The organism is Streptomyces sp. NBC_00459 (assembly GCF_036013955.1).
In the GTDB taxonomy this organism is placed as follows: domain Bacteria; phylum Actinomycetota; class Actinomycetes; order Streptomycetales; family Streptomycetaceae; genus Streptomyces.
On sequence record NZ_CP107903.1, the window covers coordinates 7,671,941 to 7,729,611 of the forward strand.

46 protein-coding genes (2 of these 46 running past the window's edge) are annotated in these 57,671 nt (G+C 70.7%); 19 read left to right on the plus strand and 27 right to left on the minus strand.

The window, feature by feature from the left end; genetic code table 11:
- The 18 genes from OHN74_RS33875 to OHN74_RS33960 all read right to left on the minus strand — a co-directional run.
- On the minus strand, positions 1-179 hold the 5' end (the start) of the coding sequence (locus OHN74_RS33875) for an ABC transporter substrate-binding protein (RefSeq protein WP_327700368.1). 919 nt of this gene lie to the left of the window's left edge; 179 of the gene's 1,098 nt are visible here — the first part of the coding sequence; the start codon lies at positions 177-179; its stop codon lies off the left edge, out of view.
- A gap of 280 nt (positions 180-459) precedes the next feature.
- Positions 460-1,788, minus strand: a complete 1,329-nt coding sequence (locus tag OHN74_RS33880; RefSeq protein ID WP_327698366.1) for a sulfate adenylyltransferase subunit 1 — start codon at positions 1,786-1,788, stop codon at positions 460-462.
- Between the two features lie 2 nt (positions 1,789-1,790).
- Positions 1,791-2,732, minus strand: a complete 942-nt coding sequence (gene cysD, locus OHN74_RS33885) for a sulfate adenylyltransferase subunit CysD (protein WP_327698367.1) — start codon at positions 2,730-2,732, stop codon at positions 1,791-1,793.
- Positions 2,729-3,310: an adenylyl-sulfate kinase gene (gene cysC, locus OHN74_RS33890; protein WP_327698368.1), complete on the minus strand. Its 582-nt coding sequence runs from the start codon at positions 3,308-3,310 to the stop codon at positions 2,729-2,731. Before cysC ends, cysD begins: the two co-directional genes overlap by 4 nt.
- Positions 3,310-4,020, minus strand: coding sequence for a phosphoadenylyl-sulfate reductase (locus tag OHN74_RS33895; protein ID WP_327698369.1), 711 nt, complete (start codon positions 4,018-4,020; stop codon positions 3,310-3,312). The genes cysC and OHN74_RS33895 overlap by 1 nt, the downstream gene beginning before the upstream one ends.
- Positions 4,017-4,205, minus strand: coding sequence for a hypothetical protein (locus OHN74_RS33900; protein WP_327698370.1), 189 nt, complete (start codon positions 4,203-4,205; stop codon positions 4,017-4,019). Before OHN74_RS33900 ends, OHN74_RS33895 begins: the two co-directional genes overlap by 4 nt.
- Positions 4,202-5,896 carry a nitrite/sulfite reductase gene (locus OHN74_RS33905; RefSeq protein ID WP_327698371.1) on the minus strand — a complete coding sequence of 565 codons (1,695 nt, stop codon included), beginning with the start codon at positions 5,894-5,896 and terminating at the stop codon, positions 4,202-4,204. Before OHN74_RS33905 ends, OHN74_RS33900 begins: the two co-directional genes overlap by 4 nt.
- A gap of 124 nt (positions 5,897-6,020) precedes the next feature.
- Entirely contained in the window at positions 6,021-6,104 is an 84-nt protein-coding gene (locus OHN74_RS33910; RefSeq protein ID WP_309486338.1) for a putative leader peptide, read from the minus strand.
- A gap of 150 nt (positions 6,105-6,254) precedes the next feature.
- Positions 6,255-6,827 (minus strand): GNAT family N-acetyltransferase, encoded by a 573-nt coding sequence (locus tag OHN74_RS33915; RefSeq protein ID WP_327698372.1) that lies wholly within the window; start codon positions 6,825-6,827, stop codon positions 6,255-6,257.
- 87 nt (positions 6,828-6,914) lie between these two features.
- On the minus strand, positions 6,915-8,321 hold the full coding sequence (locus tag OHN74_RS33920; RefSeq protein WP_327698373.1) for a hypothetical protein: 1,407 nt from the start codon (positions 8,319-8,321) through the stop codon (positions 6,915-6,917).
- Positions 8,322-8,511: 190 nt separating this feature from the next.
- Positions 8,512-9,807: a helix-turn-helix domain-containing protein gene (locus OHN74_RS33925; RefSeq protein ID WP_327698374.1), complete on the minus strand. Its 1,296-nt coding sequence runs from the start codon at positions 9,805-9,807 to the stop codon at positions 8,512-8,514.
- Between the two features lie 278 nt (positions 9,808-10,085).
- The gene (locus tag OHN74_RS33930; protein ID WP_327698375.1) at positions 10,086-11,720 is read right to left on the minus strand and encodes an acyl-CoA dehydrogenase family protein; all 1,635 of its coding nucleotides are present in this window, start codon (positions 11,718-11,720) and stop codon (positions 10,086-10,088) included.
- Between the two features lie 259 nt (positions 11,721-11,979).
- Positions 11,980-12,987, minus strand: coding sequence for a 2,3-diaminopropionate biosynthesis protein SbnA (gene sbnA, locus OHN74_RS33935; protein ID WP_327698376.1), 1,008 nt, complete (start codon positions 12,985-12,987; stop codon positions 11,980-11,982).
- Positions 12,988-13,084: 97 nt separating this feature from the next.
- Complete coding sequence (gene sbnB, locus OHN74_RS33940) at positions 13,085-14,125, minus strand: 2,3-diaminopropionate biosynthesis protein SbnB (RefSeq protein ID WP_327698377.1); 1,041 nt, start codon at positions 14,123-14,125, stop codon at positions 13,085-13,087.
- A complete protein-coding gene (locus OHN74_RS33945; RefSeq protein WP_327698378.1) occupies positions 14,122-15,144 on the minus strand; it encodes a TauD/TfdA family dioxygenase in 1,023 nt (340 codons plus the stop codon). Before OHN74_RS33945 ends, sbnB begins: the two co-directional genes overlap by 4 nt.
- A gap of 35 nt (positions 15,145-15,179) precedes the next feature.
- Positions 15,180-17,525, minus strand: coding sequence for a non-ribosomal peptide synthetase (locus OHN74_RS33950; RefSeq protein WP_327698379.1), 2,346 nt, complete (start codon positions 17,523-17,525; stop codon positions 15,180-15,182).
- On the minus strand, positions 17,522-20,077 hold the full coding sequence (locus OHN74_RS33955) for a Pls/PosA family non-ribosomal peptide synthetase (protein WP_327698380.1): 2,556 nt from the start codon (positions 20,075-20,077) through the stop codon (positions 17,522-17,524). Before OHN74_RS33955 ends, OHN74_RS33950 begins: the two co-directional genes overlap by 4 nt.
- 52 nt (positions 20,078-20,129) lie before the next feature.
- Positions 20,130-21,353: a heparan-alpha-glucosaminide N-acetyltransferase domain-containing protein gene (locus OHN74_RS33960; RefSeq protein WP_327698381.1), complete on the minus strand. Its 1,224-nt coding sequence runs from the start codon at positions 21,351-21,353 to the stop codon at positions 20,130-20,132.
- A gap of 664 nt (positions 21,354-22,017) precedes the next feature.
- Here OHN74_RS33960 and OHN74_RS33965 point away from each other — a divergent pair.
- Positions 22,018-23,169 (plus strand): YihY/virulence factor BrkB family protein, encoded by a 1,152-nt coding sequence (locus OHN74_RS33965; protein ID WP_327698382.1) that lies wholly within the window; start codon positions 22,018-22,020, stop codon positions 23,167-23,169.
- 34 nt (positions 23,170-23,203) lie between these two features.
- On the opposite strand, the gene OHN74_RS33970 is transcribed toward OHN74_RS33965, so the two are convergent.
- Entirely contained in the window at positions 23,204-24,067 is an 864-nt protein-coding gene (locus OHN74_RS33970; RefSeq protein WP_327698383.1) for an NmrA family NAD(P)-binding protein, read from the minus strand.
- A gap of 80 nt (positions 24,068-24,147) precedes the next feature.
- Between OHN74_RS33970 and OHN74_RS33975 the strand changes: the two genes are divergently transcribed.
- The gene (locus OHN74_RS33975) at positions 24,148-25,095 is read left to right on the plus strand and encodes an AraC family transcriptional regulator (protein WP_327698384.1); all 948 of its coding nucleotides are present in this window, start codon (positions 24,148-24,150) and stop codon (positions 25,093-25,095) included.
- Positions 25,096-25,130: 35 nt separating this feature from the next.
- The gene (locus OHN74_RS33980) at positions 25,131-25,829 is read left to right on the plus strand and encodes a helix-turn-helix transcriptional regulator (protein WP_327698385.1); all 699 of its coding nucleotides are present in this window, start codon (positions 25,131-25,133) and stop codon (positions 25,827-25,829) included.
- Here OHN74_RS33980 and OHN74_RS33985 read toward each other — a convergent pair.
- Entirely contained in the window at positions 25,803-26,243 is a 441-nt protein-coding gene (locus OHN74_RS33985; RefSeq protein ID WP_327698386.1) for a VOC family protein, read from the minus strand. The two genes, OHN74_RS33980 and OHN74_RS33985, sit on opposite strands and share 27 nt — an antisense overlap.
- A 232-nt stretch (positions 26,244-26,475) precedes the next feature.
- Here OHN74_RS33985 and OHN74_RS33990 point away from each other — a divergent pair, with 232 nt between their 5' ends.
- The 8 genes from OHN74_RS33990 (at position 26,476) to OHN74_RS34025 (ending at position 35,805) form a co-directional block, all read left to right on the plus strand.
- A complete protein-coding gene (locus OHN74_RS33990; RefSeq protein ID WP_327698387.1) occupies positions 26,476-27,048 on the plus strand; it encodes an RICIN domain-containing protein in 573 nt (190 codons plus the stop codon).
- 105 nt (positions 27,049-27,153) lie between these two features.
- Positions 27,154-28,764 (plus strand): carboxylesterase/lipase family protein, encoded by a 1,611-nt coding sequence (locus OHN74_RS33995; protein ID WP_327698388.1) that lies wholly within the window; start codon positions 27,154-27,156, stop codon positions 28,762-28,764.
- A gap of 178 nt (positions 28,765-28,942) precedes the next feature.
- A complete protein-coding gene (locus OHN74_RS34000) occupies positions 28,943-29,713 on the plus strand; it encodes a GntR family transcriptional regulator (protein ID WP_327698389.1) in 771 nt (256 codons plus the stop codon).
- 54 nt (positions 29,714-29,767) lie between these two features.
- Positions 29,768-29,995 (plus strand): 4Fe-4S dicluster domain-containing protein, encoded by a 228-nt coding sequence (locus OHN74_RS34005; protein ID WP_006376935.1) that lies wholly within the window; start codon positions 29,768-29,770, stop codon positions 29,993-29,995.
- Positions 29,996-30,009: 14 nt separating this feature from the next.
- Positions 30,010-31,398, plus strand: coding sequence for an ABC transporter substrate-binding protein (locus OHN74_RS34010; RefSeq protein WP_327698390.1), 1,389 nt, complete (start codon positions 30,010-30,012; stop codon positions 31,396-31,398).
- Positions 31,395-32,267 carry an ABC transporter permease gene (locus OHN74_RS34015; protein ID WP_327698391.1) on the plus strand — a complete coding sequence of 291 codons (873 nt, stop codon included), beginning with the start codon at positions 31,395-31,397 and terminating at the stop codon, positions 32,265-32,267. Before OHN74_RS34010 ends, OHN74_RS34015 begins: the two co-directional genes overlap by 4 nt.
- Positions 32,264-33,061 carry an ABC transporter ATP-binding protein gene (locus OHN74_RS34020; protein ID WP_327698392.1) on the plus strand — a complete coding sequence of 266 codons (798 nt, stop codon included), beginning with the start codon at positions 32,264-32,266 and terminating at the stop codon, positions 33,059-33,061. The genes OHN74_RS34015 and OHN74_RS34020 overlap by 4 nt, the downstream gene beginning before the upstream one ends.
- A gap of 14 nt (positions 33,062-33,075) precedes the next feature.
- Entirely contained in the window at positions 33,076-35,805 is a 2,730-nt protein-coding gene (locus OHN74_RS34025) for a fumarate reductase/succinate dehydrogenase flavoprotein subunit (protein WP_327698393.1), read from the plus strand.
- Positions 35,806-35,925: 120 nt separating this feature from the next.
- On the opposite strand, the gene mmuM is transcribed toward OHN74_RS34025, so the two are convergent.
- Positions 35,926-36,864, minus strand: coding sequence for a homocysteine S-methyltransferase (gene mmuM / locus OHN74_RS34030; RefSeq protein WP_327698394.1), 939 nt, complete (start codon positions 36,862-36,864; stop codon positions 35,926-35,928).
- Between the two features lie 139 nt (positions 36,865-37,003).
- Between mmuM and OHN74_RS34035 the strand changes: the two genes are divergently transcribed.
- Positions 37,004-38,416, plus strand: coding sequence for an amino acid permease (locus OHN74_RS34035; RefSeq protein ID WP_327698395.1), 1,413 nt, complete (start codon positions 37,004-37,006; stop codon positions 38,414-38,416).
- A gap of 126 nt (positions 38,417-38,542) precedes the next feature.
- Complete coding sequence (locus OHN74_RS34040) at positions 38,543-39,958, plus strand: amidase (RefSeq protein ID WP_327698396.1); 1,416 nt, start codon at positions 38,543-38,545, stop codon at positions 39,956-39,958.
- An 18-nt stretch (positions 39,959-39,976) separates the two neighbouring features.
- On the opposite strand, the gene OHN74_RS34045 is transcribed toward OHN74_RS34040, so the two are convergent.
- On the minus strand, positions 39,977-41,098 hold the full coding sequence (locus tag OHN74_RS34045) for a hypothetical protein (RefSeq protein ID WP_327698397.1): 1,122 nt from the start codon (positions 41,096-41,098) through the stop codon (positions 39,977-39,979).
- Between the two features lie 283 nt (positions 41,099-41,381).
- Between OHN74_RS34045 and OHN74_RS34050 the strand changes: the two genes are divergently transcribed.
- The 4 genes from OHN74_RS34050 (at position 41,382) to OHN74_RS34065 (ending at position 46,979) form a co-directional block, all read left to right on the plus strand.
- Positions 41,382-42,701: an ABC transporter substrate-binding protein gene (locus OHN74_RS34050; protein ID WP_327698398.1), complete on the plus strand. Its 1,320-nt coding sequence runs from the start codon at positions 41,382-41,384 to the stop codon at positions 42,699-42,701.
- 44 nt (positions 42,702-42,745) lie between these two features.
- Positions 42,746-43,597 (plus strand): carbohydrate ABC transporter permease, encoded by an 852-nt coding sequence (locus tag OHN74_RS34055; protein ID WP_327700369.1) that lies wholly within the window; start codon positions 42,746-42,748, stop codon positions 43,595-43,597.
- Positions 43,594-44,532: a carbohydrate ABC transporter permease gene (locus OHN74_RS34060; RefSeq protein ID WP_327698399.1), complete on the plus strand. Its 939-nt coding sequence runs from the start codon at positions 43,594-43,596 to the stop codon at positions 44,530-44,532. Before OHN74_RS34055 ends, OHN74_RS34060 begins: the two co-directional genes overlap by 4 nt.
- A gap of 92 nt (positions 44,533-44,624) precedes the next feature.
- Complete coding sequence (locus tag OHN74_RS34065; protein ID WP_327698400.1) at positions 44,625-46,979, plus strand: glycoside hydrolase family 3 N-terminal domain-containing protein; 2,355 nt, start codon at positions 44,625-44,627, stop codon at positions 46,977-46,979.
- A gap of 82 nt (positions 46,980-47,061) precedes the next feature.
- Here OHN74_RS34065 and OHN74_RS34070 read toward each other — a convergent pair whose 3' ends face one another.
- From OHN74_RS34070 to OHN74_RS34085, 4 genes are all read right to left on the minus strand, one after another.
- Positions 47,062-49,248, minus strand: coding sequence for an RICIN domain-containing protein (locus OHN74_RS34070; RefSeq protein WP_327698401.1), 2,187 nt, complete (start codon positions 49,246-49,248; stop codon positions 47,062-47,064).
- A 138-nt stretch (positions 49,249-49,386) separates the two neighbouring features.
- Positions 49,387-50,427 (minus strand): LacI family DNA-binding transcriptional regulator, encoded by a 1,041-nt coding sequence (locus tag OHN74_RS34075; protein ID WP_327698402.1) that lies wholly within the window; start codon positions 50,425-50,427, stop codon positions 49,387-49,389.
- Between the two features lie 208 nt (positions 50,428-50,635).
- Complete coding sequence (locus OHN74_RS34080; protein WP_327698403.1) at positions 50,636-50,950, minus strand: DUF6191 domain-containing protein; 315 nt, start codon at positions 50,948-50,950, stop codon at positions 50,636-50,638.
- Between the two features lie 62 nt (positions 50,951-51,012).
- On the minus strand, positions 51,013-53,106 hold the full coding sequence (locus OHN74_RS34085) for an autotransporter (protein WP_327698404.1): 2,094 nt from the start codon (positions 53,104-53,106) through the stop codon (positions 51,013-51,015).
- Between the two features lie 335 nt (positions 53,107-53,441).
- Between OHN74_RS34085 and OHN74_RS34090 the strand changes: the two genes are divergently transcribed.
- Positions 53,442-54,650: a glycoside hydrolase family 43 protein gene (locus OHN74_RS34090; RefSeq protein ID WP_327698405.1), complete on the plus strand. Its 1,209-nt coding sequence runs from the start codon at positions 53,442-53,444 to the stop codon at positions 54,648-54,650.
- The gene (locus tag OHN74_RS34095) at positions 54,647-56,059 is read left to right on the plus strand and encodes an RICIN domain-containing protein (RefSeq protein ID WP_319289160.1); all 1,413 of its coding nucleotides are present in this window, start codon (positions 54,647-54,649) and stop codon (positions 56,057-56,059) included. Before OHN74_RS34090 ends, OHN74_RS34095 begins: the two co-directional genes overlap by 4 nt.
- 15 nt (positions 56,060-56,074) lie before the next feature.
- Here OHN74_RS34095 and OHN74_RS34100 read toward each other — a convergent pair whose 3' ends face one another.
- On the minus strand, positions 56,075-57,671 hold the 3' portion of the coding sequence (locus OHN74_RS34100; protein ID WP_327698406.1) for a rhamnogalacturonan lyase B N-terminal domain-containing protein. Its footprint extends 101 nt past the window's final position; only the last 1,597 of its 1,698 coding nucleotides appear in the window; its start codon lies off the right edge, out of view; its stop codon occupies positions 56,075-56,077.

Consider the following 57,671-nt stretch of genomic DNA (forward strand, 5'->3'; position numbering starts at 1 on the left):
TGGGTCAGGTTGCCGAAGTAGCCGATCTTGACGGAGTCGAGCCCGTCGATCTTCTGGGCGCCGGCGGCGACCTTCGCCTTGGAGCTGTCGTCCTTCGAGTCCGACCCGTAACCGCAGGCGGCGAGCGTCAGGAGGGGAAGTACGGCCACTGCGGCGAGGCCGCGGCGGAGAAGTGCAATGGGGGTGCCCCCATTCGAGCGAAGTCGAGAAAGGGGGAGGTTGGCAGGCACGGGAGGGGTTCCTCTCGTTGGCCCGGCGGTCACGCCCTCAGGTCGTGGCCGGGAGGTCGGCAGGTCTTCGTCGATGTCGGGACGTCCGGTGGGGGGACAGGGCGCGCAGGCAGTGCGCGTACGTCAGCACGCACATCGCGCGACCCCGCCCTGCCCGCTGCCGAGGGCGCCGCTGCCGACGCGGCCGCCCTCCTTCGCGAACGTGGAGTAGTAGTCGGTGGAGTTCATGTCAGAAGTCCCACCCGTCGTCCTCGGCCTCGTCCTTGACGGGCTCCGGGGACGCGAACGACTCGCCGACCATGCCCGCGGTGAGCGTGGTGCCGTCGTTCGGGTCGATCAGGATGAACGAACCGGTGCGCCGTGAGTCGGCGTACGAGTCGACGGGCAGCGGCTCGGCGGTGCGGATCTTCACGCGGCCGATGTCGTTGGCGACGAGCTGTCCCGGATGCGGGTGCAGGGACAGGTCGTCGAGCGTGAGACGGGACGGGATGTCCTTGACGATCGCCTTGACCGTGCGGGTGCCGTGCTTGAGGAGCACCCGGTGGCCGACCGTCAGCGGCGCGTCGGCGACATGGCACACGGTCGCCTCGATGTCCTGCGTGGTCGGCGGCGCGTCCTTGCTGGGCACGATCAGGTCGCCGCGCGAGATGTCGATGTCGTCCTCCAGCAGGACGGTCACCGACTGCGTCGTATAGGCGACCTCGACCGCCTCGCCGAGCAGGTCGATACCGGAGATCTTCGACGCGTGGCCGGAAGGAAGAACCGTCACGGACTCGCCGACACGGAAGGAACCGGCGGCGATCTGGCCCGCGTAGCCCCGGTAGTCGGGGTGCTCGGCGGTCTGCGGCCGGATCACGTACTGCACGGGGAGCCGGGCATGGCAGTGGCTCAGGTCGTGGGCGACCGGGACCGTCTCCAGGTGCTCCAGGAAGGTCGGCCCGCCGTACCAGTCCATGTTCGCGGACGGGTCCACCACGTTGTCGCCGGCCAGCGCGGAGATCGGGATCGCGGTGATCTCCGGGACGCCCAGCTCCAGCGCGTACGCCGTGAACTCCTCGGCGATCGCGGCGAACACGGACTCCTGGTAGTCGACCAGGTCCATCTTGTTGACCGCGAGCACCACGTGCGGGACACGCAGCAGCGCGGCGAGAGCCGCGTGCCGGCGGGTCTGCTCGACGACGCCGTTGCGGGCGTCGATCAGGATCACCGTCAGCTCGGCCGTGGAGGCACCCGTCACCATGTTGCGGGTGTACTGCACGTGGCCGGGCGTGTCGGCGAGGATGAACCGGCGCTTCGGCGTGGCGAAGTAGCGGTACGCCACGTCGATCGTGATGCCCTGCTCGCGCTCGGCGCGCAGGCCGTCCGTCAGCAGTGCGAGGTCGGGGGTCTCCTGGCCGCGGCTCGCCGAGGCGCGCTCCACCGCCTCCAGCTGGTCGGTGAGGATCGACTTGGAGTCGTGGAGCAGCCGGCCCACGAGGGTGGACTTGCCGTCGTCGACGGAACCGGCGGTGGCGAACCGCAGGAGCGTGGTCTCGGTGAGTTCCGTGGTCGTGGTCATGGCTAGAAGTACCCCTCGCGCTTACGGTCTTCCATCGCGGCCTCGGACATCTTGTCGTCGGCGCGGGTGGCGCCCCGCTCGGTCAGCCGGGAGGCGGCGATCTCGGCGATGACGTCGTCCAGCGTCACCGCGTCGGAGTCGACGGCACCCGTGCAGGACATGTCGCCGACCGTGCGGTAGCGGACCTGCCGCTTCTCGACGGTCTCGTCGGCCTTCGGGCCGCCCCACTCGCCGGCGGTCAGCCACATCCCGGCCCGCTGGAACACCTCACGCTCGTGCGCGAAGTAGATGTCCGGCAGTTCGATGCCCTCGCGGGCGATGTACTGCCAGACGTCCAGCTCGGTCCAGTTGGAGAGCGGGAAGACGCGCACGTGCTCGCCGGGCGCGTGCCGCCCGTTGTAGAGGTTCCACAGCTCGGGGCGCTGGCGGCGCGGGTCCCACTGCGAGAACTCGTCGCGCAGCGAGAACACCCGTTCCTTGGCCCGGGCCTTCTCCTCGTCGCGCCGGCCACCGCCGAACACGGCGTCGAACTTCTCGGCCTGGATCTTCTCGGTCAGCGGCAGCGTCTGGAGCGGGTTGCGGGTCCCGTCCGGACGCTCCTTCAGCACCCCGCGGTCGATGTACTCCTGGACGGAGGCGACGTGCAGCCGCAGCCCGTGGGCCGCCACCGCCCGGTCGCGGTACTCCAGGACCTCGGGGAAGTTGTGCCCGGTGTCGACGTGCAGCAGCGAGAAGGGGATCGCCGCCGGGGCGAACGCCTTCAGCGCCAGATGCAGCATGACGATGGAGTCCTTGCCGCCGGAGAAAAGGATCACCGGCCGCTCGAACTCACCCGCCACCTCACGGAAGATGTGCACGGCCTCGGACTCGAGGGCGTCCAGGTGGGAGAGGGTGTACGGGGCATCGGTCGCGCCCCCGTGCGCCTTGGCAACGGTCGTCGTCATGCCAGTCCCCTCTCGGTGAGCAGCGCGTGGACAGCCGCCGCGGACTCCTGGACGGTCTGGTCCTGCGACTCGATCCGCAGATCCGGCGTCTCGGGCTCCTCGTACGGGTCGTCGACCCCGGTGAGCCCGGTCAGCTCGCCCGCGGCCTGCTTGGCGTACAGACCCTTCACATCGCGTACGGAGCACACCTCGACCGGGGTCGCCACATGCACCTCGACGTACGCGGTGCCGCTCTCCTGGTGCCGCTTGCGCACGGCCTCGCGGCTGTCCGCGTACGGCGCGATCACCGGGACCAGCGTCTTGACGCCGTTACGGGCGAGCAGCTCGGCGAGGAAGCCGATGCGCTGCACGTTCGTGTGCCGGTCCGCGCGGCTGAAGCCGAGGCCCGCCGAGATGAACTCACGGATCTCGTCGCCGTCCAGCACCTCGACGAGGTGGCCCTCCTCGCGCAGCCGGCCGGCCAGTTCGTACGCGATGGTGGTCTTGCCGGCGCTCGGCAGACCCGTGAGCCATACGGTGGCTCCGGTCGTCACTGGTATCTCCTGGTCCTCGGGGGTCGCGGTCTCGGTCTGGGGCATCAGCCGTGCAGCCCGCACTCGGTCTTGCCGCGGCCCGCCCAGCGGCCGGCGCGCGCGTCCTCGCCCTCCAGCACCCGGCGGGTGCAGGGCGCGCAGCCGACGGACGCGTAGCCGTCCATCAGCAACGGGTTGGTCAGTACGCCGTGTTCGGCGACGTACGCGTCCACGTCGTCCTGCGTCCAGCGGGCGATCGGGGAGACCTTGACCTTCTGCCGCTTCTCGTCCCAGCCGACGACCGGGGTGTTCGCCCGGGTCGGGGACTCGTCGCGGCGCAGGCCGGTCGCCCAGGCCGCGTACCCCTTGAGACCCCGCTCCAGGGGCTCCACCTTGCGCAGCGCGCAGCACAGGTCGGGGTCGCGCTCGTGCAGCTTCGGTCCGTACTGGGCGTCCTGCTCGGCGACCGTCTGGACGGGGGTGAGGGTGAGGACGCGGACGTCCATCACGGCCTCGACGGCGTCGCGGGTGCCGATGGTCTCGGGGAAGTGGTAGCCGGTGTCGAGGAACACGACGTCCACGCCGGGCATGGCACGGGAGGCGAGGTGGGCGACCACCGCGTCCTCCATGGAGGAGGTCACGCAGAAGCGCTTGCCGAAGGTGGCGGTGGCCCACTGGAGGATCTCCAGCGCGGAGGCGTCCTCCAGGTCACGTCCCGCCTGCTCGGCGAGCGCCTTCAAGTCGTCGGTCGTACGGTCTTCCTGAACCGTGGTCATATCTCGTCCCCTCCGGTTTCCCGGTGCTGAAGTCCGCGGGCGAGGAGCCCGAGGAACTTCAACTGGAAGGCTCGATTGCAGGCTCCGCATTCCCAGGCGCCGTGGCCGCCCTCGATGGATTCGTTCGGACGCAGGTCCTCGTCGCCGCAGTAGGGGCAGTAGAAGGGGGCAGCGCGCTCGCTCACGACAGCGACTCCTCGCCGGCCCGCGCGGCCCACGTGGCGAACCGCTCGCCGTCCTCGCGCTCCGCCTGGAAGTTCTTCAGCACGCGCTCGACGTAGTCCGGCAGCTCCTCCGAAGTCACCTTCAGACCACGGACCTTGCGGCCGAAACCGGCCTCCAGACCGAGGGCGCCGCCGAGGTGGACCTGGAAACCCTCGACCTGCTCGCCCGCGTCGTTCAGGACCAACTGGCCCTTGAGACCGATGTCCGCGACCTGGATACGGGCACAGGCGTTCGGGCAGCCGTTGATGTTGATGGTGATCGGCTCGTCGAACTCCGGGATACGGCGCTCCAGTTCGTCGATCAGGGAGGCGCCGCGCGCCTTCGTCTCGACGATCGCGAGCTTGCAGTACTCGATGCCCGTGCAGGCCATCGTGCCGCGCCGGAACGGGGACGGCTTGACTGTCAGGTCGAGCGCCTCCAGGCCCTCGACGAGCGAGTCGACCTGAGCCTCCTCCACATCGAGCACGATCATCTTCTGCTCGACGGTGGTGCTGAGGCGGCCCGAGCCGTGGGCCTCGGCCAGCTCGGCGATCTTCGTCAGGATCGTGCCGTCCACGCGGCCCACGCGCGGGGCGAAACCGACGTAGAAGCGGCCGTCCTTCTGGCGGTGCACGCCGACGTGGTCGCGCCAGCGCTCGACGGGCTGGGCCGGAGCCGGGCCGTCGGTCAGCTTGCGCTTCAGGTAGTCGTCCTCCAGGACCTGGCGGAACTTCTCCACGCCCCAGTCGGCGAGCAGGAACTTCAGGCGGGCGCGGGTGCGCAGCCGCCGGTAGCCGTGGTCGCGGAAGATCGAGATGACGCCCTCGTAGACGTCCGGGACCTCGTCCAGCGGGACCCAGGCGCCCAGACGCTGACCGATCTTCGGGTTGGTGGAGAGACCGCCGCCGACCCACACGTCGAAACCGGGGCCGTGCTCGGGGTGCTCCACGCCTACGAACGCGATGTCGTTGATCTCGTGCGCCACGTCGAGCAGCGGCGAGCCGGAGATCGCCGACTTGAACTTGCGGGGCAGGTTCGAGAATTCCTTGTTGCCGATGATCCGGCGCTGGATCACCTCGATGGCGGGCGTGCCGTCGATGATCTCGTCCTCGGCGATCCCGGCGACCGGCGAACCGAGGATGACGCGGGGTGTGTCACCGCAGGCCTCGGTGGTGGACAGGCCGACCGCTTCGAGCCGGTTCCAGATCTCCGGGACGTCCTCGATACGGATCCAGTGGTACTGGACGTTCTGCCGGTCCGTGAGGTCGGCCGTGCCACGCGCGAACTCCTGCGAGATCTCGCCGATCACCCGCAGCTGGGCGGTGGTGAGCCGGCCGCCGTCGATCCGGACGCGCAGCATGAAGTACTCGTCGTCCAGCTCCTCCGGCTCCAGGATCGCGGTCTTGCCGCCGTCGATCCCGGGCTTGCGCTGGGTGTACAGGCCCCACCAGCGCATCCGGCCGCGCAGATCGTTGGGGTCGATCGAGTCGAAACCCCGCTTGGAGTAGATCGTCTCAATGCGTGTCCGCACATTGAGACCGTCGTCGTCCTTCTTGAACTGCTCGTTCCCGTTGAGCGGGGTGAAGTGACCCGCGGCCCACTGACCCTCACCACGGTGACGGCTCACCTTGCGGCGGGGCGCGGCGGCAGGGTTCTGCGGGGTGGCGGCCATGTTTTTTGGTCCTTCGGGACAGGCGGAAAGCGGCTCTTACCTGCGCATAAGGGCGCATGGTCAGACTGGCGCGGCTCTGCGCAGGCTGAGGCAAAGGGGAGGGCGCGGCGGTGCTGAGGGCTCTTCAGCTCGCCGGACAGATGGCGCTGGACATGCGGCCGAGGTCGACGTGCCGCCGACTCACCAAGGCAATCCCAGTTCCAGACATGACGGAAGCGTGTCACGGCGATCTGGACACAGTCCAGCATTGTCCGCCATGCGGACACCCTTGTCTCGTACGGTGAGACAGGGGTGTCGTCGGTCACATGGCGGGGTCACGACAGGTCGAACATCTTGCGGCCGACCGTTCCCGACCAGGTCAGATGCGGTGTGCGCCCGGCCAGGGTCCGGGTGCGGCCACCTCCGCCTCCTCCTCGACCTTGGTGTCGAAGAGGGCGAAGCCGCGGCGCAGATAGTTGTCCATCGCGTGCTCCCCGTCCTTGCTGCATGTATGCAGCCAGACCCGCTTCGTCGGCGCCAGCCCAGGCCAGCGGTCCCCGAGGTCCCAGGCCCGGGCGGCCCCGTACGCCAGCAGGTGTCCGCCGATGCGCCGGCCGCGGAAGGCGGGGAGCAGACCGAAGTAGACGATCTCCACGGCCCCGTCGTCCTGGGGCTCGAACTCCACGTACCCGGCCGGGGTGCCCCGGTCGTAGGCGACCCAGGTCTCCACGCCCGGCCGCTCCAGGTGTTCCTGCCAGCGCGCGTACGTCCAGCTCAGCCGGTCGGTCCAGCGGATGTCGCCACCGACGGAGGCGTACAGGAAGCGGCTGAACTCGGGCGAGGGGACCTCGGCACGGACGATTCGTACGTCCCCGTCGGGCCCGGCTGCGGGCAGCAGATCGGTCGGTGCGGTCTGTTCCAGGGACCAGGTGGTCACGGCGATGTTGCTCATGACGGCCAGGGAATCATCCGGACCGGTGGACTGTCGATCGCCTGCGTCCCGGTGTGGGCTCACCAGGACCTCCGACGGGGGCGGGCGCTATTTCAGGGAACCGGTGACCGACGACAGCGTTACGGCGTACAGGACCCGTTCCGGGATCGGTGTCCCGCGCCAGCCGGATCGCTCGTCCGCGGCCAGCTCGGTCAGCGACCAGAGTTCCCCGGTGCCCTCCCAGTACGACAGGGACTCGGCGTGTTCGCCCCAGCAGCGGCGGGACTCGCCGTCGGAGCCGCAGCGGGCGGCCTTCGCGCCGTCGGAGTCGAGCCGCCACAGGGTGCCGTGCCGGTCCTTGGCGTTCGGGGCGAGACCGACGTACCAGTCCGCCTTCTCGTCGCCCGCGGACCGGTAGGACAGCACACCCTGGATGCCGGTGGCCTTCGTCGAGTAGGCCTCCACCGCGTTCACACGGCCCATGGCGTTGGCGGCGAGCAGGCCGGAACGGTCGCCCGCGCGGCTGAACGAGTAGCGCCAGAGGCGGCTGCGCTGATCGGAGCCGGCCCGGAACGACTCGCTCGCCACCAGGCTGTCGGGCGTGGAGCTGCGGTCCAGCGAGAGGGAGCCGAAACAGGGGGTGCGGTCGTCGGCCGCCGGGTCGCACGTGCCACCGGTCAGGCTGTACGAGGCGACGGCGGGCATGACGTACCCGTACCCGTGCGCCGACCAGCCGCCGGGCACCCGGCCGACCGCCTGGCTGTCCACCGAGGCGCGTTGGATGCGGTTCATGTCGTAGACGTACAGGGACTTGCGGTCGGTGTCCGTGGCGGAGGCGGTGACCAGCAGTTTGTCCTGGTACCAGACCATCCCGGAGATCGAGGAGGACAGCTTGCGGTAGTTCGAGCCGTCCTCCGTCGGGACGACCAGGAGCACCCAGCGGTACGTCATGTCGCTGAGGTCGTTCGCGTCTATGACGGCGACCCGGGCGAGACTCCGGGAGACCTCGGGCTCGTCCGGTTTGGCGTCGTTGTGCGTCCAGCCGGAGAGGATCACCCGGTTGGCACCCCAACGGCCGTCCTCGTCCGCGTCGCCCGAGGTGGTGACGGACTGCGGCAGCCAGCGCTGACTGGTCGAATCGGCCTCGTCCCAGCAGTACGCACGGGTGGCCGCCGGGGCGACGGGCAGTGCCTCGGTCTCGGTGGGGGCGCACTCGGCCGCGCCGCGCATCGTGCGGTTGGTGTGTTCCAGGACGGTGCTCACACCCACGGTGCCACCCATGGAGGTGGCCAGCCGGTCGAGCGAACTCTTCGAAGCCAGATGCTCCTTGAGCTGGAAGTCCTTCAGTTCGGCGGCGGACGTGACGGACTTCAGAGGCCCCGGGTTGTCGCTGCTCACGGCCTGGGAGGCGCTGACGATGGTGGCCGCGGCGGTCAGGGCGAGGGCGGTTCCGGCGAGAACGCCGCGCAGCGCTCTGCCTCTCTTCTGCCTGCGGTGTCTGCCGCGATGTGTCATTCATCCTCCCGAGGCAGGCCAACTGCGGCTCGCGTTCCGTACGTTGAACCGGGGTCGCAGTGTGGGGGGCCGTGGGATGGATGGTACGTCAGGGGGCGCCGGGCCCGGCCGAATACTCCGGAATCAGTGCCCCTGTGTTGCACTCCGGGACCGTTCGGACGAGTTTTCTCACCCCGATGTCACCGCCGGGTCACTGCGCGTCGCCCGCCGGCCGTTCGCCGGCCCCCGCACCCCGTTCCCGGGCCACGGTCGGTGCCGTCGAGTGGGGCAGCAGATCGCGGGGATCGTCAGGCAGGACGACGGTCACCTCCGCGTCCTCGCTGAAGCGGTACGGGCGGTGGTCCAGGAACTCCCCCAGATACCGACGCATCCGCGACATCTCCGCGCGTACGGTCACGGTGCGGGCCGGGTCGCCGAACACGTCGTCGGCCAGGCCCGCCGCGCTGCGGCCGGCGGGGTGCAGAGCCAGCAGGTAGAGCAACTCGGCGTGCCGGGGACTCAGTTCGTGGGTCCAGGAGCCCGCGGGGCCCGACACCGCCACCGACGAGCGGCGCGGTCTGCGCAGGTCCAGGACGATCCGGGCGGCGCCGCGCGGCTCCGGCTCCGCCGCGGCGCGGATCAGCCAGCCGCCGGCCAGCGGCTCCACCGCGCACAGTCCCAGCGCCGGCAGCCAATGGTGACCCGGCGACAGCGACTTGGGCAGGGCGACGCGGTTCGTGTACGGCAGGCCGGTGACCGCGGCCGTCCAGCCGTCCCGGTCCACCGCCATGGCCCGCCCGACGAGCCGCGCCAGCACCGGCGCCGCCACCGCGCGCAGCCGCTCCAGCGACTGGTGGTGCCGCTCCCGAAGCCGTGCCTCGGCGAGCTTGGCGACCGAGTCGACCCAGGCGAGCGTGGCGGGGTGCACGGTCTCCAGCGGGCCGCTGACATCCACCACGCCGATCAGCCTGCCGTCGCGGGGGTCCAGGATGGGGGCGCCCGTGCACGTCCAGGTGGCGAGCGACCGTACGAAGTGCTCGGAGGCGAAGACCTGTACGGGGCGCCGGGCGACCGCCGGGGTGCCCAGGCCGTTGGTGCCGACGACCTCCTCGGCCCAGTCGGCGCCGGGCTCGATCCCGAACCGGTCGGCCCTGCGCAGTACGCGCGTACTGCCCTCCCGCCACAGCACCATGCCGTTCTCGTCCGCGACGAGCATGATGTGCTGGGCGGTGTCCGCGACCGACAGCAGTCCCTGTCGCAGCACCGGGAGGACATGCCGCAGCCGAGAGGTCTCGCGCCGCCGCTCCAACTCCTCGTTGGTCAGCAGCCCCGTCCGGACGCCGTGGTCGGGGTCGACACCGCTGCGCAGCATGCGGTCCCAGGACTGGTCGATCACCGGGCGGGGAGCCAGGCGCGGTCGCTGTCCGGTGAGGCGGGCCGCGCGTACGTCACTGAGCAGCCGCGCCGCCTGCGCCGCGTCCCGGGCGGCGAGTCGTGTGACGTCCATCGGCGGGTTCGCCACTGTGTCCTCCCGGCCCGTATTGACTCGATGTCTTATGGTGCCGCCCCGGGGGAGCGAAGGACCACAGTCCGCCCACAGACGCCAGCAAGTTGCAACCCCCTGCAACCCTGGTGAACCGCCCTGCGGTGGCTGAAACTTGGGCGACACCGCCGCGCGGCGTCCGTGCTCCCGATCGATGCGGGACAAGATCGATGCGGGGCAAGTGGGCGGGGGTGGTGCCGTGTCGGCGCAGCACCACCCCCGCCACATGAGCGGTCGAACGGTTACGCCACCGGCCGTGCCCGCTCCACGACCGACGCCAGGTCCAGGGTGTGCGGGAGGGTGCCGAAGGCGCTGCCCCAGTCGCCGCCAAGTCGCGAGGCACAGAACGCGTCGGCGGTCTCCGGGGGCGCGAACCGGACCAGCAGCGAGCCCTGGAGCACCAGCGCGATCCGCTCGACCAGCCGCCGTGCCCGTCCCTCGATGCCGTCCAGGTCGGCGAGTTCGGTCAGCAGGTCCTTGATGGCACCGTCCAGACGGTGGTCGGCTCCGCGCGCCTTCCCGACCTCCTGGAGGAACGCGTTGAGGGCGGCGGGCTCCCGCTGGATCGCCCGCAGCACATCCAGCGCCTGGACGTTCCCGGCGCCCTCCCAGATCGAGTTGAGCGGAGACTCGCGCAGCAGCCGGGGCATGCCCGACTCCTCGACATAGCCGTTGCCGCCCAGGCACTCCGACGCCTCCACCACCAGCGGGGTGCAGCGCTTGGTCACCCAGTACTTCGCGGCCGGCAACGCGAGCCGCAGGAACGCCCGTTCCTGCTCGCCGCCGTCGTCATAGGCGGCGGCCAGCCGCAGCGCGAGCGTCGTCGCCGCCTCCGACTCCAGGGCCAGATCGGCCAGCACGTTGCGCATCAACGGCTTGTCGACCAGCTTCCCGCCGAAGGCCTCGCGGTACGTGCAGTGGTGTACGGCCTGGGCGACCGCCTGCCGCATCAGCGCTGCCGCGCCGAGCACACAGTCGAGCCGGGTCGCCGAGACCATCTCGATGATGGTGCGCACCCCGCGCCCCTCGTCCCCGACCCGGCGCACCCACGTCCCGTCGAACTCGACCTCGGCGGAGGCGTTGGACCGGTTGCCCAGCTTGTCCTTGAGCCGCTGGATCCGGAACTCGTTGCGCGTGCCGTCCGCCAGGACGCGCGGCAGCAGGAAACAGGTCACCCCGCCGGGGGCCTGCGCCAGCACCAGGAAACCGTCCGACATGGGCGCCGAGCAGAACCACTTGTGGCCCGTCAGCGCGTACGTCCCGTCCTCGGCGAGCGGCCTCGCGACGGTCGTGTTGGCCCGTACGTCGCTGCCGCCCTGTTTCTCCGTCATGCCCATCCCGAAGAGCACACCGGCCTTCCGGTCCGCCCGCCCGAGCCCCTCCTCGTAGACGGTGGACGTCAGCCGGGGCTCCCACTCGGCGGCGAGCGCCGGGTCGGTGCGCAGCGCGGGCACCGCGGCGTGGGTCATCGACAGCGGGCAGCCGTGCCCCGCCTCGGCCTGCGACCACACCACGAAACCCGCGGCCCGCCGCACATGCCCGCCCGGCCGTGTCCAGGCCGCCGTCATACCGGCCGAGACGCCCTTGCCGAGCAGCCGGTGCCAGGCCGGATGGAACTCCACCTCGTCGATCCGGTTGCCGTACCGGTCGTGCGTCCGCAGTTTCGGGGGGTTCTCGTTGGCGAGCGCTCCCCATTCCTGCACCTGCGCGGAACCGGCGGACCGTCCCAGTCCGGAGAGGTCGTCCCGGGCTTCGTCCAGAAGCCCGGGGTCCAGGTGCCGCTCGACGGCCGCGACCAGGGCCTTGTCGGCGGTGAACACGTCATATCCGACCAGGGGCGGCACCTGGTTGGTCACGGTGTGGGTGCTGGCTGCCATACGAGGAACCTACCGCCCCTGCCGACTGACCAGGAGTGAGCCCGTTCAGCCGCACGCCCCGAACGGTCCTGGGCGTGGCCCGGCCCGGGAGGCCCCGGACCGGAGGCCGCTGGTGGACACAGCCCGGTGCGGCCCGACCCTGTGGGTGTGCCAGAGGCGACGCGGGCCCTGCCCCGTCCTCCGGTGGAGCAGGGCCCCGCACGCCGGCGAGCGGACGATCGTACGAGCCGGCTGGTCAGGCCACGACCGTTCCCGCGGGTCAGGCCGGCCGGGAGAGTGCCGCCAGTTCGTCGGAGGCGAGGGACGCCAGATTCTGGCCGGCGGCCCGCTCGCCCTGGATGGCCTCCAGCCAGCCCGGGTGGTACACGGTGTCGAGGTAGCGCTCGCCGAGGTCCGGCGCGATCGCCACCGCCGTGAGGTCGCTTCCGTCGTGCCGGGCCAGCCACTGGGTCGCCCCGCTGATCACCGTGCCCGTGGACCCGCCGAACAGGAAGCCCCTGGAGGCCAGCCGGCGGCAGACGCGCACCGCGTCCGGTTCCTCGACGTGGATCACCTCGTCGAGGTACGACTCGTCGAGCAGCGGCGGCCGTACGCTCGTGCCCAGGCCCGGGATCATCCGGGGTCCGGGCGGACCACCGAAGGTGACCGAGCCGACAGCGTCCACGGCGACGATCCGCACCCGCCGGTTCCACTGCCAGAACCAGCGCGCGCAGCCCATCAGCGTGCCGGTGGTGCCGGCCCCGACGAACAGGACGTCCAGGCCCGGAAACCGGCGGGCGATCGACGGCGCTGTCGTGCGGTAGTGCGCCCGCCAGTTCCCTTGGTTGTCGTACTGGTTGAGCCAGACATACCGCTCGTCGGAGGCACACAGCGCGCGGACGTAACCGATCCGGGCGCCCAGGAAACCGCCGTGCAGATCGGGCCGGTCGATCACGTGCACCCGGCTGCCCAGCGCCTCCATCGTGCGAATCGCCTGTGCGTTGCAGCGCGAGTCCGTCACGCACAGGAACCGGTAGCCCCGGCTCGCCGCGAGCACACTGAGCGCCACGCCCAGATTGCCCGACGAGGACTCCACGAGAACGGACCCCGGCCGCAGCCTGCCGTCCCGTTCGGCGGCCGTCACCATCTCGTAGGCGGCCTTCATCTTGATCGAACCGGCGAAGTTGAAGCCCTCGCACTTCAGGAAGAGGGGGAGCCCGACGGTGGCCCGGAGGTCGACGTAGAGCTCATCCTCGTTGAAGTCCGATGGTTGGGAAATGACTGGCATGTTGTCCCCCTGTGTGCGGCGCGCCTGTGTGCGGCGCGCCTGATCTGTGGCACGGCACCCGGTGACCGGGGCGCTGCGGCCGACCCCCCTGACGGGGTCAGCCGTGCCGGCGCAGTTCGTGGAAGAAGCCGTCGACGACACGCAGTTCGCCTCGGCGGGCCACCTCGTCGTGGACGAACCTGCCGACGGCGAGGTCGAGCACCCCGAGGCCGAAGGGCGAGAACACCACCGGCCGGTCCACCGGGACCTTTGTGCGCCCGGTGAGTACGTCGTCCAGCGTGCCGTCGATGAACTCCCGGCCGCCGGTGAGCTGTTCGGCCAGATGCGGCGAGGTCTCCGCCTTCAGACAGTGCTCGACATCGTCGACGTAGTTCGCCGAGGCGAGCAGGATCTCCGGTGCCAGGTCGCGCAACGAGACGTGCAGGACGAGCGGATGGTGGTCGAACCACGACACGTCGTGGATGTGCGGTTTCGCGGCGACGGTGGCGAACACCAGCAAGTCGCTGGACCTGACCAGTTGTTCGGCGCTGTCGTGCACGATGACCTTGCCGCCGCCGCCGTCCGACCGCTCCAGATAGCCCCGGAAGCCGGCCGCGCTGTCGGCGGACAGGTCGAACACGCCCGTCTCGTCGAACTCCCAGCCGGTGGCGGCCAGATAGGTGTGGATGTAGCGGGCGATGAGCCCGGTCCCGACGAACCCCACCCGCGTGGGCCGGATACGCCCCCGGCTCAGCCGGCCGGCGGCCAGCGCGGCCGAGGCCGCCGTGCGGGAGGCGCTGATGATGGAGCTCTCCAGACAGGCGAACGGATAGCCGGTGTCGTGGTCGTTGAGGATCAGCACGGCCGACGCCCGCGGAATCCCGGCCGCCACGTTCTCCGGAAAACTGGACACCCACTTCAGCCCGTCCACATGCACGTCCCCGCCGATCGACGCGGGCAGCGCGATGATCCGCGACGACGGACGGTCGGGGAACCGCAGGAAGTACGAGGGCGGGTTCACCGAGTCCCCGGCCCCGTGCAGCCGGTACACCGCCTCGACCAGGTCGACGACGTCCGACTCCCGCCCCTGGAGGGCCTGTTGGACCTGCTCACCGGAGATGACGGAGAACGGCGGGACCGTGACAGGGTTCGTGGTCATGAGGCTGTCCCTTCGGTGGAGTCGGTGCGGCGGACCGGGTCGGCGAGGGCGGCGAGGACCTCGCGGGGCCCCTCGAAGGGCTCCCGGCTGTGTGCCGTACGGATGTTGTCGACGAGCAGCAGATCGCCGCCGCGCCACGGTTCGCGCACGGTGTGCGCCTCGTACACCTCGTTGAGGATCTGGACGACGTCCAGACCGATCGGATCGCCGTTGCCGTAGCGGGTGTTGAAGGGGAGACCGTCGGCGCCGTACACGTCGACCAGGTACTCGTGGACCTCCGGGTCCATCGTCCACTCGTTGAGGAAGGCGATCTGGTTGAACCAGCAGCGGCGACCGGTGACCGGGTGGCGCATGACGGCCCCACGGCGCTGGCGGGTGCGCAGGGAGCCGTCCAGCTCCCAGGCGAACTCGATGGCGTGGGCCCGGCAGTACCGCTCGACCGAGGCCCGGTCGGAGGTGCCGAAGGCCTCGGCCACCGTCGCGCCTATCTCGTCGTTGAAAGTCCGGGTGAGCAACCACCCCTCCCGCTCGAAGCGTTGGACGAGTTCGGCGGGCAGCGCGTCGAGCACGGCCGCCGAGTCGGCCACCCCGGTCGCGCCGCCCTCGGCGGGCGCCTCCAGACAGGCGAACAGCAGCAGGCCGGGGAACTCCTGCGCGTAGCTCAGCTCGTGGTGCATGCACATCGGCTGGTTCGGCGGCCACTTGGAGGACGAGTACACGCCGTCGGCGTACCGCCGCCGGGGCGCGAAGGCCTCCTGGTCGCTCATCAGGCCGTCGGCCAGCCGCCGCAGGACGGCGCCGGTCGTGGCCGGCTCGTGCAGGCCGAGGCCGCGCACCAGCAGCGAGCCGTGCTCGGCGACGGCAGCGCGCAGCGCGTCCCGGTGGACGCCCGCCCACTCGGCGGGGTCGGCGACGGGCGGGGTGCGCAGGGTAGGCGGCCGGCCGGGGAGCAGCTCGATGCCGGGAAGGACGGCCTGGGGTACGGGAGTCGAGGTCGACGAAGCGGATGAGAGTGTCATGGTGTCGTTCCTTTCGGTGCGGCGCGCGGCCGTCGTCAGGCTGTGGCGGCCGGCGTGTCGAGCAGCTCGGCCAGGTCCGCGAGGACCGGGTGGCGGATGACGTCCTTGAGGGTGATCGCCCGGTTGAGGGCGATCGCGAGCCGGACCGCGGACAGCGAGGTGCCACCGCGGTCGAAGAAGTGGTCCAGGCGGCCGATCCGGTCCGACGGCACGCCGAGCACCTCGGCCCAGGCGGCGGCCAGCCGTCGCTCGGCGGGGGTCTCCGGCCCCAGCACGCCTTCCCCGGCGCGGTCCTCGGCCAGGGCGAGTTCCTCCGCGAGCGCGGTGAGCGTCCTGCGGTCGGTCTTGCCGTTGGCGGTGAGCGGCAGCCGCTCCCGCCAGTGCACGGCCGCCGGAACCATGTAGGCGGGCAGCGCCCGAGCCAACCGCTCCTGTACGCCGACGAGTTCGGCACCCGTGCAGAACGCCACCAGTCGTGCGCCCCGCACGACCACCACGGCACCGTCCCGGACCCCGGGCACCCGCAGCAGCGCGTTCTCGATCTCGCCGATCTCGATCCGGAAGCCGCGCAGCTTCACCTGGGTGTCACGGCGGCCGAGGAACTCCAGCCTGCCGTCGGGCAGCCAGCGCCCGTGGTCACCGCTGCGGTAGAGCCGCTCGCCGGGCCGGTACGGGTCCGGCACGAAGGCCGCCGCCGTGCGCTCGGGGTCGTTGACGTACCCGCGCCCGACACACACCCCGGAGAACACGATCTCGCCGGGCGCCCCGAGCGGCACGGGCGCGAGGTGCTCGTCGACGACGTACACACGTACGTTGCGCACGGGCCGGCCGAGCGGAACGCGGGGCCCGTCCGGCACCCGGTCCATCACCTCGTGGTTGGTGTCGTCCGAAGTCTCGGTCAGGCCATAGGCGTTGGCGACCCTGATGCCGGGCTGGGCGGCGAACCAGCGCTGCACCAGCTCCCGCTTCACCGCCTCCCCGGTGACCGACACACAGTGCAGGTCGGGCAGTTGGCGTGGCCGCCGCTCCAACTCCGCCAGCACGGCTTCGAGATACGACGGCACGATCTGGAGGACATTGACCCGGCCGTCCACGATCGTGTCCACGAACCGGGGCACGTCCAGGATCACGTCCTGTCCGACCAACAGGGTCCGGCCGCCGACGAGCAGCGCGGACACCAGCTGCCACAGCGAGATGTCGAAGCACTGGGGAGCGGTCTGCGCGACCACCTGCCCCTCGCCGACGCCCAGATCCTCCAGCTTGGCGAGCACATGGTTGACGAAACCCGCGTGCTCGCACATCGCGCCCTTGGGCTCACCGGTCGAACCGGAAGTGAAGTAGATGTACGCCAGTTGGTCCGCGCCGACGCTCACCCCGAGGTCGTCGCCCGGGTGCCCCTCCGCCCAGACCTCGTCGACGTACAGCCTCGGTACGTCCGTCACCGTCCCGTCCAGCGTGGTGGTGCTGCCGTGCTCGGTGACGACGAACGCGCACTCGGCGCGGGTGAGGGTGGCGGCGATGCGCTCGGCCGGGAAGTGCGGCTCGACCGGCAGATAGACACCGCCCGCCTTGAGCACCCCGAGCACGGCGGCCATCCAGTCGAGGTTGCGCTCGGTGACCACGGCGACCACGCCCTCACGGGCCAGCCCGCGGGCCAGCAGCGCCCGACCGAGCTGGTTCGCCCGGGAGTTGAGCTCCCGGTAGGTCCACTCCGTGCCGCCCTGCACGGCCGCCACCGCGTCCGGGTGCTTCCGCACCCGCTCCTCGAACAGTTCGTGCACCCGGCGGTCCGGGAGTTCACGGGCGGGTCCCGCCAACCCGTCCAGCTGGAAGGCGAGTTCGTCTCCCGACAGCAGGCTCTGCGACTCGTGGTCGGCGTCCGGGTCGGCGGTCATCAGGGAGAGCGCGGTGAGGTGGTAGCCGGCGATCCGGGCAGCCGCGCCGGCGTCGAGCACATCGGTGCGGTGGCGCAGCCGCAGGGTGCGCCCGCGGACGCTGAGATGCAGCACGGCACCGTCGTCCGCCGGGTTGCCGCCGTGCGGGTCGAGCACGGTCTCGTACGGCGGCTCGTCGACCGCGCCCACCTCGTCGGCGAGGTCCGTCATCGCCAGCAGTTCTCGCCAGGAGCCGGGGCCGACCAGCATCCGGCGGGGCACGGGCCGGCCGCCCTTCACCGCCACGTAGCCGGTGGTGACCTCCCGTTCACCGGAGAGCGCGGCGAGCACCTTGGCGTGCGCGGCGAGCAGCGCGGACTCGAACGAGGCCGACCTCAACAGGCTGGAGTCGAGGGGGACTTCGTACTCGGCGTACACCGAGTGGCGGTTGTGCTGCGGGTCGTTGCCCGGGACCGGGCCGGGTATCCAGCGTGGGATCGTGTTCATCGGGCTGCCCCCGTCGAAATCTGTGCGGTGTGTGCGATCTGGTCGGTCTGTCCGGCCGGTGCGATCTGGTCGCTGCGCAGGGCCACCGCCGGGTTGCCGCCCCAGCGGGCCAGGCACGGCACGTCCTCGCCCTTCATCAGGAAGGAGTCCGGGGCGAGTTGGGAACCGTCGCCCATCGACACGCCGTAGTGCACGAGCGCGCCGGTGCCGAGCGTGACGCCCCGGCCGAGGACGATGTGGTCGGACTTGTAGGTGCCGTCCTCCTGCGAGTGGGCCTGGATCTTGCTGTGCGCGCCGAGCGTGCAGTCGTCGCCGATCGTGGTGAGCGTGCGCTCGGTGATGGAGACGCCGTCGTCGAAGACCCGGCGCCCGATACGGACGCCCAGCAGCCGCCACAGCAGGTTCTTGAACGGCGTCCCGTTGAACACGACGAGGAAGTCGACCGGCACCTTCCACAGCCGTTCCTGCCACCAGAAGTGCGGGTCGTAGATGGAGACCAACTGCGGCACCAGACTGCGGAACCGGGTGATGAGCCGTTCGACCAGCACGTAGTACCCGGCGGTGAGCACGAGCCCGACGACCAGGGAGGCGCCGACCAGCGCGCCGGCGGCGATGCCGTGCGTGCCGTACACGGCGAACGCGGCGAAGCCGAGCACCGTCAGGAGGAACGAGTGCAGCCAGCGGACGAACAGGAACAGGCCTATCGTGCGCAGGTTGTAGCGGTTCTTCGCGGCGAGACGACGGTGGAACTCGTCGCCCTCGCGCAGATGGTCGAAACTGCTGTCGCGCTCCACCGACCGCGGGACCTCGAAGGACGGTGAGCCCAACAGCCCGACGTTCTCCCGGAGTTCTCCGTCGAGCGGCACCAGCACCTTGGTCGCCAGCAGGACGTTCTCGCCGGTGCGGCCCCCGGTGGGGTAGGCGATGTGGTTGCCGAGGAAGCTGTGCGCTCCGATCGACGCCCGCGAGACGCGGAAGGACGTGGCGGAGTAGTCGGCGTTGAGGACCGACAGTCCGTCGGCGACCATCGTGCCGCGGCCGACGGAGACCAGATACGGGTTCTCGTGCTGCATCTCCGTACCGAAGTTGGAGCCGGTCTGCTCGACGTGCGAGAGGTCGTAGCCGATGGCCCGCAGGTAGTGGACGATGAACGAGCTGTCGCCGCACAGCCACTTGAAGAACTTGAGGTTGGTCAGGCGGGTGACCGCCCGATGTGCCGAGTAGTGCGGGCCGTACAGCGGATAGACCTGGTCGGGCCGGATCACCAGGTTCAGCAGCCGGGGGACCAGGGACACGGTCACGGCTCCGACGACGATCACGGCGGCGAAGAGCGCGAGGGAGAGGCCCACGGCCTCGGCGTAGAACCGGACCGAGGCCATGTCGGCCACGTCCGGGTCGAACAGCGCCTCAAGGCGGGGTGCCAGGTCGAGCAGCAGGAATCCGCCTCCGACCGCCAACGGCACGTACACCAACAGGAGCTGGAGGAGGGCGGCGAGGCCGTAGAGGGCCCGTCGGACGGTGGAGCAGCGGGCGCCGGGGATCCGTATGTGGTCAACGTCCGTGGGCTGGGCGGGCGAGCCGTGCCGGCGCAGGCCTGCCGGCACCGCCTGGCCCTCGAACAGTGCGGAGGAATGGCCGAGTTGGGATCCGTCACCCATCGACGTACCGATGTCGAGGACGGTCTTCTCGCCGATGTGGACGTTCCTGCCGAGGGTGACCGGGCCGGTCTGGACGCGTCCGGCGACGACCCGGTAGCAGAGGAAGTGCGAGTCCTTGCGGATGATCGTGCCCGCGCCGACCGTGAGCAGGTCGGTGCAGACCGGCACGGTGGGCGAGAGGATGGTGACGCCCCTGCCGATCCGCGCGCCCAGCGCCCGCAGGTAGAGCACGTAGAGCGGGTTTCCGGCGAACAGGCGCATCGGATTGGCGTTGAGCAGGGCCCTGACCGTCCAGAAGCGCAGATAGGCGAGCCCCCAGACGGGGAAGTCGGCCCGCTGCCACCGGCCGACCAGCACCCACTTGGCGGCCACCGGCAGTACGCACATCCCCACGAAGACGGCGCCGCCGAAGACGACCGACCGCAGATAGACGTCGACTGCCCCCGAACCGGCGTTGATCCACCGGTAGCCCTCGACGGTGCAGAGCCCGGTGAGGAGGCAGTACGCGGCGAAGACGAGCAACTGCGCGGCCCCGCACAGGACATACCGCCAGGTGCTGCCGGGCACCGGAGCCTCGGCCGGCGGTGCGACGGGCGCCTCGGCCGGGGCGCCGGTGAGCGCCGCCGCCAGGCTCCGGATCGTCGGACTGCCGTAGACGTCCTTCATCGACACCGACGGCAGATCGTCACGCTTCCTGACCCGGGCGCAGAAGTGCGCCATGATCAGGGAGTTGGCACCCAGGTCGTCGAAGAAGTGGCTGTCGAGCGGGACGTGGTCCCTCTTCACGACACCCGCGAGCACCTCGGCGAGGATCTGCTCGGTGCCGCCCCCGGCGCCGGTCGGGTGCCTGGTCACGTCCTTGGCCGTGTGCTTGGTCGGATCGGTCGGCGACATGGGCGCCAACTCGATCGGTTTTCCCCCCACTTTTCCCCCCACGATGAACTCCTCAGTGGTGCTGGTCTTGGCTTTCGGATCGTTCCGATCGGTGGACCGGCGGTTCGGGCGGGCTCCCCTGTGCCCGCCTCCGTTCCCAGTCCCGGGCGCGCCGTGCCGCTCCCGCGACCAGGGCCTCCAGGGGTCCCCGGCCCCTGGTGAACCGCCACCCGACCGCGAAGAGCAGTGAGCCCGCGACCAGCACGGCGTACTGGAGGTCGGGGGAGCCGTTCAGCGCTCCGGTGGCGAGGAACAGGACATGGGCGGTGTAGAGGGTCAGCGGCATGCTCCCGGCGGCCGCCAACGGGAGCAGCGCGCGCCGCACCAGGGCGATCCGGGTCAGCAGCAGGACCGCCGCGAGCAGTGCGGTGGCCGCGCCGAGGGTGTGCAGCAGGTCGAACGGCGAGGTGGAGTGCGGGGCGCGGGAGAGCATCGACCACCAGGTCGCGCCGTCCGGGGTGTCCCACAGGACCTCGTCGCGGGCGTGCGGCCCGATGGCGTCGGGGAACTCGTTCTGCCGCAGCCGCTCCAGACCGCCCCAGCGCAAGAGCCACAACGAACAGGCCAGCCAGGCGGTGGCGGCGAGCGCCAGCCCGCCGGTCAGCAGCCGGGTCGCGGTGCGCCGGTCGAAGAGGTCGAGGCGCCCGATGGCGAGCCCTGCGCACAGGTACGCCGTCCACGCCAGGACCGGATAGGGGCCGTGGACGAGCAGGTCGCCGAGGAGGCCGGCCGGGTCGGTGACGACGTCCTGGAGCGTCGGATCACCGTCGAAGGCGGGTTCGGGCAGCGCCCCCCGGAGCAGGTGGACGAGGAACGGCGCGACCACGCCCAGGGCGAGGGCGATACAGGCCAACGTCCGTGCCCGCAGGGCGAGCAGAGGCAGGGCGAGCAGGAACAGCAGGGCGTAGAAGGCGAGGATGACGTCGACCTGGAGGCCGCCCGCGTTGGCGGCGTAGCCCAGCAGCAGCCCGATCAGACCGACGGACAGCGCCCGGGCGGTGACCGCGGTGAGCGAGCCGCGGCCGACCCTGGGAGTGCGGCCGCCGGTGGTGAAGGCGAGGCCGACTCCGGCCACCAGTGCGAAGGTCGCCGAGGACCGACCGCCCGCCAACTGCCAGGCCACCGTCGGTGAATCGTCCGGCTCGAACGCTCCGAATACGTGCACGGAGAACATACCGAGCAGCGCGAGGCCACGGACCACGTCTACACCGGCAATGCGCGGTGTCGATAAAGGCATGGATCGCTCCGTAAATTGGCACGATGGATTTCGCGTCCGCTGTGCGACCGCGGTGCAGCTGAGGGCGGAAGTGACAGATGACGCGATATGTGAAATGGCGTACGGGACGAAACGAGGTATGAGACGTATGAGCGGAAATTGTCGATGAGCGCGGTGTGCGGCACGGCGTCGACCCGCACGTTTTCGTGCGGATCACGGGCAACGCGGCTCGATCGGGCTTGGTCGGAGCCCGGATGCCCCCGTGTCGTCTCGGTTCGCACTCCCTTGGGCGGGTGTGCCCCGGAGAATGCAATCCGAATTGTTTCGACCCGGTTATGAACGGGTCAAGGTGGCCCGGCGTAATGTCGCTTTCCTGTTACAGAGTCACGACTTTTCGTACAGTTGGCGACCGCCTGTTCACCCGCCTCACCAGGAAGCTTTCCGAAGGGCAGGTGTAATTGCCCGGCGGTATTCCGTTTACGGGCGCCGGAATATGGCCGCCAAGGGCATGACAGAAATAGTATTCGATTTGGCTGCTGTATCGTTCCGCCCGGTTTCCCCTGGGTTTCCCTTCGTTTTCTGCCGCGTCACGGGAACGGAGGGAAGGAAGCGGCGTACGGGCGCTGCGCCGTGGCCGGGGCACCGGAGGGTGAGAGGGGTGGCGCCCGCCCGATACCGTTAGGGCGTGCAGGCAGCAAGTGAACCTCCAGAGAGCCCCAGCGGCCGACTCCACCGTGCGCGCGTCCTCTACCGGAACGTCTCCAAGCGCAGGACCGCGTGGCTGTTGCTCAAGGACACCGTCAACTCGTGCATCGAGTACCGGATCCTGGGTCTGGCGGCGGAGGCTGCCTTCTTCACGCTGCTCTCCGTGCCGCCACTGCTGTTGAGCCTGATCGGGCTGCTCGGCTACGTCGACGACTGGACCGGCACCGACACCATCACCAGCCTGGAGACCAACATCCTGGAGGCGTCCCGCACGGTCCTGTCGGACAAGGGCGTCGCGGAGATCGCCCGGCCGATCCTGAACGACGTGATGAAGGGCGGCCGGCCCGACGTCATCTCCATAGGATTCCTGTTCGCCCTCTGGTCCGGCTCGCGCGCGGTGAACGTCTTCATCGACACCATCACCGTGATGTACGGCCTCGACGGCGTCCGCGGCATCGTCAAGACCCGGCTCGTCGCCTTCGTGCTGTTCGTCGTGGCACTGCTGATCGGCTCGGTCGCGCTGCCGCTGATGGTGGCGGGTCCGGACGCCGTGCTCAGCGTCCTGCCGTGGTCGGAGACGCTCGTACAGGTCCTGTACTGGCCCGTGGTGATCCTGCTGTCCATCGCCTTCCTGACGACGCTGTTCCACGTGTCGGTGCCCGTGCGTTCCCCGTGGATCGAGGACGTCCCGGGCGCGCTCATGGCCCTCGCCATGTGGGTGTTCGGCAGCTTCCTGCTGCGTATCTACCTGACCAAGACGATCGAGGGCGCCACGATCTACGGATCGCTCGCCGCCGCCGTCGCCGTCCTCCTGTGGGTCGGCGTGTCCGCGTTCGCGGTGCTCGTCGGGGCCGCCGTCAACGCGGCGATCGACCGTGTCTGGCCCGCCGCCGCCACCGCCGCCGCACGAGCCGCCAACGAACGGATTCGCAAGGAGGAGGCCGCCGAGTACGTCGCCCGGATGTCGGCCGCCCGGGCCTACGAGCCCGACGACCCCGACGACTGCGACATGCCCTCCGAGTTCCCGGAACGCTGGTCGCGCTTCCTGCCCCCGGAGGACGTGACGTCCCGGCTGCGGGCGCACGTGAAGAGCACGCCCAAGACAGGGGAGGGCCCGCCCCCCGAGAAGTGACGGGGAACGGGCTCGTCCACTGCCTGCCGCGGCCTCACACCTTCCACACCCCGGCCGCCGCGTTCTCCCGTACGAAGTCGGAGAACTCGCGCGGCTCACGGCCGAGGACCTGCCGGACGCCGTCCGTGAGACGGGAGTTGCGGCCGTCGAGGAGCCCCTCGAAGACCTCCACCAGGAACGCGGCCTCCTCCGGCGGCACCCCGAACCCCTCCAGCGTCTCCCCGTACGCCCGCGCCGGTACCGGCGTGTACGTCAGCCCGCTGCCCGTCGCCGCGGCGATCTCCGCCACCGCCTCCCGGAAACTCAGCAGCCGCGGCCCGGTCAGCTCCAACGTCCGCCCCACATACCGCTCCCCGGACACGAACACGGCGGTGACCACGTCCGCGATGTCCCGCACATCGAGGAACGGCTCCCTCACCTCGCCTGCGGGGAAGACGAGTTCACCGTGGCGCAGCCCCTCCACCAGCGGCCCCTCGCTGAAGTTCTGCGCGAACCACGAGGCCTGTACGACCGTCCAGTCCGCGCCCGACGACTTCAACGCCTCCTCCGTCGCCCGGGCCTGCTCCTCCCCGCGCGCCGACAGCAGCACCAGCCGCCGCACCCCGAGCCCCACCGCCTCCCGGGCCAGCGCCCCGACGCCCTCGGTCGCGCAGGGCGAACCCACGTCCGAGGGATACATCAGATACGCGGCGTCCGCACCCGCGAGGGCGTCCGCCCAGGTGGTCCGATCCGTCCAGTCGAAGCCCTGCGCACGGGACGCGGCCCGCACGGTGAGCCCGGCGCCGCGCACCGCCTCGGCGACCCGGCTGCCGGTCCGCCCGGAGGCCCCGGTGACGACCACGGTCGTACCGTCGCGGCCACTGTCGTCGCTCTGCCTGTTCTCCGTGTTCTGCGTCATGCCTCAAGTCAACGGCCGCGCGATCCGGGCGCCCATCGCTGAACGGCTCATTCCCATGCGTACGCGTCTACCCTGGCCGCATGGATGCCCTTGCAGGCCTGTTGGAGGGTCCACGCGCGCGTGGCGCCTTCATGATCCGCGCGTGTTTCGACCCGCCGTGGTGCGTGCGCGTCGAGGACGAGGCACTCCTGACGGTGATGCTCATGGTGCGGGGCGACGCCTGGATCACCCCGGACGCGGGGGAGCGGCTGCATCTGCGGGCCGGCGACCTGGCCATCGCGCGCGGCCCCGCCCCCTACACCTGCGCGGACGACCCGGCGACGCCCCCGCAGGCGGTGATCCTGCCCGGCGCCGAGTGCCGCTATCCGGACGGCCGTTCGCTGAACGGGGTGATGGACCTCGGAGTACGCACCTGGGGCGACCGTCTCGACGGCTCGGCCGTGATGCTGATCGGCACATATCTCATGCAGGGCGAGATCAGCGGCCGGCTGCTCGACGCCCTGCCGCCGCTGCTGTCGCTCACCTCCGACGTGTGGCAGTGCCCCCTGACACCGCTGCTCATGGACGAGGTGGGGCGCGACGAACCCGGCCAGGAAGTGGTCCTGGACCGACTGCTCGACCTGCTGGTCATCGCGGCCCTGAGGGCCTGGTTCTCCCGCCCGGAGGCGGCGGCCCCGGCCTGGTACGGGGCGCTGGCGGACCCGGTCGTGGGGCGCGTACTGCGTCTGGTCCAGGACGACCCCACCCACCCCTGGACAGTGGCCTCACTGGCCGCCGAGGCCGGGCTGTCGCGGGCCGCCCTGGCCCGCCGGTTCACCGACCTGGTGGGCGAACCCCCGATGACCTACCTCACCGGCTGGCGCCTGGCCCTGGCCGCCGACCGCCTGCGCGACACGGACCACACCCTCGACGCGATCGCCCGCCAGGTCGGCTACGGCAGCGCCTTCGCCCTGTCCAGCGCCTTCAAGCGGGTGTACGGGATCAGTCCTCAGGAACATCGGGCGCGGCGGGACCCGGTGCGGATCTAGCGGACGCGGGCACCCGGCGGCGTAGCGTGTCGTACGTGTACGAGGAACGGCCCTCCCGACTGCCGGGCGCCACGGTGTGGACGAACACCCCGGCCGGCCTCGGCGACGCGCGGCCCGTTCTGCCCGACGGCTGCATGGACCTGCTGTGGAGCGAGGGCCGGTTGCTGGTCGCGGGTCCCGACACCCGCCCGTACGTTCCGGAAGGCGCCCCCGCGCACTGGGCGGGCGTCCGCTTCCGTCCCGGCACGGCGCCGGCCCTGTTGGGCGTACCCGCGCACGAACTCCGCGACCGGCGCGTCGAGTTGGCCGACCTGTGGGGAGCGGCCGAGGTGCGACGCCTGAGGGCACGCTTCGACGCGGTGGCGGACCCGGCGACGGCGCTGGAAGAGCTGGCACTGGAACGGGCGGCGCACACGGAGCGGCCGGACCCCCTGCTGGACGGCCTGGTCGAGGCTCTGCGGGCGGGCCGCCCGGTCGCGCGTACGGCCGACGAACTGGGCCTGAGCGCACGCCAGTTGCACCGCCGCTCCCTCACCGCCTTCGGCTACGGCCCCAAGACGCTGGCCCGCATCCTCCGCCTCCAGCGAGCGCTCGCCCTGGCCCGGAAGGGGATGCCCTTCGCGGAGACGGCCGCCCGTGCGGGGTACGCCGACCAGGCCCACCTCGCCCGGGACGTACGGGAGTTGACGGGGATGCCGCTCGGGAGGCTACTCGGTGGGGGAGGGGACGGCTGAGTCCAGCGGGGCGAACAGATCGACGCCGTTGCCGTCCGGGTCGAGCACACACGCGTACCGCTGTCCCCATACGGCGTCCCACGGCTTCAGCTCGCTCCGATACCCCGCACCCACCAACTCCTCGTACAGGGAGTCGACTTCGGCGGCCGAGCCGCACAGTACGGCCAGCCCGGTCCGCCCGCCGCCGCTGGGGGGCCGCCACCCGGGGCGGAAGGACCGGACCGTCTCCTCGGTGTCCAGCAACAGCCGCATCCCGCCCGGGAGTTCGGCCTCGACATGCGGCTGCTGCTCGGCCCCCTCGGGGAAGTCGAGCCCGAGTCGACGGTAGAAGGCGACGGAGGCCGCGAGGTCGGCGGTGACGATGCCGATGGCGTCGAACCGGGGCGTGGGGCGTGGGGTCGGTTGTGAAGTCATACGGCCAGGCTAGGCGGGGTGCCCAAGGCCGGTCTTGAACGAATCGGACACGTCGGCATCCCCGGTCCACCCCCGGTTGCGGGCCCGGCGGGGGGCACGAATAGTGGGAAGGACAGCTGCACCTTGATCGGTGGCCGAGCCCCGCACAAGGAGCCCGCCCGGTCTCCCGACCGTGGCTGCCCACCGCCCCACACCTCGCTGACCTCTCCATTGCCATGAGAGGAGTGCTGCCATGCGCAAGCACACTCGGGCACATCGGCTTCTGACGGCGTCGACGGTCCTGTTCGCCGGCGGCGTCCTGCTGCTGCCGACTCCCACCGTCGCCCAGCCGGAGAATCAGGAATCGCGGGACTCCGCGGCAGTGGTCTCGGGAGCCGCGTTCCAGGTCAGGAACCCGCAGACCGGCAAGTGCATGACGGTCGCGGGCGGGCGTTCGACCGAGAACAACGTACGGCTCGTCCAGTTCAACTGCGACACGGACCCCTCGCGCCGCTGGAAGCTCACCGGCGGAAACGACAACTCCTACCAGCTCGTCAACGCGCAGACACGCAAGTGCGCGACGGTCGCGGGCGGACGCTCGACCGAGAACAACGTCGAACTGGTCCAGTTCGACTGCGACTCGGACCCCTCGCGCCGTTGGAGCCTCGTCAACTGGGACGGCGGCGCCTACGAACTCGTCAACGACCAGACGGGCAAGTGCGCGACGGTCGCCGGCGGCCGGTCCACCGAGAACAACATCCCACTGGTGCAGTTCGACTGTGACAGGGACCGGTCCCGCACCTGGACCCTGAACCTGGCGGGCTGACGGCACCGCACCCACCGAATGGCTCCTTCCGCGGGAATACCGACAGGTCATGTGTTGCTCTGATCTGAACGGTTCACGAGCGGCGGCGAGGGAGCTGGTGGGCAGATGAGGGACGAATCGAAGCAGCCCGTCGTGCGGACGCCCTACGGGGACGTCCGTGGCAGGTACGAGGGCGACGGGATCGCCGTGTTCCGCGGCATCCCGTACGCCGCACCGCCCTTCGGCCCCCGCCGGTTCCGGCCGCCCGTGCCGCCCACCCCCTGGGACGGGGTGCGCGACGCGGGCGGCTTCGGTCCCACCGCGCCGAAACCGCCGTACTCCGAGGCCTTCGCCCGGCTGCTGTCGGACCCCGTGGTGCCCGGCGACGACTGTCTCAACCTCAATGTCTGGACACCTGAGCCCGGGCACGGGGCCCGTCTCCCCGTCATGGTGTGGATCCACGGCGGCGCCCTGACCCGTGGCTCCTCGGCCGTTCCCGTCTACGACGGTCACGCCTTCGCCCGTGACGGCGTGGTCCTCGTCTCCGTCAACTACCGCCTGGGCGTGGAGGGTTACGGCCTCTTCCCCGACGCGCCCCCGAACCCCGGCCTGCGGGACCAGCTGGCCGCGCTGGAGTGGGTGCGGGCGTCGGTCGCGGCCTTCGGCGGCGACCCCGACCGCGTCACCGTCTTCGGTCAGTCGGCCGGAGCGATCAGCGTCGGCGCACTACTCGCCTCCCCGCGCGCCCGGGGGCTCTTCCGGCGGGCGGTGCTGCAGAGCGGGCCGCCCGAGGTGAGCGACCGGGACAAGGTACGGCGGATGGTGCGCCGGATGGCGACCCGGCTGAAGATCCCGGCGACCGCCGAGGCCTTCGCGGCCGTCGACCGGGAACTGCTGCTGCGCGTCCAGGGAGAGGTGGGGCGGCTGAGCAGTCCCGTGCTGGGCGGGCCCGCCTTCGGCATCGTCGTGGACGGCGACCTCGTGCCCCGCGACCCCCTGGAGGCACTGGTCGACGGGGCCGCCGCCGACGTCGACCTGCTCCTGGGCTGGACCCGGGACGAGTACCGGCTGTGGCTGGTGCCCGGCGGGCTGATGGAGCGCGTCGACCGGCTCGGCGCGGTCGCCCTGGCCGGGGCGATGGCCCGCTGCCACTGCGGTCCCGAGGTTCCGCGCGGCTATCGCACCCTGCACCCGGACGCCGGCACGGCAGACCTCGTCGGCCAGCTGGTCACCGACCACCTGCTCCGCGTACCGCTGCACCGGCTCGCGGACGCGCGGGGCGAGGGCGGCAGTGCACATGTGTACGAATTTGCGTGGCCGTCCGACCAGCCCGGCCTGGGTGCCTGCCATGCCCTCGAACTGGGATTCGTGTTCGGTACTCACCTGGCCCCCGAGTCCGCCAAGCTGGCGGGCCAGGGCGCCCCGGAGGAACTCGCCGAGGCCATGCACACGGCGTGGGTGCGCTTCGCCGTCGACGGTGACCCGGGCTGGCGGCCCTGGGACGCCTCGCACCCGGTGCGCGTCTTCGGTGACGGCGACCCGCACACCGTGGAAGGCCCACGGGACCGCGAACTGGCCCTGTGGGCCGCCGACCGGGCCGCCGCGCCCCCGACGGCTCCGGAGTCCGAACCCGGGTCGGCCGTGCGGCCCCGGTTGCCCCTACGGGGCGTACGGGGTGCGGAGCCGCTGTCCGTCGTACGACGTCTTCGCCGCCCCGGCGGTGTTCCCCGGCGCTGATCACCGCCGCCGGACGGGATCCGGCCAGGTGGCGGATCTGCCGCTCCTGACGGCAAATGACCAGTTCACACCGGTGAACGACCGACGGCGGAGTGGCGCAACACTGCCGCAACACCACCGAGGGCGGCCCACGGTTATGGTCCGGGGGACACGAACCCCCGGCCACCCTGGAGCCCCGATGCCCGCCGACCGCACTCGCGAACACACCGCGCCCGTCGCGGCCGCGCGTCGCCGCCGGCTGCGCGCCGACCGGGCACGGCAGCTCGCCGACCTGCTCCGCCACCAGCTCCTGACCGAGGGCTTCCCCGACGGCGTACTCCCGCACGAGGACGCCATCGGCGCCGACTACGGCGCGTCCCGCAACACCGTGCGCCAGGCCCTGGACCTGCTTCGCACCGAACAGCTGGTCGAGCGGCTGCCCGGCGTCGGGACGGTCGTCACCTGCCAGAAGTACCCGCACGGCCTGGACCGGTTGATGGGGCTCGCGGAGACCCTGCACGAGCACGGCCACGTCACCAACGAGGTCCGCACCATGAGCCCGGTCCCCGCGCCCGGACCGGTCGCCGCCCGCCTCGGACTGCCGGCGCGCGCCGAGGTGCTGTACGTGGAGCGGCTGCGCCGCCTGGGCGGGGTACCGCTGTCGCTGGACCTCACCTACATCCCGATGGACATCGGCGTCGAACTCCTCGGCGCCGACCTGGAGAACACCGACGTCTTCAGGCTGCTGGAACAGATCACCGGACGGCGCCTGGGCACCGCCGAGATCACCCTGGAGGCCGTCACCGCCGACGCGCACTCCGCCGCCGTCCTGGAGGCCCCGCGCGGCGCGGCCGTACTGATGCTGGAACGGCTCACCTGTCTGTCCGACGGGCGGCCCGTGGACCTGGAGTTCATCCGCTTCCGGGGCGACCGGATCACCATGCGCGGACTGCTCCACCGGTCCGCCTGACCCACCCCTTCCTCCTCTCTCACACCCCTCGCCAGCCGAATCCCGGAGACAGCCATGCCTCTCGTCCCCCAGCGTGCCGACGTGCCCGTCACGATCGACGAGTCCAAGTGCATCGACGGCTGCACCCTCTGCGTCGACATGTGCCCGCTGGACTCCCTCGCCATCGACCCGGACACCAGCAAGGCGTACATGCACGTCGACGAGTGCTGGTACTGCGGCCCCTGCGCCGCCCGCTGCCCCACCGGCGCGGTCACCGTCAACATGCCCTACCTCCTCCGGTGAAAGGTTCCTCCCGCATGGCTTCCGTGGCCCGCGCCCGCGCCCGTAACCAGTCACGCAGGACCGCTCCGGCCGTCCTCGCCGCGGCCCTGCTCCTGCCGCTCACCGCGTGCGGCGGTTCCGCCGACGCCAGCGACAGCAAGTCGGTCACCGTGACCGTCGGCTACCAGTCCAAGACCATCAACACCGTCACCGCGGGGACCCTGCTGCGCTCCCTCGGCTACTTCGAGAGCGCGCTGAAGGCCCAGGGCGCCCGTGACGGCATCGCCTACAAGGTGGAGTGGCAGGACTACGCGACGGGCGCGCCGATCACCGCCGCGATGGTCGCCGGGAAGGTCGACATCGGCTCCATGGGCGACTTCCCGCTGCTCATCAACGCCTCCCGCGGCAAGCAGCTGAACGCCCCGACCCGTATGGTCTCCGTCACCGGATACAACCCGCGCGGCGCCCTCAACACCGTGGTCACCGCCCCGGACTCCAAGCTGAAGTCACTGTCCGACCTGCGCGGCAGGAAGGTGTCGACGAGCGTCGGCTCGGCCGCCGACGGCACCCTCGTACGTGCCCTGGAGCAGGCCGGGCTCGACCCCGACAAGGACATCGGCAAGCTCAACCAGCAGCCCGCTGTGGGGGCTTCGGCGCTGGAGGCGGGCAGCGTCGACGCGCTCTCCCAGTTCGTGGCCTGGCCCGGCCTGCTCGCCTTCCAGTGCAAGGCGAAGGCCCTGTACGACGGCGGCTCGCTCGGCCTGCCCACCCTCCACGGTGTCACTGTCCGCGACGCCTTCGCCGATCAGCGCCCGGCGGTCGTCGAGGCGTTCCTCGGCGCCCAGATCAAGGCCACCGCGTATCTCGACGCGCACCCGGTCACCGCCGCCGAGAAGGTCGCCGAGGTCACCGGGCTGCCCGCGGAGGTCGTCTACCTCTACAACGGCAAGGGCGGCATCGCCACCTTCGACCCCACTCTCAAGCCGCAGCTGGTCGCCGCCCTGAAGAAGGACGTCCCGCTGCTGGTCTCCGCCAAGCTCGCGGGCGAGGTGAACGTCTCCGACTTCGTCGACGACAGCTACCTCAAGAAGGCGTACGGCACCGGATACGCCAAGGCCGCCGGCACCACGGCCCCCGCCTCCAGGCCCGAGGTCTGGCTCAAGGGCGCGTCCACCACCAGCACCTTCGCCGACCCGGCCGCCCTGCTGCGCTACGTCGCCGCGCACAGCACCGACGTACGGGCCGCGTACGTCCCCGACGCCACCACCGGCACCCGCTGGTTCGCCGACAAGTCGGTGTGGGTCCAGGACGGCACCGACCTGGAGCCCTTCGTCACCGAGGCCGCCGCCGACACCTGGACCGCCGCCCACCCCGGAGCGCGGATCGTCAGCTACGCCACGGCACTGGGGCAGGCAGCGAAATGACCGCCCCCGCCGCCTTCTCCGCCTCCTCTTTCCCGTATCCCCGCTACGCCCTGCGCGCGGTCTCGCTGCTGGCCGCGCTCGGGATCTGGCAGCTGCTCACCAGCCAACACGTCAACCTGTGGCTGCGGTTCGCCCAGTTCCCGACCGCCACCCAGGTCGCCCGCGAGTTCGGGCACCGCCTCGGCACGGGCGTCTACTGGCAGGACCTCACGGACAGCCTGACCCGCATCCTCACCGGCTTCGCGCTCGCCGCGGTGGCCGGAATCGCGGTCGGCACCGCCATCGCCCGCTCCCGGATCGCCGCCGACCTGCTCGGCCCGCTCCTCGAAGTACTGCGGCCCATCCCGGCCATCGCCCTCGTACCGGTGGCGATCCTGCTCTTCCCCACCAACGAGCAGGGCATCGTCTTCATCACCTTCACGGCCGCCTTCTTCCCCGTCCTCGTCTCCACCCGGCACGCGGTCAGGGCGCTGACCCCGGTCTGGGAGGAGGCCGTCCTCACCATGGGCGGCGGCCGGCTGCGCGTCCTCGCCTCCGTCGTCCTGCCCGGCGCACTGCCCGGCATCCTCGGCGGGCTCTCGGTGGGCATCGGCGTGTCCTGGATCTGTGTCATCTCCGCCGAGATGATCTCCGGCCAGTACGGCGTCGGCTACCGCACCTGGCAGGACTACACCATCGTCAACTATCCGGGCGTCCTCGTCGGCATGGCCACCATCGGCCTCCTCGGCTGGCTCACCTCCACCGCCGTCGAGGTCGCCGGCCGCCGCGTCACCCGCTGGCTGCCGCGCCCCGCCGCCGAACGGGCGGTGCCTTTGCGGGTCCGCCGTCCGGCCGCCCCCGTGCACACGTCCGGGAGGGCGGCCTCATGACGACCCAGGTCAGTACGTCCACGGTGGAGACCGGGGCCCCCAAGGGCGTACGGCTGCGGCTGTCGGACGCGACCATCGGGCGCCCGGGACTGGCGGTGCTCAGCGGCCTCGACCTCGACATCGCCCCCGGCGAACTCCTCACCGTCGTGGGCCCGTCCGGTTGCGGGAAGTCGACGCTGCTGCGGACCCTGGCCGGGCTGCTGCCCGCGCTCGACGGACACGTCAGCCAGGACGACCGGCCGATCACCCGCCCGGAGGCCGACCGGGCCCTGGTCTTCCAGGAGGACGGCCTGCTGCCCTGGCGCAACGCCCGCCGCAACGTCGAACTCCCGCTCGCCATACGGGGGTTGCCGCGCGCCGAACGCCGAGCGCAGGCCACGCGGTGGCTGGCCCAGGTCGGCCTGGCCGACCGGGAGGAGCAACTGCCCCACCGTATGTCCGGCGGCCAGCGCCAGCGCGTACAGCTGGCCCGCGCCCTGGCCGGGCGCCCGCGCGCGGTGCTGATGGACGAACCGTTCGGGGCGCTGGACGCGCAGACCCGGGCCGGGATGCAGAACCTGCTGGTCGAGGTCCTGAACGGGACCCGCGCCACGGTCGTCTTCGTCACCCACGACGTCGACGAGGCGGTGTTCCTCGGCGACCGCGTAGCCCTCCTCGGCACCGGCCAGGTGCTGGACGTCCCCCGACCGCGCGAGCGTGCGGCCCACGGCGATCCCGCGACGGTCGCCCTGCGCCGCGAGATCCTCGCCTCCCTCGGCACCGCTTCCCACGACACCGCTCTTCTCGGCACCTGAGAGGCACCACCCCCATGGCCCGCACCGAGTCCCCCGTGGACCGCACCGAGATCCCGTCCCTCGACGACGCCGACGAGCTGACCTGCGACGTCCTGGTCATCGGCGGCGGCACCGCCGGCACGATGGCCGCGCTGACCGCCGCCGAGCACGGCGCGAACGTCCTGCTCCTGGAGAAGGCCCACGTCCGCCACTCCGGCGCCCTCGCCATGGGCATGGACGGCGTCAACAACGCCGTCGTCCCCGGCCGGGCCGAACCCGACGACTACGTCGCCGAGATCACCCGCGCCAACGACGGCATCGTCAACCAGGCCACCGTCCGCCAGACCGCCACCCGCGGCTTCTCGATGGTGCAGCGCCTGGAGTCCTACGGCGTGAAGTTCGAGAAGGACGAGCACGGCGAGTACGCGGTCCGCCAGGTCCACCGCTCCGGCTCCTACGTGCTCCCGATGCCCGAGGGCAAGGACGTCAAGAAGGTCCTCTACCGGCAGCTGCGCCGCCGCGAGATGCGCGAGCGGATCCGCATCGAGAACCGCGTGATGCCGGTACGGGTCCTCACCGCCGGCGGCCGGGCGGTCGGCGCCGCCGGTTTCGACACCCGCACCGGACGGTTCGTCACCGTACGGGCCGGCGCGGTGATCCTCGCGACCGGCGCCTGCGGACGCCTCGGCCTGCCCGCCTCCGGCTACCTCTACGGCACGTACGAGAACCCCACCAACGCGGGCGACGGCTACGCGATGGCGTACCACGCGGGCGCCGAACTCAGCGGCATCGAGTGCTTCCAGATCAACCCCCTGATCAAGGACTACAACGGCCCGGCCTGCGCCTACGTCGCCAACCCCTTCGGCGGCTACCAGGTCAACCGGCACGGCGAACGCTTCGTCGACTCCGACTACTGGTCGGGCCAGATGATGGCCGAGTTCGCGGCGGAGGTGGCGAGCGAGAGGGGTCCGGTGTACCTGAAGCTCAGCCATCTCCCCGAGGAGTCCGTAGCCGCCCTCGAAGACATCCTGCACTCCACGGAACGGCCGACCCGCGGCACCTTCCACGCCAACCGCGGCCACGACTACCGCACCCACGACATCGAGATGCACATCTCCGAAATCGGCCTGTGCGGTGGCCACTCGGCGTCCGGAGTCTGGGTCGACGAGCACGCCCGCACCACCGTCCCCGGCCTGTACGCGGCCGGCGACCTGGCCTGCGTACCGCACAACTACATGATCGGCGCCTTCGTCTTCGGCGACCTCGCGGGCGCCGACGCGGCCACCGAACACCGCGCCTACGAGGGCGAGTTGCCCCCCGATCAGCTCCGCGAAGCGCACGAGCTGATCTACCGCCCGCTGCGCAATCCCGACGGCCCCCCGCAGCCGCAGGTCGAGTACAAACTCCGCCGCTTCGTCAACGACTACGTCGCCCCGCCCAAGAGCGGCGCCCGACTCTCCCTGGCCGTCGAGGCGTTCGAGCGGATGCGCGACGAGATCGCCGGCATGGGAGGCCAGACCCCGCACGAGTTGATGCGCTGCGCCGAGGTCGACTTCATCCGTGACTGCGCGGAGTTGGCCGCCCGGTCGTCACTGGCCCGTACGGAGAGCCGCTGGGGCCTCTACCACGAGCGCACGGACATCCCGCAGCGTGACGACACGGACTGGCTGGTGCACCTCAACGTCCGTAAGGCGGCGGACGGTTCGATGGAGTTCCTGACCCGGCCGGTGGCGCCCTACCTCGTCCCGGTCGAGGGCTTCGAACCGACGGGCGGCGACGTGAGCGTCCTCGGCGAGGTCCACCCCGAGCAGGTGGCCACCGCAGGCCCGCGCGAGGTGGCCCCGGTCGGCTCCGGCACGGTCAGGACCCGCACGGTCCTGCCCACGGCGAGCGCCCCCTCCCCGCGCATCCTCGAACTCCTCGCCCTGGCCGAGGACCAGCCCGGTCTGCCGGAACTGCGCCCCTATCTCACCGACCCCGACCCGGCCGTACGCCGGACCGCCGTCGCCACGCTCACCGAGACCGCCCCCGACGGCACCGGCCCTGCCCTGGCCACCGCGCTCGGCGACCCGGACGCGGGCGTACGGGAGTCGGCGGCCGGCTCCCTGCGGGAACTGGTCGAGGTGCTGCCGCCCGAGGAGGCGCTGCGCGACGCCCTGATCGAGGCGCTGGCCCTCGACGACCCCGGCAGGGAGGGCGTGCGGGCCGCCGCGCTCGACGTCCTGCGCGCCCTGCGCCTGGGCTCCGCCGAGCTGTACGCCCGCACCCTCGCCGATCCCGATCTCGGGGTGCGTATCCAGACGGTCCGGGCCCTGGTGTCGGTGGACGCGGTTCCGGAACTGGCCCGCGCCGCCGCCGACACCTCACGCGAGGTTCGGGTCGCCGCCGCCCACGGACTGGGCACCGTCGGCACCCCGGACGACCTCAAGCCCCTTCTCGCCGACACCGACGCCCTGGTCAGGGCCGCCGCGCTCACCGCCCTCGCGACCACCGGCTGCCCACCGCCCCTGGACACGGCGGCGACCGCCGCGCTGACCGACCCCGCCTGGCAGGTCCGTTCGGGCGCGGCGACGGCCCTGGGCGCGGCGGCACCGGACCTGGCGGTTCCCGCCCTGACCGAGGCACTGTCCGACGCGTTCGCCGACGTACGCAAGGCCGCCGTCCGAGCGCTGCGCCGCCACGACGGCCGGCCGGGGGTCGCCGACGCCCTCGCCTCGGTGGCGGGGGACGCGGACGCGGACGTGAGGGCCTACGCCCGGCTGTAGTGACGGCGGCACGGCGGTGACGCGCCCCTCCGCGTCACCGCCGCACCGCATGGGGCATAGGGCATAGGGCATGGGGCGGATGAATCGGTCGCTACGGGAGGTGTGTCGCCCCGTACCTCGTCACCGCAATGTGTCGGCGATCGACGTGATCGCCTGCGGCCCCACCCGGCAGCACCCGCCGATCAGCCGCGCCCCCGCGTCGCGCCAGCCCGTCACCTGACCGGCCGCGAAGGTCGAACTGCCGGTCCAGGCGCGGGCGTCGGCGTCCCAGACCTCGCCGCTGTTCGGATAGACCACGACCGGCTTGCCGGTCACCCGGGCCGCCAGTTCCACGGCGCCGTCCACATCCTCGGGCACACAGCAGTTCACGCCGACGGCGACGACCTCGTCCGCCGCACCGGCCAGGGCGAACGCCTCCGCCAACGGCTGCCCGGCCCGCGTCCGCTCCCCGGCCACGCTGAACGACAGCCAGACCGGCACCCCGAGCCCGCGCACCGCGCGCAGCAGGGCCTCGGCCTCGTCGGCATCCGGAACCGTCTCCAGGGCCAGCACATCGGGCCCGGCGGCGGCCAGCACCTCCACCCGCGGCCGGTGGAAACGCTCCAGCTCCGCCACGCTCAGCCCGTACCGCCCCCGGTACTCGGAGCCGTCCGCGAGCATCGCCCCGTACGGCCCCACGGACGCCGCCACCCACAAGGGACGCTCCGTCTTCGCGCGGCGCGCCGCCTCGCGGGCCAGCTCCACGCTCAGCCCGAGCAGCTCGGCGGCCCGCTCGGGGCCGATGCCGCGCTTGGCGAAGCCCTCGAAGGTGGCCTGGTAGCTGGAGGTGATCGCGACGTCCGCGCCCGCCTCGTAGTAGGCGAGGTGCGCGTCGACGATCGCCTCGGGCTGCTCGACGAGCAACCGCGCCGACCACAGCTCGTCGCTCAGATCGTGCCCGGCCGACCCCAACTGGTTGGACATGCCACCGTCGAGGACGAGGGGCGCGCCCGAGGCCAGGGCGGCGGAGAAGGAGGCGTCGGCGGAGGAGCGGGCGGCTTCACTGGTCTCGCTGGTCATGCCCCGACGCTAGTCGACGGCTGCCACCGACGGCCGCATGTGTCCAGTACATGAACAGATGGACCACAATGTGGGATGGCGCGTTACGATCGCGCCCTCCCCACACCCTCCCCGTCCCTCCCCGCCCACCGGAAGTGTCATGACTGCTCCAAGCACCACCGAGGCCGACGAGCCGGAGCTGACTCCGACCGCGCCGACCGAGGCCACGCCCCGCCGGACCTTCGGCCTGGCCGCCGCCACCGCGCTCGTGATGGGCAACATCATCGGCGGCGGCATCTTCGTCCTGCCCGCCACGGTCGCCCCGTACGGCTCGATCAGCCTGCTCGCCTTCCTGGTCCTGTCGATCGGCGCGGTACTGCTCGCCCTGCTCTTCGGCAAGCTGGCCCGCCGCAGCCCGGTCACCGGCGGCCTCTACGTGTACCCGCGCGACGCCTTCGGCCCCTTCGCGGGCTTTCTGTCGGCGTGGTCGTACTGGACGATGACCTGGGTCAGCATCGCCGCCCTGGCGGTGGCGGTGGTGGGCTACGTCGACGTACTGATCCCTCTGAACGACAGTCACGCCCTGGGAGCGCTGGTCGCGATCCTGGCCCTCTGGCTGCCGGCCGCCGCGAACTTCGCGGGCACCCGGTGGGTCGGCGGCGTCCAGATCGTCTCGACGATCCTCAAGTTCGTGCCGCTGCTGGTGGTCGCCACGGTCGGCCTGTTCTTCATCGACACGGACAACTTCGGCGCGTTCAACGCGTCGGGCGACAGCGTGCCCGGCGCCCTGGCCGCCTCGGCCGCGCTGCTCCTGTACAGCTTCCTGGGCGTCGAGTCGGCGGCGGTCAGCGCGGGCGAGGTGAAGGATCCCGAGCGCAACGTCGGCCGCGCGAGCGTCCTGGGCACACTCGGCTCGGCCCTCGTCTACATCCTCGGCACGGTCGCCGTCTTCGGCCTGGTCCCGCACGACAAGCTGGTCGACTCCGGTGCTCCCTTCGCCGACGCGGTGAACGCGATCACCGGCGGCAGCTGGGGCGGCACGGCCATCGCGCTGGTGGCCGTCGCGTCGATCGTCGGCTGCCTCAACGGCTGGATCCTGCTCGCCGCGCAGATGCCGTACGCGGCGGCCCGCGACGGTCTCTTCCCGGCACCGTTCGCGAAGGTCGGCAAGGGTGGGGTGCCCGGCTTCGGCGTCTGGGCCTGCGCGATCCTCGGCACCGTCCTCATCGCCTTCAACTACACGGCGGGCCCGGACACCACGTTCCGTGTCCTGGTCCTGATCACGACGTTCACGGGCTGCGTCCCGTACCTTCTCTCGGCGGCGGCCCAGCTGTACTGGCTGGCCAGGGGCTCACGCGACCGCGTCCGCCCGGCGGGCCTGGTCCGCGACCTGATCGTCGCCGCTCTGTCGTTCGCGTTCTCGTTCTGGCTGATCGCGGGGGCGGGGTATGCGGCGGTGTACCAGGGGGTGCTGTTCCTGTTCGCGGGGATCCCGGTGTACGTGTGGATGCGGGGGCGCCGGTCGGCGGAGGAGGGCGACGTGACGGAGAACGCGGCGGAGGCTGTGGCCTAGCCGGGGCCGGGGGATGTCGTCCCGCACCCTCCGCGGAATCGAATAGGTTGACGAAACGCTCGCATGTTACTTGCCGGTAAGAGATGATGGCGGCCGACCATCCACACGGCAGATGCTGAGGCACCGGTGACGACTTTCGATGAACGGACCATCGTGCACGCTTTCCGGGACGACTCCCTGGGAGAGCACGACGCCGTCGGTCTCGCCGAGGCGATCCGGCGGGGTGAGGTGTCCCCCGCCGAGGCCGCCCGGGACGCCGTGGAGCGGGTGCGGGCGGTCGACGTGCGGCTGGGCGCGGTCCAGACGCACGTCGACAGCCCGGCGTACGCCGCCGGAACGGGAGGTGCCTTCGCCGGGGTGCCGACCTTCGTCAAGGACAACACCGACTACCGGGGGCTGCCCACGGGGCACGGCAGCACCGCCTTCCGGCCCAGGCCGGCGCGGCGCCACGCACCGTTCGCCGAGCAGCTCCTGAGCAGCGGTGTCACGGTGCTGGGCAAGACCCGGCTGCCCGAGTTCGGGTTCAACGCGACCACCGAGTACGACGGTGCGGAGCCGGTGCGCAACCCATGGAACACGGGCTACTCGGCGGGCGGTTCGTCGGGCGGCAGCGCGGCGCTGGTCGCCGCCGGAGCCGTGCCGATCGCACACGCCAACGACGGCGGTGGCTCGATCCGTATCCCGGCGGCCTGCTGCGGACTCGTCGGCCTCAAGCCGACCCGTGGCCGCGTCGTGGGCAGTGACCTGGGCCGCCGGCTGCCGATCGACATCGTCTCCGACGGAATCGTGAGCCGTTCCGTGCGGGACACCGCCGCGTTCCTCGCCGCCGCGGAGACATACCGGGGGAGTTCCGTGCTGCCGCCCCTCGGTCTGGTCGAAGGACCCTCGGAGCGACGGTTGCGCATCGGGTTCCTGCTGGACTCACCGAACGGAGCCCACACCGACGCGGCGACCCGGACGGCGGTCACGGAGACGGTGGCCACACTCGAACGGCTCGGACACACCGTGGAACCGGTGGAGTTCGACATGGACCCGAACTTCACCGGCGACTTCCTCACGTACTGGGGACTGCTGGCCTTCCTCCTCGGTGCCACGGGCCGGACCCTCGGCGCGGACTTCGACCGGCGCCGCATGGACGGCCTCAGCCGGGGGCTGCGCGAGGACTATCTGCGGAGCTGGCGGCGGACTCCCGGCGTGCTGCGACGGCTGAAGCGCACCAAGGAGGCGCACGCGGCGTCCTTCCGGCAACTCGATCTCGTGCTGTCGCCGGTACTGGCCCACACCACGCCACCGATCGGCCATCTCAGTCCGAACGTTCCCTACGCGAAGCTGATCGAACGGCTCCTCGCGTACGTGGCGTTCACCCCGCTCGACAACATCGTCGGCACTCCGTCGATCTCCCTGCCCGCCGCGAGCGCGACGACGGACGGGCTGCCCATCGGCGTCATGTTCTCCGCGCGCCCCGGAGGTGAACGGAACCTGCTGGAGCTCGCCTTCGAACTGGAGGCGGACCGGCCCTTCCGGCGCATCCAGGACCGGTGATATCCGGTCCGGGGCCGGTCAGCGAGATCCGTCGACAGATCCCAGGGACCAGACGTGGAGAGCGTTTTCGGTGGCGGAGTGGGTGCACCAAGTGCCGTCGCCGAGACCCGCAGGGGGGCCGGACACCGGACGGGGGTAGATCAGCTCATCGACGATTCGCACAAGAGCGGTGTCGACGAGCCAGTGCCGTCCCGGGCCGAATTGCTCGTCACTCTCGACCGTGGCCACGACGACGCCGGTCTCGTCGATGAAACCGCCCTCATAGTCGAAGAAGACCCCGGCCTCGTCGTCCTCGGAGTCCGCTTCGGGATGCCGGGGAACCGTGTCGGCATCGAACTCGGCTTCCACGCGGCCACCGTCGACCCGATGGACGGCAAGGCGGTCCTGGTCGTGGGTCACGGTGAGCAGCCGGTCGCCGGACGGGCTCACCGACATCAGGACGCGGTCATCGTCGCCGAAGCGGTCGACGACCAGGCTCGCTCCGTCCCAGCGGCCCCACCTGAGCGGGCTTCCGTCCTGGCCCTCGCCGATGCTCAGGCCCATCCGGCCCGGGTCCGGTGACGCGACGTGAACTGATCCCGCGGCCGCGGTGTCCGTCCGGGTCCGTGCCCGCACCGACCCGTCCGTAGCGTCGATCACCAGCCATTCCTCGGCCGTCTCGTCGCCGCCGGGGCGGTCCTGTTCCAGCGGGCCGCAGATGTGCGCCCACACGAGTTTCCCGTCCGCGGAGAAACCGGCCGAGCCGCTGCTCGCACACCGGTGATCACCGTCGTCCGCGTACTCCTCGAACGCCGAGTGTCCCGCGCAGCCCGCCCAGCACCGGTGCCTCAGCTCCCAGCGCACACTCCCCGACCGGTCCACGGCCCGCAGCGCGTGCATCCCCGCGAAGACGGCCAGGTCCCCGGCGGGGGACACCGCGGCCCTGCCGAACCTGCGGGGCCAGGGGGCCGGGAAGGACACCTCCGGAGCCGTCGACCAGGTTCCGGGCGACTGCTCGATCTCCTGAACGACCAGTTCCGTGTCGCCCTGTTGGACCAACAGCCGTGCCGTGGCCGAGTACGCCAGGTAGGGGGCGTCGTCGACTCGGGAGAAGGCACGAGGGGCGGCGAGCGTGGCCACGAGGCGAACGGGCTGAGGCACAGGGTCTCCCGGAGGGCAGGAACTGTCGTTCTGCACCGTACGACGGTCCTCCGCGCGCCGTCGGGGCGGGTGGCCGACGACGTGCTGCCGGATTCCCTGTCGCCACCGTCCACGAAAGAGTTTCGTAACCGGGGTATTTCCCCTGCTTGTCTCCGCCATGAATTCCATGTCAGTGTCCCGGCCAGCAGGTAGGCCGTCGGCAGCGTGGCATCCGAAATCCTTTCGCGCCGGACTCCGATCCACCTGGCTCACCGACGGCACAGGAAAGCAGAAAGGCACCATCATGCGGAGAATCCCGGTCGACGGAAATCTCACGAGTCCGAGAATTCGACGTGTCATCGCGTCCGCGGTCACGCTCACGGCTGCCATCGGCCTTGCCGCCTGCGGGACTTCGGGGCCGTCCACCACCTCGTCCGCGAAAGGCCTGACGATGTGGGCGCTCAGCGACCAGACGATCCTCAAGGACTCTGTCGACGCCTACAACAAGGACCACCCGGAAACGAAGATCACCCTTCAGCTCTTCGCCAACGACGACTACAAGCAGAAGCTGCGCGTCGCCTTCGGGGCCGACCAGGCCCCGGACATCTTCTTCAGCTGGGGCGGCGGCGCCCTTGACGACTACGTCAAGGCCGGCAAGGTCGACGCGCTGCCGGCGGCGGACACGGACCGGTTCACGCCGAGCGTGATGCAGAGCGCCACCTTCGGCGACAAGGTCTACGGCGTGCCCGCCAACGGCCTCGCCCCGGTCGTCCTCTACTACAACAAGAAGGTGCTCGCCGACGCGGGCGTCGAGCCGCCGAAGACGTACGACGACCTGCTGGCGGCCGTGAAGAAGCTGAAGGCGAAGGACGTCGTGCCGCTGTCCCTCGCCGCGAACTCGAAGTGGCCGACGCTGATGTACCTGGAGTACCTGCTCGACCGCGAGGGCGGCTCCCAGGTGTTCACGGACATCGCCTCCGGTGACGCCTCGAAGTGGAAGGACGCGTCGGTCACCAAGGCCAACCAGCGCCTCCAGGACCTGGCGAAGGCCGGCGCCTTCGGGGACAACGCCTCCTCCGTCAGTTACGACCAGGGAGCGTCCACCGCCCTGCTCTACACGGGCAAGGCGGGGATGACACTGATGGGCACCTGGGAGTACGCCAACATCGCCAAGGCCGCGCCGGACTTCCTTAAGGACGGTGACCTCGGCTACACCGCGTTCCCGTCGCTGCCCGGCGGCGCCGGCGAGGCGGACAGCATCGTGGGCAACCCCTCGAACTTCCTGTCGCTGAACTCGTCGACGAAGAACAAGGACGCCGCGCTGACCTACTTCAAGGACTACGTCCTGAACGACTCCCAGGTCGACGCCTACCTCGGGGCGGGCAGTGTGCCACCGGTCAAGGGGCTGGAGTCGAAGCTGGCGGCGGTGAAGTCGTCCACCGACAAGGAATGGCTGACCTTCGTCTACGACCTGGTGCAGAACGCGCCGGGCTTCCAGCTCTCCTGGGACCAGGCCCTGCCGTCCGACCAGGCCGACCCGCTGCTGACCAACACCGACAAGTCGTTCCTGCGCGAGATCTCGCCCGCCGAGTTCGGCGAAAACATGAGCAGGGCGGGGTCGTGACACTCACCACCCCGGCGCGCCGGTCAGGAGGCTCCGGCCTCCTGATGGCCGCCCCCGCCCTGCTGCTGTTCGGGCTGTTCGGGCTGGTCCCCCTCGCGGGAGTCGTGGTGCTCGGCCTCACCCGATGGGACGGCCTGGGCTCCATCGGCTGGGCCGGCTTCGCCAACTGGAGCGCTGTGCTGGCCGACGGCGCCACCTGGCAGGCGCTGGGTCTCACCGTCAAGGTGATGGCCGTGAGCTGGCTGGTCCAGACGCCGATCGCGCTCGCCCTAGGCGTCTTCCAGGCACCGAGGGGGAGGTTGCGGGCCCTGTTCGCCGTGCTGTTCTTCCTGCCGCTGCTCCTGTCGGCGGTGGCGATCGGACTGACCTGGCAGGCGCTCCTCGACCCGTCCTTCGGCATCGGCGCCACCCCCGGCCTGCACTGGCTGGCCGAGCCGCTGCTGGGCTCGCCCGACCTGGCCCTGTACACGGTGATCTTCGTGATCGCCTGGCAGTTCGTGCCGTTCCACGCCCTGCTCTACCAAGCCGGGATACGGCAGATCCCCACCGCCCTCTACGAGGCCGCCGCCCTCGACGGCGCCGGGCCGGTGACCCGCTTCCTGCACATCACCGTGCCGCAGCTGAAGTACACGATGGTCACCTCCAGCACCCTCATGCTCGTCGGCTCCCTGACCTACTTCGACCTGGTCTTCGTCCTGTCGGGCGGGACCGGCGGCCCCGGCACCGCCACCCGAGTCCTTCCCCTCGCCATGTACATCACCGGATTCCAGGCCCACGACATGGGCCGCGCCAGCGCCGTCGCCACCCTTCTGGTGGTCTTCGGCCTCGGCCTGTCGCTGCTGATGACCCGCCTGTCCGGCTTCACCCGGATGGACAGCCAGCAGGAGGGCATGTGAGCACCACCGTGACCAAGGCCCGCCACTCCCGTACGGTCACCGGCCCCGAGCGCGCCGGCGATCGGCCGACGCCACCCACGCGGCCCGGCACCCACCGACGCCGCGCAGCGGCCTTCGGCGCCGTGCGCCGCGCCCTCACCGGCGGCACCACACTCCTGTGGGCCGCGATCGTCGTCGTACCCGTGTACTGGCTGGTGGTGACCAGTCTGCGCACCCGCGCCGACTTCACCGCCGACAGCCCACTCGCCCTGCCCGGCCACCCGACGCTCGACAACTACCGGACCGTCCTCGCCGGCGACTTCACGACCTACCTGCTCAACAGCGTGTTCGTGACCGTCGCCACGGTCGTCCTGACCATGGCCTTCGCCCTCATGGCCGCCTTCGCGATCGTCCGGGGCGCCGGCAGCCGGCTCTCCCGGGTGTCCTTCCGGCTGTACCTGCTGGGCCTGGCGATCCCTCTCCAGGCGGTGATCATCCCGGTCTATCTGCTGATCATCAGGATGCGGCTGTACGACAGTCTGCTCGCGATCGTCCTGCCCTCGGCCGCCTTCGCGCTGCCGATCACGGTGATGATCCTGGTCAGCTTCCTGCGTGACGTGCCCCGTTCGCTCTTCGAGGCGATGATCGTCGACGGGGCCGGTGACTGGCGCATGCTCTGGTCGCTCGCCGCGCCCCTGGCCCGCCCGGCCCTGATGACGGTCGCCGTCTACGACGGTCTGCAGGTCTGGAACGGCTTCCTGTTCCCGCTCATCCTCACCCAGAGCGGTGACAGGGCCGTACTCCCGCTGGCACTGACCCTCTACCGGGGCCAGTTCGGCATCGACGTACCGGCCACGATGGCCGCGGTGGTGCTCTCCACGCTGCCGATGTTCGCGCTGTTCGTCCTCGCCCGACGCCAGCTCGTCGCCGGTCTCACCGCCGGCTTCTCCAAGTAACCCCATTCATCGGGCGATTCGCTTCGACCGGAGGCCGGGCCGTGCGCGCCCGGTCCCGTCGGCGTGCCCGGGCACCACCCGAGGAGTCGTGAATGACCACCACCATGCCGGACCACGGCGGAGCCCTCCCGCAGAAGGACGACCAGCCCTGGACGGACCCCGCCCTGCCGACCCCGGACCGCGTCGAGGCACTCCTCGCCCGGCTCACCCTCCCCGAGAAGGTCGCCCAGCTCAGCAGCGCCTGGGAGGACGTCGAGCCGGCCGGCCCCGAAGTGGCCCCCGGCACCAGCATCTTCGACCGCGTCGGCGACCTCACCGAGACCGCCCGCCACGGCCTCGGCCAGCTCACCCGCCCCTACGGCACCCTGCCCCGGCCCGCCCTTGAGCACGCCGAGGCCCTGGCCGGGCGCCAGCGGCAGATCGTGGACCAGAACAGGTTCGGCATCCCGGCCATGGCGCACGACGAGTGCCTCACCGGGTTCACCGCCTACGGGGCGACGATCTACCCCACCTCCCTGGGGATGGCGGCCACCTTCGACCCGGACCTCGTCCGCCGGGTCGGCGCGGCCATCGGCGCCGACATGGCCGAGGCCGGCGTCCATCAGGGGCTCGCCCCCGTCGTCGACGTCATCCGCGACTACCGCTGGGGCCGGTGCGAGGAGACCTACGGTGAGGACCCCTACCTGGTGGGCGAGATGGGGGAGGCCTACGTCACCGGTCTGCAGAGCGCCGGTGTGTACGCCACCCTCAAGCACTTCGCCGGATACTCCGCCTCCATGGGCGGCCGCAACCACGCCCCCGTGCACGCCGGTCGCCGCGAACTCCTGGACGTCATCCTGCCGCCCTTCGAGCGCCTCGTCGCCGCGGGCGTGGGCTCGGTCATGAACTCGTACGCCGAGATCGACGGCGAGGCGCCCGCCGCCAGCCGATGGCTGCTGACCGAAGTCCTGCGCGAGACATGGGGTTTCGAGGGCACCGTCGTCTCCGACTACTGGTCCCTGCCCTTCCTGGTGAGCGCCCACCGGGTGGCCGCCGACCTGCCCGACGCCGGGGCGCTCGCCCTGAGTGCCGGGATGGACGTCGAGCTGCCCGACCAGCGCGGCTTCGGCGACGCCCTCGTGCACGCCGTTCAACAGGGGCTGGTGGACGAGGAGTTCGTCGACCGGGCGGTGCGCCGGGTGCTGCGGCAGAAGGTGGCGCTCGGGCTGATGGACCCCGATTGGGACCCACGGCCCCCGGCCCTGCGCGTGGGCGAACTCGACCTGGACAAGCCGGAGAACCGCGGACTGGCCTACGCCGTGGCACAGTCGAGCGCCGTCCTGCTGTCGAACGACGGGACGCTGCCCCTGCCGTCCGGCGGCCGGATCGCGCTGATCGGCCCGTGCGCCGACGACGTCCGCACCATGTTCGGCTGCTACAGCTTCCCCAACCACGTCCTGGCCCAGCGCGACGACCTCGGCAACGGCGTCGACGCGGTCTCCCTGCGTACCGCGCTGTCCGACGAACTCCCTTCCGTGCAATGGGAGTTCGCCCAGGGATGCCCGATCCGGGACGAGGACCGTTCCGGGATCCCGGACGCGGTGACGGCCTCCTCGGCGGCCGACCTCACCGTCCTGGTCGTCGGCGACAAGGCGGGCATGTTCGGCATCGGCACCTCGGGCGAGGGCTGCGACGTGGAGGACCTGCGGCTGCCCGGCGTCCAGGAGGAGCTGGTGGAGGCGGTCCTGGCGACCGGGAAGCCCGTCGTGGTGGTCGTCAACAGCGGCCGGCCCTACGCCGTGGGACGGTTCGCCCCCGCCGCCGCAGCCATGGTGCAGGTCTTCCTGCCGGGTGAGGAGGGCGGCCGGGCCGTCGCCCAACTCCTGTCCGGACGGGCCAACTTCAGCGGCAGACTCCCCGTACAGATCCCCAACTCGCCCGGCGGGCAGCCGTACACCTATCTTCACTCCCCGCTCGGTGACCGGCAGAGCTTCCTGTCCAACCTCGACCCCACACCCGCGTTCCCCTTCGGCCACGGACTGTCGTACACCACGTTCGAGACCGATCTGCTGACCGTCGACCGCGAACAGGTGCCGACGGACGGTGAGTTCACGGCCAGTGTGCGGCTGCGCAACACGGGCGCGGTCGCGGGCGCCGAGACGGTCCAGTTGTACGCCGTCGACCCGGTGGCCCAGGTGACCCGGCCGGTGCGCTTCCTGCTCGGGTTCGCCAAGGTCGTCCTCGCTCCCGGTGAGCAGGCGACTGTCCGCTTCCATGTCCACACCGACCGCCTGGCCTTCACGGGCCTGGACGGCCGGCGGATCGTCGAGGCCGGGGAGATCCTGCTACACGCGGGCTCCTCCAGCCTGGACACACCGGTGCGCGAGTCCGTACGGCTGGTCGGGGCGGAACGGGACACGCCGGTCCTGCGACACCACGCCGTGCCCGTGACGGTCGAGCGGGGCTGAGCGAGCCCCTCCCCGGCGCGTGAGGAGGCGGCGCCCCCGGTCGGACCGACCGGGGGCGCCGCCTTTGTGCCGTGTCGTGGACCTAGCTGCGGGTCCACGTCTGGTTCGCGGTGCCCAGACCGGTCCAGAGCTGGACCTTCGCGCCGTTCCCCGTGCCCGCGCCGGTCACGTCGACGACCAGGCCGTTGGAGCGGTTGACGACGGTGCCGTCGACCCGGAAGGCCCACCGCTGGCTGGTCTTTCCGTTGCAGGCCCACAGGATGACCTTGGTGCCCGTGGTGGTGCCGTCGGCGTTCGCGGCCAGGCACTTGCCGGAGACCCGGAGTTCACCCGCCGACGTCCGGGTGATGGTCTGGTTGGCGTTGCCCGAGCAGGAGTAGATCTGCACCTGCACGCCCGTCTGGCCGTTCGGGACGTCGAGGCAGCGCCCGGACCCGGTGCCCTTCAGGGTGAACGTCGAGGCCGTGGGGAGCGGGTCCGCGACCGGCAGCCACTCCTGGGAGCCGTCGGAGGCCGACGCCGCCAGGGTGACGGAACCGTCCGCGGTCGCCCCGGTCATGTACAGGCTGGTGTTACGGACCGAGCGGAGCCTGTAGTACCCGTCGGAGGTCGCGACGAGGGTCCACTTCTTGTCGGTCGCGTCCTCGTCGACCCACTGGGTCAGCTTCTGCCCGGCCGTCGCGCTGCCGCTCCAGATGCCGACCGCGCGGCCCCCGGACCTGTTGAGCAGCGTGACGTCGGCTCCCTTCTCCGTCAGGTGCCAGCGCTGGGTGCCGACGGCGGAGTCCGTGGCGAGGACGATGTCGGGGGTGTTCCCGGTGAGGTTCGCGTCCTGCGTCCTGCCGGCCGCGGTGGACAGGACCTGCCCGGTCAGCCGGTTGACGAGGCTGTAGTAGGCGCCGTCGGAGCTGCCGAGGTCGACGTCGGCGTACTTCACGGGGCCGACACTGCCGCCGCTCCAGGAGGCCTGGAGGATCAGCAGGCGTCCCGTGCCGTCGACGTACTGCAGGTTGCGGCTGTACCCGGAGGCGATGGGCGTCTGGTACTGCTTCCAGGTGCCGGTGCTCAGCCCGGACTCGTTCACCCAGACACTGCCGCTGCCGGAGGCGTTGTAGACGATCCGGCCGTCGGGCATGGGCAGGAGGACCGGACTGCCGCCGGTGGACAGGCTGTTCCCGCCCGAGGGCACGGGCAGCGAGGTGATCGCCGCGTCCGTGGCCGAGAAGAACTTCGTCGGGTCGTCGGAGATCCGGTAGCGGACGTTGGTGCCGCCGCCCCACCACTCGTACGTCAGAAGCCACTTGCCGTCGGTCGTCGGGGCGACGGTCGTCATCCCCGGACGGCCGCCGCCGATCTCCGTCTTGCCGCCGCCCATGCTCACCGTGGAGCCCGGGACGTCGACGACCGGGCTGCTCCAGGTCGTGCCGCTGCCGCCGTCCCAGGTCCGGTGGACGAGGATCTGGCCCCGGGAGTCCGTCGCCGTGCCGTTGTCCGGGTCCAGGGTCGGGGCGCCGGTGCTGGTGTCGTAGCCCGTGTAGTCCTTCTCGTCGGAGTAGTAGGCGATGAGCTTGCCCTGGTGGGCGAGCAGATGGGGTTCCCAGATCGGGTCGACCTGGGCCTCGGTGTTGGCGTTCGAGACGCGCCCGATGCTGCCCGCGCTGCCGCCCTGCCAGCCGCCGGCGGCGATGATGTTCTTGAAGCTCCAGGTCGCCCCGTCGTCCGTGCTGGCGTACAGGGCGAGCGCGACGTCCGCGCGGTCGCCGTCACCGGTCGGTGTCCAGCTGGAGTTCGCCGCCTTCTGCTCCTGGTAGTAGTGGTCGTCGCCCGAGACGATGCTCGCCAGCAGCAGCGTGCCCGCGCTCATGGAACCGACGGCCTGGGGGAGCACGTAGAGATACGGGTTGGTCCAGTTGCTCGTGTACTTCGCGTACGCGGAGTCGCTGGAGAGCAGGGCGGGGGCCCTGACATCGGCCAGCTTCGCCCAGGTCGTGCCGTCGTCGTCGCTCTTGTGGACGGGCATCGTCTGCCCCACCGGAGCGGTCTGGCTGTTCTCGAACGCCGCCACGATCCGGCCGCTCGGCAGCTGGGCCGACTTCGGGTAGAGCACGCAGGGGCTCTTGTTGCACGCGGCGGTGTTGTCCGCCGTATACAGGTTCGCGGGACTCGGCTGATACGCCGACGCGGTCGTCGCGGAGGCGATGGCGAAAGCCGCGCCTATTGCGAAGGCGGTCGCCGAGGCGAAAACATTTCGCGCCCAGGGTCTTTTCAACGCTTTTCCTTTCACAAGGGGAGCACGCACCCTCGTTCCATAAAGGGGAGCGTCGGGATGCGGGACAGAGGCCCAGTATTGGTAAGGGATATCCCACTGTCACCGAAACATTGCGAAAGGGTTTCGTGGAAAAACGGGCTACGCGGTATTGACGCGGCGGCGAACGGACGTCGAGGTCCGCAGAACGAGCTCCGTGGCGAGCTCGATACGCCCGGACGCGGGTGGCCGGCCCTCGGCGAGGTCCATGAGCACCCGGGTCGCCTCACGCCCCAGTTCCTCGAACGGCTGCCGCACCGCGCTCAGCGGCGGGCAGGCCATGGCCGCCACCAGGGTGTCGTCGAAGGACATGACCGACAGATCTCCGGGTACGGCCAGTCCCCGCTGCCGGGTGGCCTCCAGCACGCCGAGCGCCTGGGCGTCACTGGCCGCGAAGACCGCCGTGGGCGGATCGTCCGCCCGCAGGATCTGGAGGCTCGCGGTGAGCGCCTCGGCGTAGTCGAAGTCGGTGGAACGCACGATCGTCGGGTCGTAGTCGATACCGGCCTCGTCCAGCGCGGCCCGATAGCCGTGCAGGCGTGCCGCCCCGGCCAGGGAGTGCGAGCGGCCCGCGACCATGCCGATCCGGCTGTGCCCCAGCCCCAGCAGGTGCTGAACCGCCTCCCGGGCCCCGCTCCAGTTCGTCACCCCGATGCTGGGAATGTCCTGAGAGGGTGCGCTGAGCGGGTCGATCAGCACCACCGGCAGCCGTTGCTCGACGATCCGCCGCTGGTCCTCCTCGGCGAGCATCGAGATCACGATCACGATTCCCGCCGCGCCGAGCGCCACGCACTCCTCCAGCCACGCGGAGATCGACCGCCGGCTCGTCGTCCCCGTGACCACGTCGATGCCGAGCTCACCCGCGGCGTCCACGATGCCCCGGACGACCTCCAGCGTGTACGGGCCGGACAGGTCACGGAAGACGACGATGATCTGCCGGGGCGTCGCCGGATCCCGCTCCCACAGGCGGACGTACCCGTACCGGTCCAGCAGCTCCTCGACCCGGACCCGGGTCGCCGCGCCCACGTCCCGCCGCCGGTGCACCACCTTGGACACGGTGCTCAGCGAGACCCCCGCCTCGGCGGCGACGCTCGTGAGCAGACCGTGCTGCGCTTCCTGGCGGTCCTTGCCTCGCTCTGTCACCCGATGTCCGTTCCGTGCGCCGAACACCGATGCGTCGGACCGCACCGTGCAACCGGCCAGAAATCTCGCCGCAAGGTAACGGGGCCTCGTACACCTGGGCAAGAGCGAAGCGCGCGGCCGTGACCTGCAGGGCGCCCGTTTCCGGACCACCGCGACCGTGAGGGGACGGTCTGGATGGCGGTCCGGAGCGAACGACAGACGACCGCGATCAGGATCGCGGCATCCGCACGACCGCGACCCCGCCCTCCAGATCCACCGTCGTCCGGTTCGGCGGCGCCCCGTCCTCCTCGTCGTCCCGCAGGAGCAGCGACGACTGGCGCTCCTTGAGTTCGTTCTGCTTCCCGGGGGAGAAGGTCGCGTGGAGTTGTTCGAACCCGGTTGCCGAAATCTGGCCTTGGCGGGCGCTGTTGCGCCAGGGGAGCCATCCGGCCCGCCCGACCCGCATCAGCAACTGGTCCGCGAAGGCGGTGGCGGTCAGCAGGATGACCAGCCCCGGCAAGGTCATGAAGACGGCGAATCCCATGCCTCCAGTATCCGGAGCGGGGGCCGGCGCCGACAGGCTTCGGCCGCCCCGAATCAGCCAGCTCAGCCCTGCGCCGAGTGCCGTCCACCCCGCCGTCGCCCGTTCCCGGGGCCCCGGACCTTCCGGGTGGCCGGAATCATCAGTCCCGCCAACAACCCGACCGCCATCGCGTACGGCCAGAAGCCGAGCCCCGTACCGGCCGCCGTGGAAACGGAGTCGGTGCTCGCGCCGGCCGCTGCCACCGAGCCCGAAACAGCCCCGGCCCCCGGGCGTGCCCCCGAACCCGCGGTCGGCGACCCACTCTTCGCGACCGCCGTCAGGGCCACGTCGTTGCCGTCGCCGCCCCGATAGGTGATCCGGTAGGCCGTGCTGCCGAGCTTCAGCGTGGTGCCCTCCTTCAACCCGCTGAACGCACCGGCCGTCTTCGCACGCCCCGTGTGGTTCAGCAGCGTGATCGTACGGGCGGAGCCGGAGGCCGCACCCAGCGACGACAGGTCCAGCGCCCCGGCCAGCCGCACCGCTCCGCCGACCTTCAACGGCCGCCCCCGAAACACCAGTTCGCCCTTCGCGGCCTGCGTATAGCTGCCCGAGATCGTCAGCCCGTCGGCTACCACGCCCTCGTTCGTCACCGAGCCCTTCACCGTCCCCGACCCGGTGAGCGTGGTCCCCACGCGCAGCCCCGCCGAGCCCACGTCCAGCCGCGCGCCCGCCGCTGTCAGCCGAACCGCCTTGCTGTGAGCGAGAGTTGCCCCACCCCTGAGCGCCAGCGTGCCCTTCGTGACCGTCGTGCTGCCGCCGTACGTCACTCCGCTGCCCGTCAGCGTCGTCGTCGCCGCGCCCGACTGGGTGAACGAGCCACCGCCGCTGATCCGCGACAGCACCAGCGCCCTGCTCGTGTTCCGTACCACCAACGAGCCGTCGTTCACGACCCTGTAGAGGGAACCCTTCGTGTACAGGCCGCCGTCGCCGCCCGCCTTTCCGCTGCCCAGGCGCAGTACCGCACCCTTCTCGACCGTCGTGGACCCGTCGTAGTACTGGACGGCGGCAAACGTGACATCGTTGCCGCGCGTTCCCTTGATGACGATGTCCCCGGCACCGGGCGCGGACAGGGTGTCGTGGAACCGGCCGCCGCCGATGGGGGCACCCAGCGTCACCGGGCCGTTGTAGTCGAACGTCAGAAGTGAACGGGATCTCGCGGCAAGCAAGTTGATGTACACCGTCTCGGCAGTGCCCGGCATGAAGATCTTGTTCGTCGTGCCGTCGCCCCACTGGACGTTCGCGCCCTTGATGTTGGTGCCGCGCTTGTTGACGTGTCTGCGGGCGGGCGTCCAGTTGAGGGCGGGGTCACTGAGCGACGGGTCGGTGTCGCCGCCACGGTCCGACCAGCTGTACTGACCGGTCAGCACCACCTTCGAACCCGGGCGGGACTGGACGTTGATGTCGCTGCCGTACTCGCGCTGGTAGAAGTCCATGCCCATGGTGACCGTCTGGCCGAGCGGCGTGTCGACCGTCCAGGTGCCCTGGTTGAGGACCTTGCGCACGCGGGGGAGCGACGTCGCGAACTCCGGTCGTCCCGCGTTGACCTGGGTGCCGTTGTCGATCACCCCGGAGAAGGCGTGGATGCCCGAGAGGTCCCAGGTGCCCCAGAGGAAGCGGGGCTGCGTCACCAGTCCGGCGCCGCTGATCGTGCCCAGGTTGTACGCGCTTTTCAGCGAGAGGCGCAGGGTGCCGTCCACCCGGATGTTGTCCTGGTTCAGCCGGAACGCCGAGGTGTTGTACGGGAAGTGGCCGATCAGGCCCGTCGTACCGCCGTTGCCGTACTGGAGGGTGGCTCCCCGCTCGACGGTCACCGCCGGTGGGTCGGGGTTCGTCACGGTGACGTACGGGTGGTTGCCGCCCGGGATGCGCACCTGCTGCCCCTGCCGGGACCTGGGCAGTGTGAAGTCGCTGTCCCTCGTCAGGATCAGGGTGCCCGTGCCGCGCACGGTGAGGGTGCCCTCGCCGCGGAAGACACCGTTGTACGTCGTCCTCCCGGCGGGCACCCTCACCACCGTGTCGCCGGTGAGCGTGACGTCCCGGCCTGCGAGTACGTCGGCGGTGGCATCCCGGGGACCGGCCGCCGACGCGGGCGGGGCACCGAGCAGGAGGGCGGTCATCGTGAGGGCCGCGGCAGCCGTGACTGTCTGTCGAGCGGTCCGGTGAGCGGTCCTGGGGGCGGGGCTGGTGTTGGGGGAGTGGCTGTGCACGTGACCGGAGACGGACCGGACTTCCCGGTAATAACAGAAAGTTGCTCAGCGGATTCATGTCCTCCGACCAGTTGACCTTCCCGTAACACGCGCTTACCTTTTCGGCACTCGGAATGACAGATCTTGTTCGCAATTACGAACGTTTCTCGTGTCACCCCCCACACACGCACACAAATCCACACCCCCGAGACCTCGCGACCCGCACCCACCGACATCTCGTGCCCCACCCCCGAGAGGCAGTCCGCATGAGCCGCGCCGACGATCTGCCCGAAGCTCCGCCCGGAGACGTCCCTGAAGACTCCGCCACCTCCGCCCTTTCGGCCCTCTCCGCCCGGAGAACCCTTCTGAAGGGCGCCCTGGCCGGCGGAGTCCTGGCAGCCAGCTCCGCCATCCCCGGTGTCTCCGGCACCGCGCACGCCGCCACCGCCCCGGCGGGCGCCCCCTGCGCCACCGCCCCGTACGTCAACCCCCTCGTACGCAACCGCGCCGACCCCCACATCCACCGGCACACCGACGGCCGTTACTACTTCACGGCCACCGCCCCCGAGTACGACCGCATCATCCTGCGCCGATCCCGCACCATCCGCGGGATCGCCACCGCCGACGAGTCCGTCATCTGGCGCAAGCACGAGACCGGGGCCATGGGCGCGCACATCTGGGCGCCGGAGATCCACCACATCGACGGCAAGTGGTACGTCTACTTCGCCTCCGCGCCCGCCGAGGCCATCTGGGACATCCGTATCTGGGTCCTGGAGAACGCCAACCGCGATCCGTTCACCGGTACTTGGGTCGAGCGCGGTCAGCTGAAGACCGCCTGGGAGACCTTCTCCCTCGACGCCACCACCTTCACCCACCGCGGCTCCCGCTACCTCGCATGGGCGCAGCACGAACCCGGCATGGACAACAACACGGCTGTCTGGCTGTCGAAGATGGCCGATCCGCTGACTCTGACCGGTCCTCAGATCCGGCTCACCACACCGGAGTTCGACTGGGAACGCATCGGCTACCGGGTCAACGAGGGGCCGTCGTTCATCAAGCGCAACGGCCGGATCTTCATGTCGTACTCGGCGAGCGCCACCGACTACCACTACTGCATGGGCCTGTTGACCATCGATGCCCGCGCCGACCTCATGGACCCGGCCAACTGGACCAAGTCCCCGACGCCCGTCTTCACCAGCAACGACACGACCAAGCAGTACGGCCCCGGCCACAACTGCTTCACCGTCGCCGAGGACGGCCGTACCGACGTCCTCGTCTACCACGCACGGCAGTACAAGGAGATCGTCGGCGATCCGCTGAACGATCCCAACCGGCACACCCGGGTGCAGAAGCTCGGCTGGAACACCGACGGCACCCCGGACTTCGGCGTCCCCGTCGCCGACACCGAGACAGTCACACAGACAGGCTCACAGACAGGCACGCAGGTCGGCTCACTTTTGGAGAGTGGCTCATGAGACGTGTGTACGCGGTTCTCCTCGCCCTTTGTCTGGCGCTGGCCGGCGCCCTCGCCACCGCCGGGCCCGCCCAGGCCGCGGCCGTGACGATCACCAACGGCACCCAGTTCACCGCCACCAACGGTGACCCCGTGCACGCGCACGGCGGCGGGGTCATCAAGGTCGGTTCCTACTACTACTGGTTCGGCGAGCACCGCAACGCCGACAACACCTTCCAGTACGTGGACGCCTACCGCTCCACCGACCTGAAGAACTGGGAGTTCCGCAACCACGTCCTGACCCAGTCCAGCGCCTCCGAACTCGCCACCGCCAACATCGAGCGGCCGAAGGTCATCTACAACGCTGCCACCGGCAAGTACGTGATGTGGATGCACAAGGAGAACGGCGCCGACTACAGCGAGGCCCGTGCCGCCGTCGCCGTCTCCGACACCGTCGACGGCAACTACACCTGGCAGGGCAGCTTCCGCCCGCTGGACACCCACATGTCCCGTGACATCACGGTGTTCGTGGACACCGACGGCACCGGCTACATGATCTCGGCGGCCCGCGAGAACTACGACCTCCAGATCTACCGCCTCACCGCCGACTACACCGGCATCGCCGCCCTGGTCGCCGACCCCTGGCACGGCGGCCACCGCGAGGCGCCGGCCCTGTTCAAGCGCAACGGCGTCTACTTCATGCTGACTTCGGGCGCCACCGGCTGGAACCCCAACCAGCAGCAGTACGCCACCGCGACCAGCATCACCGGCCCGTGGACCGCCATGGCGAACGTCGGCGACTCGACGACGTACGGCTCGCAGACCGCGTACGTCCTTCCCGTGCAGGGGAGTTCGGGCACCTCCTACCTCTACATGGGCGACCGCTGGGGCAACGCCTTCGGCGGGACCGTCAACGACTCCCGTTACGTCTGGCTGCCGTTGAGCTTCCCCTCCTCGACCACGATGTCCATGTCCTGGTCGCCGGAGGTGACCCTCGACACCGCCACCGGGACGGTCACGGGCAACAGCGCCACGTACAACACGCTGATCGCCCGGCACTCGTCCAAGTGCGCCGACGTCACCAGCCAGTCGCTGTGGGCGGGTGCCCAGATCAAGCAGTACACCTGCAACAGCGGCAACAACCAGAAGTACTGGTTCAAGTCCGTCGCGAGCGGTTACTACCAACTGATGGTCCGCAACAGTTCGTTGTGCGTCCAGGAGAACGCCAGCACGGTCACGCAGGAGAACTGCAGTTCCTCGGCCACCAACCAGCAGTGGTCGCTCACCACCACCGGCTCCTACGTCAAGGTCGTCTCCCGCGCGAGCGGCGAGTGCCTCGACGTGAACGGCGCGTCCACCGCCGACTCGGCCGCCATCATCACGTACACGTGCGGCAGCGGCACGAACCAGCAGTGGACGCGCGGGACATGACGAACAGTCAGGCCGCTAGGCCAGCAGGTCGAGCGCGTCGATCGCCGTCCCGGCACTGAGGTAGGAGGTCGTCCCCGAACCGCTCACCACGTTGATCTTCAGCACGTTGTACTGACTGGTGTCCGTGAGCCAGGCGCTCGCCGGGACGCTGTAGGTGAACGTGTTGTTGTTCCCCCGGTAGGACCCGTTGGTCAGCGACCGGCTGGTCGGCTGGGTGGGCGGGGAGGGGATGGCCGACGTCCAGGTGTCGTTGACGACGACCTGCGGCCGGCCGTTGGCGAAGGCCGTCGTCACGCCGATGCGCAGGGTGTGCGCGGCGGCGGCCTGCGCCGCGGTCAGCTTGAAGTACACCAGCAGACCGCTGTTGACGTCCTTCCAGATGTAGCAGGGGAACCCCGACGTCTCGGTGCCGCTGCCGACCACCACGTTGCCGGTCCAGGCGGCTGCCCGGACGTCCGACGGATGCGCGTACGTCATCAGGTCGGCGTTCTTGAAGCCGCTCGGCGTGCCGTTCCAGTCGTTGATCCGCCAGATCGCGCTCGCGTTGCTGGGGTCGTTCGTGGACGGGATCGCGATCGAGTTGAGCGTGGTCGTGCCACCGGCGGTGACCGTCACCGTGGTGGTGTAGACGGCGAGTTCGCCCTTGAACACCGTGAGCGTGTACGTCCCCGGAAGGGCACCCGCGATGGAGAAGTAGCCGTCGGACGCGCGGGCCGAACCCCAGTACTGCGCCGCCGAGTTGGCGATCCCGACCGTGTACGCGTACGCCGTGTTGCGCCCGGTGATCCCGACGCCGGCGACCCGGCCCCGGCCGCTCGCGGCGACGTAGCCGGAGATGCCGAGCGAGTCCGCCCAGGGGGTGGTGAGCGTTCCCGCGTACAGCGACGAGGAGGGCGCGCCGCCGTCCGTGAGGGCGATGACGTACGGGCCCTGGAGGCCGAAGCGCTGGTCCTCGGTCTGGTTCTGGCCGTAGTACAGGATCTCGTACAGGCCGCCGCCGTCCGCGCTCTGGTGGCGCAGGAGGGAGCGGTAGAAGGGGCCGCCGGAGGCCTTCTCGTGGTTGCTGCGCACCACGTACAGGCCGACGCTGCCGGTGGTCCAGCCGACGTAGTTGTAGTCGATGACCCGCAGCTTCGAGTAGTGCTTCGAGCGGGTCTGGCCGTCGGACTTCGCGAAGACGTCCGAGGCCTCGATCGTGCTGTTGGTGTACGTGTACGAGTCGGGCTCGTCGTTGAGGAACAGGCCCGCCTTGACCCGCAGGATGAAGCGGGTCGCCGAGACCGACGTGTCGGCCTTGTTGGTCCACAAGTAGACGTTGTTCTCGCCGCTGCGAGCCGCGTAGTAGTGCTTCAGCGTGCCGTAGGTGACGCTGACCAGGATCGTCGAACCGGACTGCTGGATCGTCACGGTGGAGGCACCGAGGCCGGACTCGATGTGCGAGTTGTTGCCGCCGTAGCCCTGGTACTCGGTGCCGCGGTAGACCAGCGAGGACAGGTCGCCGTTGGACTTGCGGACCTTGAAGACGAGGTTGGCGCCGGTGTCGATGACGTAGTTCGTGCCGTCGTCGGTGTAGCCGAAGGTCGCCGCCTGCGCGGTGCCGGGAAGGGCGAGT

Coding starts and splice junctions, on each gene's coding strand:
- OHN74_RS33880 (WP_327698366.1), bottom strand. CDS start 1,788: ATGACCACGACCACGGAACTCACCGAGACCACGCTCCTGCGGTTCGCC.
- cysD (WP_327698367.1), bottom strand. CDS start 2,732: ATGACGACGACCGTTGCCAAGGCGCACGGGGGCGCGACCGATGCCCCG.
- cysC (WP_327698368.1), bottom strand. CDS start 3,310: ATGCCCCAGACCGAGACCGCGACCCCCGAGGACCAGGAGATACCAGTG.
- OHN74_RS33895 (WP_327698369.1), bottom strand. CDS start 4,020: ATGACCACGGTTCAGGAAGACCGTACGACCGACGACTTGAAGGCGCTC.
- OHN74_RS33905 (WP_327698371.1), bottom strand. CDS start 5,896: ATGGCCGCCACCCCGCAGAACCCTGCCGCCGCGCCCCGCCGCAAGGTG.
- OHN74_RS33910 (WP_309486338.1), bottom strand. CDS start 6,104: ATGTCTGGAACTGGGATTGCCTTGGTGAGTCGGCGGCACGTCGACCTC.
- OHN74_RS33915 (WP_327698372.1), bottom strand. CDS start 6,827: ATGAGCAACATCGCCGTGACCACCTGGTCCCTGGAACAGACCGCACCG.
- OHN74_RS33920 (WP_327698373.1), bottom strand. CDS start 8,321: ATGACACATCGCGGCAGACACCGCAGGCAGAAGAGAGGCAGAGCGCTG.
- OHN74_RS33925 (WP_327698374.1), bottom strand. CDS start 9,807: ATGGACGTCACACGACTCGCCGCCCGGGACGCGGCGCAGGCGGCGCGG.
- OHN74_RS33930 (WP_327698375.1), bottom strand. CDS start 11,720: ATGGCAGCCAGCACCCACACCGTGACCAACCAGGTGCCGCCCCTGGTC.
- sbnA (WP_327698376.1), bottom strand. CDS start 12,987: ATGCCAGTCATTTCCCAACCATCGGACTTCAACGAGGATGAGCTCTAC.
- sbnB (WP_327698377.1), bottom strand. CDS start 14,125: ATGACCACGAACCCTGTCACGGTCCCGCCGTTCTCCGTCATCTCCGGT.
- OHN74_RS33945 (WP_327698378.1), bottom strand. CDS start 15,144: ATGACACTCTCATCCGCTTCGTCGACCTCGACTCCCGTACCCCAGGCC.
- OHN74_RS33950 (WP_327698379.1), bottom strand. CDS start 17,525: ATGAACACGATCCCACGCTGGATACCCGGCCCGGTCCCGGGCAACGAC.
- OHN74_RS33955 (WP_327698380.1), bottom strand. CDS start 20,077: ATGTCGCCGACCGATCCGACCAAGCACACGGCCAAGGACGTGACCAGG.
- OHN74_RS33960 (WP_327698381.1), bottom strand. CDS start 21,353: ATGCCTTTATCGACACCGCGCATTGCCGGTGTAGACGTGGTCCGTGGC.
- OHN74_RS33970 (WP_327698383.1), bottom strand. CDS start 24,067: ATGACGCAGAACACGGAGAACAGGCAGAGCGACGACAGTGGCCGCGAC.
- OHN74_RS33975 (WP_327698384.1), top strand. CDS start 24,148: ATGGATGCCCTTGCAGGCCTGTTGGAGGGTCCACGCGCGCGTGGCGCC.
- OHN74_RS33985 (WP_327698386.1), bottom strand. CDS start 26,243: ATGACTTCACAACCGACCCCACGCCCCACGCCCCGGTTCGACGCCATC.
- OHN74_RS33990 (WP_327698387.1), top strand. CDS start 26,476: ATGCGCAAGCACACTCGGGCACATCGGCTTCTGACGGCGTCGACGGTC.
- OHN74_RS33995 (WP_327698388.1), top strand. CDS start 27,154: ATGAGGGACGAATCGAAGCAGCCCGTCGTGCGGACGCCCTACGGGGAC.
- OHN74_RS34000 (WP_327698389.1), top strand. CDS start 28,943: ATGCCCGCCGACCGCACTCGCGAACACACCGCGCCCGTCGCGGCCGCG.
- OHN74_RS34005 (WP_006376935.1), top strand. CDS start 29,768: ATGCCTCTCGTCCCCCAGCGTGCCGACGTGCCCGTCACGATCGACGAG.
- OHN74_RS34010 (WP_327698390.1), top strand. CDS start 30,010: ATGGCTTCCGTGGCCCGCGCCCGCGCCCGTAACCAGTCACGCAGGACC.
- OHN74_RS34015 (WP_327698391.1), top strand. CDS start 31,395: ATGACCGCCCCCGCCGCCTTCTCCGCCTCCTCTTTCCCGTATCCCCGC.
- OHN74_RS34020 (WP_327698392.1), top strand. CDS start 32,264: ATGACGACCCAGGTCAGTACGTCCACGGTGGAGACCGGGGCCCCCAAG.
- OHN74_RS34025 (WP_327698393.1), top strand. CDS start 33,076: ATGGCCCGCACCGAGTCCCCCGTGGACCGCACCGAGATCCCGTCCCTC.
- mmuM (WP_327698394.1), bottom strand. CDS start 36,864: ATGACCAGCGAGACCAGTGAAGCCGCCCGCTCCTCCGCCGACGCCTCC.
- OHN74_RS34035 (WP_327698395.1), top strand. CDS start 37,004: ATGACTGCTCCAAGCACCACCGAGGCCGACGAGCCGGAGCTGACTCCG.
- OHN74_RS34050 (WP_327698398.1), top strand. CDS start 41,382: ATGCGGAGAATCCCGGTCGACGGAAATCTCACGAGTCCGAGAATTCGA.
- OHN74_RS34055 (WP_327700369.1), top strand. CDS start 42,746: ATGGCCGCCCCCGCCCTGCTGCTGTTCGGGCTGTTCGGGCTGGTCCCC.
- OHN74_RS34065 (WP_327698400.1), top strand. CDS start 44,625: ATGACCACCACCATGCCGGACCACGGCGGAGCCCTCCCGCAGAAGGAC.
- OHN74_RS34080 (WP_327698403.1), bottom strand. CDS start 50,950: ATGGGATTCGCCGTCTTCATGACCTTGCCGGGGCTGGTCATCCTGCTG.
- OHN74_RS34085 (WP_327698404.1), bottom strand. CDS start 53,106: ATGACCGCCCTCCTGCTCGGTGCCCCGCCCGCGTCGGCGGCCGGTCCC.
- OHN74_RS34090 (WP_327698405.1), top strand. CDS start 53,442: ATGAGCCGCGCCGACGATCTGCCCGAAGCTCCGCCCGGAGACGTCCCT.
- OHN74_RS34095 (WP_319289160.1), top strand. CDS start 54,647: ATGAGACGTGTGTACGCGGTTCTCCTCGCCCTTTGTCTGGCGCTGGCC.